This window comes from Aquimarina sp. Aq107 (genome assembly GCF_943733665.1).
Classification (GTDB): Bacteria; Bacteroidota; Bacteroidia; order Flavobacteriales; family Flavobacteriaceae; genus Aquimarina.
The window spans coordinates 2,710,172-2,767,842 of sequence record NZ_OX030782.1; the positions used below are offsets into that span (position 1 = coordinate 2,710,172).

Sequence of the window (57,671 nt, forward strand, 5' to 3'; positions counted from 1 at the left end):
CATAGTAATGGTGGTGATGTTGTTTTTCATTTTGGTACAGGATATTTTGGTGTTCGTACAGAGGATGGAAACTTTTCTATGGAGAAAATGAAAGCTTTAGTCGAAAAGAATCCATTTATCAAAGCTATCGAAATTAAACTTTCTCAAGGAGCTAAACCTGGTAAGGGTGGTGTACTACCAGGTGCAAAGATCACATCAGAAATTGCAAAAATCAGAGGTGTAGAAATTGGTAAAGATGTCTTATCTCCTTCAACTCATAAAGCTTTTAAAGATGTTCCAGAATTATTGCAATTGATTGAAGATATAGCTTCAGAAACTGGATTGCCTGTTGGGATCAAAGCTGCAATTGGTAAAACTGAACAATGGGAACTACTTGCAGAGTTAATGGTAAAATCTAATAGAGGCCCTGATTTTATTACGATTGATGGTGGCGAAGGAGGAACAGGTGCTGCTCCCCCAAGTTTTGCTGATCATGTATCACTACCCTGGATTTATGGTTTTAGTGCGATTTATAAAATATTTCAAAAACACAATCTAACAGATAGAGTTGTTTTTATCGGTAGTGGTAAATTAGGTTTTCCTGCAAAAGCTGCTATGGCATTTGCAATGGGAGCAGATTGTATTAATGTAGCGAGAGAAGCAATGATGAGTATTGGTTGTATACAAGCTCAAATTTGTCATACTAATAAATGTCCTGCTGGAATTGCTACACAGAGTAAATGGTTACAAAAGGGTATAAACGTACCTCTTAAATCTGATCGACTGGCACAATATTTTAAATCGTTTCGGAAAGAACTAATAGAAATCACCCACGCGGCTGGATATGAACATCCTTCTCAATTTACAATGAAAGACATTGATATAAATGTTGATGATGGTGAACTTACAAAAACCTTAGAAGAATCTTTTAAATACAGTAAAACCCCTGTAGAATTTACCTGTACTCAAGATTTAAAAGATTGCTCTCATCTTGGAGGAAATTATCACAAAATAAATAACAAATAGTAAAATAATATACATGAACATAGAAATCATCCCATTACTAATCTCATTAATACCTTCTCTCTTTATTACGATATTGGCACTCTTTTATTTTAAAACACATACGGATAATGAAGAAAAACGAAGACGATTTTTATTACATCAAGAAAATCAAAAACAAGCACTTCCGCTAAGATTACAAGCTTATGAACGAATGGCTTTATTTTTAGAAAGAATTTCTCCTGGTAAACTATTATTAAGAACAGCTCCTATCGATGATGATAAAAAAAGTTATGAATCGTTACTAGTAAATACAATTGAGCAAGAATTTGATCATAATCTTACCCAGCAGATCTACATATCTGATGAATGTTGGAATATCGTAAAAGCAGCTAAAAATGGAACCATTGCGTTAATTAGAAAGACGGTAATGAAAGAAGAAGTAGATTCTGCTAATAAAATGAGAGAATTTATACTAACAGAAATCGTAGAAAAAGGTTCGCCTAGTGACACTGCTTTATCAGCTATTAAAACGGAAGTTGAAGACCTATTTTAATATTTGACATATAACTTTCGATTGACCTGAAACAAATAAGATTTTATATATAAAACATTAAAATTATGTTGACTGATATTAACCCTAAGCTACCAATGCGAAATAAAAAGGTTACTAAGGATTTCTATATTGATAAATTGGGGTTTAAAGAATTTGGAAGTACTAATTTTAATGAATATTTAATGATCGAAAAAGATCAAATTCAAATTCATTTTTTTGAGTTTAAAAAAGTCGATCCTAAAAAAAATTATGGTCAAGTTTATATTAGAACTAATAACATAGAACAACTATATCAGACTTTATTAAGTAATAATGTAAGTATCCATCCAAATGGAAAATTAGAACCTAAACCTTGGGGTCAGAAAGAGTTTTCTTTACTTGATCCAGATAGTAACCTTCTTACATTCGGTCAAGCTATTTAAAAAAAACGAGTAAATAATTGTATATTATTCTCTCTTCTCTTGTTATAACTATATTTTATATTATTGAAGTTATTTATAAATGGATTTGAAATTATATACACCAAAAGTTGTCATTCTTTTTATTGGGATATTCATGTTTTCGCTTTCTAATTCAATGGTAAGCATAACGGGACCATCTACCATTGAATCCAGGATCATACCAATTTCAATTAATCAGAAAGGAGAAATACTGTGTAAAACACGTTTTTCAAAAAATGAAATGGGAGCTTATAGTCCGATGGAAATTCAATACGGATTTTGTATTATCACAAAGGATACAATTAAAGAATTTATAACTAAAACCCTCCACCCTATTCCCGAATCACCATATTTTAAACAAAAGAATTATTGGGACACCTTATTTAAATCAAAAACCAACCAACAACAACTGGATGAAATAAATAAAATAGTATTAAAAAATAAATATAGCTTTTCATTAACAGATCTAAACACCTTTAAAATCAATAAAGTATTTTCTATCTATGAACTTGAAAAGAGTAAAAATACTTCGTTAAAAAACAACAAACAGAAAGCATTGTTAGGTGCAAAGAGTAAAGAATATTTTAATGATCAGAAAATACAGGTATTGTATGATTTTGGCAACATAATAATTCTTGATAATGATAATAACATTGATCAAAACGAATTAGAGTTGGGAGCTAATTTTGACTATCATAACTCTTCGAACATTACTACAGATAATAATGGTAACAAAATAAGTTTAGGGTTTGATATTAGTCAAGTAACGGGTATATTAGTCATTAATAATGTAAATCCAGAATGAAAGTAACTCTTTTAGGAATATTGATTATTATACATCTTGGATGCAAAGGGCAAAACAAGGAACAAGTTTTACATAAAGAGACTCATAAAACAACTAAAGTTTCTCATCAACTAAAAACACAATACATACAAACATTAAAGGAACTGAAATTAGTAAGTGATTCGTCCAAAAGTTATGAATCTATAAAAAATAGCATAAAGGCTAAAAAACTAGATTATCAGGGTTCACCAACTGATTCCATATCTAATTTATTTACAATTTCTTTAGTAAACCGAATAATTCCATTTTGGGAAGGCACACCGTGGTCTTTTGAAGGACATACATCAGTTCCAAAGAAAGGAAAAATTGCTTGCGGGTATTTTGTTTCTACAACCCTAAAACATATCGGCGTAAATATAAATAGGTATAAACTAGCTCAACAAAGCCCAATTAATGAGGCACAAAGCTTAGGACTCGAATCTAAAGTCTTTAAAGTCTCTGAAAATTCTATTGATCAAAATATCTCTAAAATTAACTTGACTCTAACAGAAGGAATTCATTTTATTGGATTCGATACTAGCCATGTTGGATATATTCTAAAAACAAAAGACCAGTTATATCTAATTCATTCAAATTATATTGATTCTAAAGGAGTAGAAATAGAAAAAATTGAAGATTCAGATGTTTTTGCTTCTTATTCCGTTTATTATATTTCTAAACTTAGTACAAATAAGCATCTTTTAAAAAATTGGATACATGGCACTGAAATTAAGGTAATCAGTTCTAATTAAAAACCAGTAAAGATGACAGCTAGAAAAATAAAATCGAAAAAAGCACTCTTAACTTAATCTCCGTATAAAAAGATGATCTTTTTTCAATCTTGGTACATCTGTATATACTAAAAGACATTTTTTCTTGTTATCAGACATATGTTTTACTCCGTAAAACAATAGTACATACTCCTGTGTTTGATGAATTTGTTAGAAGAACCCAGACAATCTTCTAATCAAGCTATCCAAAACCAGAATATTTAGTCGGAAGCTGTTCATCATTCTTCCTCCTTTTACACACGAGTATTTATATAATATCAGGAAGACTATGTTTTCTTGATAAGCAAGTCATTTGTATAAGTGAATCAAACCATTATCAACAAATTCAATATCTAGTCAAATGAAAAAAATTGCACTCTTAAAAACAAAAACCCAACATTATTCTAAACAAAAGCGATACAATATTTTAAGAATACTTAGTTTATTTCTGCTTGGTGTCTTTTATCAAAATACTGCGTTCTCTCAAGAAAACAGATCATACGATTTGGGAGATGAAAAGATTTTTACCCAAACCTTTTGGAATAAAAAATCTGACATAATTACTTTAGATGTTTCAAAAGATATATCCTATAAAGGAAAAATTACCAAAAAAGAAGGAAATACAGACACATACTCTATTATTGGAAGTGTAAATAATGATAATACTTCTACATTTCATATTACAAAACAAAATAATATCATTTCTGGCCATATTGTATTATACAAAGAAAAAATAGCATATCGATATTACTCAGATGATGTGAATACAGTTCTCGTTCAAAAAATAGATATTCATAAAGTTCTTTGTATAGATTATGAAAAAGTAACTTCAGAAGAAACTAATACTAATAAAGCATCTTCTAGAGCACCTTTATTATCTAGTCTTCCTGGATCTGCATATACCGTATATTTAGATTTTGATGGAGAAGTAGTTAGTGATACTTGGTGGGTTAATGGAGGAACGATTAATGCACAACCAACTGGATATAGCGATGCTAAAATCACAGAAATATGGAGAATTATGGCCGAAGATTTCAGGCCTTTTGATATTAATATTACTACAGATAGAGCTGCTTTCGAAAATACTCCGATCAATCAAAGGATGATGTGTATTTTCACTCCTACTACAGATGCAGCTCCAGGATCTGGAGGTGTTGCATATCTCAATTCTTTCTCTAACACCAATATAGACAACCCGTGTTGGGTATATAATAGCGGAACCAGATCAGCAGGAGAAACAGGATCTCATGAAGTTGGTCATACCCTAGGTTTATCACATGATGGCGTACCTGGAAATCAATATTATGCTGGTCATGCAGATTGGAGTCCAATTATGGGATGGAGCGCTAGTAAACCTATTGGACAATGGAGTAAAGGAGAATATGATAATGCTATTACACAAGAAGATGACATGGCAATCATATCAGGAAATAGAAATGGTTTTGGGTATAAAGCAGATGATCATTCTGATGACATAGCACAAGCTACACCTATACAAGCAAGTACGGATGGGACCGTTAATCCATCATTACATCAGGCTTTAATTTCTACAAAAGAGGATAAAGATTTATTTTCTTTTATTACTGCTGGTGGTGAAGTGAATTTTGATATTGATCCAGATCCATTTTACCCTAACCTAAATATCCAAGCAAGAATAATTAGTGGTACAGGAGAAGAGCTTGCCATCTCTAATCCAACTAATAGTCTTAGTGCTAGTATTAATACCACTTTAGCTGGAGGAACATATTTTATAGAAATCGATGGTGTTGGAGAAGGAAATGTTTCTAATGGGTATTCGGATTATTCCTCTGTTGGTTTTTACGAAATCTCAGGGTCTTACACTCCTGGAAACAATAATCAACCTCCTATTGCTAATTTCGAAGCATCCATAGATTGTGATCAAGTACGTTTTTTAAATACGTCTATCAATACAATTACTTCGGTTTCCTGGGATTTTGGTGATGGAACTACTTCTACAGAATTGAATCCTACACATACCTATACAGCAAATGGTACATATACGGTATCACTAACAGCGACTAATACAATAGGAGAAGATACCAATACCAAAGAAGATTTAATCACGATTAATATTGCAAACTTACCAGAAAACATGAACCAATCCATATGTCCTGGAAATACCACCACGATAACGGCATCGGGTAGTTCTGGTTACATCTGGTATGATGCTATAGATAGTAATACAGCTATTGCTACAGGTGCTGACTTAGATGTTTCTAACCTCACAGAAGATCAAACATTTTATGTAGCAGGAACTATTGAGCCTATTATATCTGCAGTAACAGGAATTCAAGACATATCATCTAATTCTGGAGACATTCATCAAGGAGGGTTCAATCTAGTTTTTGATGTAAATCAACCAATTATCCTAAAAAAAGCAACAGTAGTAGCAGAAGGATCTGGAAATAGAACATTACAACTTATTGATGCAGCAGGAACTGTATTAGAAACTAAAACGATAAATATTCCTGATGGAGAAAGTATCATTGATATCAATATGAATATTCCTGCTGGAATAGACTTGGAAATAGGTTTTCTTGAAGAGGCTAATCTTTTCAGGAGTAATGATAATATTAATTACCCGTATATAGTAGAAAACGTAATTAGTATTAAAAGAAGTTCAGCAACCACTGCGCCAGAAGGATTCTACTACTATCTATACAATTGGGAGATTTCTACTTTAGGTGGATGCCAAACTACAGAACGTGCAGTAGTCGAAATAAGTATCTCAGATGCACCAGCATTACCTACAATGAATATTAATGCAGAAACAAATGAGATTTCGGCGGTAGAAACATATGCATCATATCAATGGTATTTTAATAATCAAGAAATAGAAGGTGCTACTTCTTCTAGCTACTTAGCAGAAGAAACAGGTACCTACAACTTAGAAGTATTTAACGATGTTGGATGTAGTACGTTCTCAGAAAATATTGAAATTCAGTCGTTATCTATTATAGATATTGAATCACCAGAAAATCAAATCACCTTATACCCTAACCCGACTAGAGAAATATTAAATATAGATGGAGTATCTGCTTTAGAAGATAAATATTCTCTAAAAGTTGTAAATAGTTTAGGTCAGACAATAATAAATAGATCCGATATTCCTGAGACTTTAAATACTAGTACTCTTCCAGAAGGATTATACTTCTTACTAATAAATAATAAATTAGTAGATCGATTTATTAAAACAACAAATTAAGAATAGTAACTAACAATCTTATTTTAATTAGGCCATACCAAGTTTCTCTATATTAGATGTACTTAGTATGGCTTACTTATAGTACAAAACAGCGAGAAAATTATCCCGCCATATCAATATCTTTTAATTTATTTTCTTCAGCTTGCTTTGCTTTCTCAGCTGCATATTCAAATCCTTGCTGCCACCAATTACGCATCAACTTTTTATTAAACACAAGCGAATTTTCTGTTAATTTAGAAGGTGTATAATATAAATTGAGGACTACATTTTTATTTTTTGCAGCTAACTTTCCTACCACAGTATCGTGACCTTCTACCTGATCAAACATAAAACTAAACAAGTTTACCATTAAAGAAAAAGGATTCTTACCTAGTACTTTATTATGTTCCATATTTTCGGATTCTAGGATAACGGCATCAACCTCTGTAGCACCTCTTTTAATTGCTTCTCTAATAGGAACCATAGAACCAAAACCACCATCAGCATATTCGCAACCATTTTTGGTTACTAAACTCATAAAAGGAACATAATTACAAGATATCCAAATCCAATCACAAAAATCCTCGTAGGAGAAATCCTTTATAGACTTATACTCTGTAGTGTTTTTTGTCAAATTAGATACTGTAACAACAATGTCTTCCACCTTCTTTTTAGCAAGTTCAAACTCTATTTCAGAAAAATTTCTACGAATATTTCTTCTAAGATTCTTGCTTTCTCCAAAGGTTCTTTTTCTCTTCAGGAATTGTACAACCGTGTTAAAGAAATTAATTGAAACGAATTCTCGATTCCCTTTCTTTCTGGTTCTAAAAGGATTTACACTAAAAATAGTACTTTGATTTACATTGGTATAGATATCATATACTTTATCAATGTTTCCTAATGCTAATTGAGGAATTAACAAACTTCCGGTAGAAGTTCCGAGAAAAAGATCATACTTCCTTCCTTCCTCCTGCATTAAATATTGAGCTACACCACCTGCGTATGCTCCTTTACTTCCTCCTCCGGATATGACTAATGCGCGCATATATTTTAATTATAGTCTATTTGATATATTTTTTTCTTTGGCAAATTCATAGCCTTTTTTCCACCATTTTTTCATTTTCTCTTTTTCAAAAACTAATGAATTCGTGGTTAATACCGTAGGTGTATAATATAAATCCATAGCCACATCCTTTCTACTGGCTATAAATTTACCAATTCTAATATTTTGATGTTCTATAGTATCCATCATAAAATCCACCATACTTGTTATTAGAGTAAATGGATTTTTTGTAGGCATACGATTAAGGTAATTAATTTCGGTTTCTAGAACAATCACATCAACCTCTGTAGCTCCTCTACGAATAGCTTCTTCTATAGGTACCATAGATCCTAATCCTCCATCAACATAATCACAATTGTTTTTTCTTACCAAACTCATAAATGGTGGATAATTACAAGAAATCCATATCCAATCACAATACTCTTGATATGTACACTCTTTAATAGATTTATACTCGACTTCATTGGTTGATAAATTTGTCACTGTAATAATAACATCCTTATCAGTTTGCTTAATTTTATGAAAATGCGTTTGTGTTACTGATTGCTTAATAAGATCCCTAAGATTTCTACTATCCCCAAAAGACTTATTACCTTTTATTAAATTCCGGAATACATTAAAATGATTAATTGAAATCTCATTGTACCCTCTTTTCTTTTTAATAATAAAAGGGCAGTTCCTAAAAATTGAAGATTGATTAACCGAAGTGTATATTTCCTTTATCTCTTGTATTTTAGCGAGAGCTAAATGAGAAATCAGAAGACTACCTGTAGATGTTCCTACATATAAATCGTATTCTCTTCCTAAATCCTGAATTAAATACTGTGCTACTCCACCTGCAAAAGCTCCTTTACTTCCTCCTCCAGAAATTACTAATGCACGCATATCATAGGTTATGGGGTTAATTTCTTTTCTAAAAATTCTTGTTGTCTCTTTGGCAAATTATTCTTTAAATCTACATATTTCTTTTGAAAATTAGGGCTCTTCAAAAGGTTATCCAAAACTTTTCTACAAAAGTTTCGAAATCTCCAATTATAATGTACAGCACCATCAACAAGATCTATAAGAGATTGGTCGGAAAAAGCCTGTAAACTTTCTAAATATGTAAAAGCATTTTCTCTAGTGCTAAAATGATGTTTCGAAGATGAATACCCTGATAATTCTGCATAAAAATCCTGATGTTTTTCGCTTTGATATTCTTTGGTACTTAATGCTAAGACCAACCAAAGAATTCGAACATTTTTATCATTAAATCCAATAATATCTTTAGTTTGCTCTAAATATCTACTTCGCTCCGAAGGAAAGTTAGCCCATAAATGATATAGTGCCGGTTCTATAGTTGCATACGATTGATCTTCTAATAAAGACTCATACTGTTTTTGTAAACTTTTAGGAATACTACTCATCGTATTTGCAATTGCTTGTCTTACATATATGTTATTAGTCTCAAATGCTTTTGTAAACAATGCCAGTGCCTCTTGTGATGTATCTCCTTCTAATTGATAGATCACCTCTTGACCTAAATATTCGTTTATGGGAAAATCTAAAGCTGTTGCTAACGTTCCCCATTTACCTGCGATGGGTTGTGTTCGCTCTGCAGCAAGATTTAAATATTTTTTAATAAATGTGGATTTTGTTAATATATCTAACGCTTCTTGTGAAGGAAACTCAATTGCTTCAAGCCATATTTTTTGATAATCTGACAAATCTGTACCACTTACTTCTTCAGCAATCGTAATAAAATCAGATGTGGTCACATTACCGTATTTATGTTTTTCTAAATAATTATTAATTGTTACCTTAAAATGCGCTTCACCAATATCGTTTTTAAGAGCATGTAGTGCCCAGGCACCTCGTTGGTAGAATGTAAGAGAACTGGCCTTAGGATCTAATAAAGAAGTAGCATCATTAGCTTTAGATTGCTCCGTAAGCTGTTCTGCACTTTCATATAATTTATACTGAAAATATTCTTCGCCAAAAATCTCTCTTTCGGCAAGCAATGCATAATACGTAGCAAACCCTTCTTGAAGCCAATGATGTTTTCCTTCTGTTTCTGTAACTAAATCACCAAACCATTGGTGCGCCAATTCGTGGGCATTTACATTGATATAATTACGATCATTAAAACCAATATTATCAACTACAAAAGCATCAGAAAAAATCGTTGTTCCTGTGTTTTCCATTCCCGCATATAAAAAATCTTTAACCGGAATCTGCTTATAATTTTGCCAAGGAAAAGCATATCCAATCTCTTTTTCGAGAAAATCAAATAGCTGTTTACTGTGCTTATAAGTAGGTTCGAATTTATCTTTATCTTCTGGATAATAGTACATTTCTAATGGGATACCACTTTCTGAGGTTTCTACCACTTTATCATATTTTCCAATGGCCAATGCTAGTAAATAACTACTCATAGGATGTTCCATATCATATTCCCATCGTTGGATAGAATCATTTACCGCTTGCTTATTAACTAATTTACCATTAGCAATTACTTCATAATTTGAATCATAATTGATTGTTAGATCAAATATGACTTTCTCATTCATATCATCAAAACTTGGTAACCAATTAGATGTGTATTTACCTTGTCCCTGCGTCCAGATTTGATCATTTCCCTGATAATCCTCTAAAAAATAAAGTGCTTTTTTGGGAGCAGCTATATACTGAATTTCAATAGTTTGCTCAGCTCCTAACTTAAAATCAGAAGTGATTTCTATTTTTTTATCATCATATACTACATCTATCTTCTCGCCATCTAATAAAACATTCATAATTCGCATATTTTGAGCATCAATAAAAATAGATTTCGTAGGTTGCTTTACCCGAAATGTATAAATTACTCTTCCTTCTACTTTTCTATAATTAGCATCCAGAAATATATTTACCTTTCCAGTTATAAAATCTACAGAGGATTGTTTTTCTTTTGTGTTTTTAGGTAAACTATCTACCTGTTGCGCATTGATTCCTAGGGAAGCAATACTTATAATTAAACTTAAAATAAATCGCATATCATTCAATAATCAAACGTTCTGCCAAAATAACGATTTTACTCTGGTTATGTGACAAGTTTTACGTTGAAGATTTTTATGATAAATAGTATCTTCGCTTTAATGAATCCTAATATTTTACAAACTCCAATTGATTATCTAAAAGGTGTTGGACCTTCTAGAGCTGATCTGTTGCGAACAGAGTTAGGGGTACATACCTATCAGGACTTAGTAAACTTATTTCCTAATAGATATATAGATAAAACAAATTACTATAAGATAAATGAGTTACAGCGTACTTCTGCAGAAGTACAAATGGTTGGCAAAATTGTTCACATTAAAATGGTAGAACAAAAACGTGGAAAACGTTTGGTGGCAAAGTTCATTGACGATACTGGAGAAATGGAATTAGTCTGGTTTAGAGGTCATAAATGGATAAAAGAAAACCTTAAACTTAATACACCCTATGTTATTTTCGGAAAAACCAAATATTATAATGGGTTCAGTATGCCGCATCCAGAAATGGAATTACTTTCGGAACACGAAAAGAATCTAAAAGTGATGATGCAACCAGTATATCCATCTACAGAAAAATTATCAAATAGAGGTATTACTAATCGTGTATTAAGTAAGATGATGCAACAACTATTTTTGGATACCAAAGCACGATTTTATGATACCCTTTCTGAAGAAATTAGATCCGAACTAAAATTAATTCATAAAAGTGAAGCAATACTTAATATTCACTTCCCTAAGAATCAAGAACTATTAGCTAAAGCACAATACCGATTAAAATTCGAAGAATTATTTTATATTCAATTACAATTGATTACTAAAAAGTTAATTCGTAAACAAAAGATTAAAGGGTTTCCTTTTACCGAAGTCGGTGATTATTTCACAAATTTCTATAATAATCATCTTCCTTTTGAACTTACAAACGCACAAAAACGAGTTATTAAAGAAATTCGAAAAGATATTGGTAGCAGTGCTCAGATGAATCGATTACTACAGGGAGATGTTGGATCAGGTAAAACAATTGTAGCTTTAATGACAATGTTATTAGCTATAGATAATGGATTTCAGGCATGTTTAATGGCTCCTACGGCAATTTTAGCCAATCAACATTATCAAGGAATAGTAGAACTCACCAAAGAATTAGACATTAATGTACGGTTACTAATGGGTAGCTCTAAAGCAAAAGAGCGTAGAGAAATCCATCAAGAATTAGAAGAAGGAACATTACATATTCTTATAGGAACTCATGCTGTTTTAGAAGATAAAGTGAAATTTAAAAATCTAGGTTTAGCGATTATAGATGAACAACATCGATTTGGAGTTGCACAACGTTCTAAATTATGGCATAAAAACACCTATCCCCCACATATTTTGGTGATGACAGCAACCCCCATTCCTAGAACTCTAGCGATGAGTCTTTATGGCGATTTAGATATTTCTGTTATTGATGAATTGCCACCAGGTAGAAAATCTATTAAAACCGTACATCGATATGATAGTAATCGCCTGAAGGTTTTTAAATTCATTGCAGAAGAAATTCAAAAAGGAAGGCAAATATATGTAGTCTATCCTTTGATTCAGGAATCAGAAGCTCTGGATTACAAGGATCTAATGGATGGATATGAAAGTATTGCACGCTCCTTCCCTACTCCAAATTATCAAATCTCTATAGTACATGGTAAAATGAAACCTTCAGACAAAGACTATGAAATGGAACGTTTCGTAAAAGGCGAAACTAATATTATGGTTGCTACTACAGTAATCGAAGTAGGTGTTAATGTACCTAATGCCAGTGTGATGATTATAGAAAGTGCAGAACGTTTCGGACTCTCACAATTACATCAATTACGCGGTCGTGTAGGTCGTGGGGCAGAACAAAGTTTTTGTATTCTGATGACCAGTCATAAACTTTCGTCAGACAGTAAAACAAGATTAGAAACTATGGTACGCACCAATGATGGTTTTGATATTGCAGAAGTAGATCTAAAATTAAGAGGTCCTGGAGATATTATGGGTACTCAGCAAAGCGGTGTTCTTAATCTTAAAATAGCAGATATCGTAAGAGATAATGATATATTGCAAACAGCAAGATACTACGCTATGAAAATTCTAAAAGAAGATCCTTCTTTGTCTCTAGAAAAGAATAAAGTGTTGTTGTTTACATATCAACAACTGGCAAAACATAAAAACATCTGGAATTACATTAGTTAGGGCGTCCTGGCGGGCTATCCATTATATCTTTTTTTAGTGAAACACTCCTCAAGAACCTATATGTATTTCACTAAAAAAAGGATGTCACTCCTATCCCTGACGCAATCAATATTTATTCATATACTCCTGCCATTGAATTAATACGTATTTTTCTTTTTGCTTATCCTGTATTCTCAAAAAACCATATTCATAGCAAAAAAGGTAGACTTGTCCATTTTTGTTTTTCCAATAATGGGTAAAATACTTTGGATCAAATCCTTCTTTTATTAATTTTTCTTTACGTACAGTAACTAAACCAGCTTTGTTATACGCCTTTAATATTTTACGGTTCTTTTTTAATTGAATATCTATTTTTTTAAAAAGGGTATCTTCTTTCTCCCTATTTTGTTGATAATAAAAAGCCGATCTACAATAAGAAGAACAGTACTTTTTACCAATTCTTCCTTCGAACTTCTCATTACAATAGGTACAATTTCGCATCATAACATATCTCTTTCTAAAATAGTGTCATTATTCTTAAAAATGTTACCTATCCATCGAATTAAACGTTTATTAAACGTTTAATTCGATGGGTTTTGTTGCAATAAACTATTAAAAAAAGCATATTTGATCAGCATGAAACATATTAGTAAAAATATCACTTTGAAGCACTTAATGATCGATCAACAAAAAATGATTGGTTTACAGTTCTATCCTGATAAAGTGATTCAGGCTTTAATTAAAGAGTTACCTAATCCTAGATGGAGTAATCATTTTAAAATGCCTTATATCCTTAATAATCAGAAAAATATAGATCTTATTTTTGAAAAATTTAGAGGTATAGCCTGGATCAATTGTAATTATTTTTATCGCGATAAGATTATTAACCCTTCTAACCCAATCGCTAATCTTAAATCATTTAAGAACAGAAGGCTAACAAACAACTATAGAGTTTGTCCAGAAGAATATTTACAAAAATTATTATTAAAACGTTATTCGCAAAATACAGCAAGATCTTATGTCAATGCATTTGAAGCTTTTATCAATTATTATAGGGATATTGAACTTTTAAGCATTGGTGAGCGAGAAATAAGAAGATATCTTAGAAAATTAATAAGCGAAAAAAAATCAAATTCTTATATCAATCTGGCAATTAATAGCATAAAGTTTTATTATGAAATTGTTCTTAATATGCCTAATAGATTTTATGCTATAGAACGACCTAGAAAACAGCAAAAACTTCCTGTTGTATTATGTAAAGAGGAAATTTTATCAATAATCAATAACACCAATAATCTAAAACACAAATGTATTGTTAGTCTTTTGTATTCTGCCGGTTTAAGAAGAGCTGAGTTACTCAATTTAAAAATATCAGATATTGATAGTAAGCGAATGGTAATAAGGGTTGTCTGTGCAAAAGGTAACAAAGACAGGTATACATTGCTATCTATCAATGTATTAAAAGATTTAAGAAATTATTTCAAGCAATACCAACCTAAACATTATCTATTTGAAGGACCGAAAGGGAATCCTTACAGCGCAAGCAGTGTAAAGACAATCATAGAAAAAGCTGCTAAAAAATCTAAAATTATAAAGAAGATTACTCCACACACATTAAGGCACAGTTTTGCCACACATTTACTAGAGAACGGAACCGACCTACGTTATATACAATCATTATTGGGCCATAGTTCTAGTAAAACAACTGAAATTTACACCCATGTTGCTACAAATACTTTTAGAATGATTAAAAATCCTCTAGATTTGTAGATGATAAAAGAGATATAACAGCAATTACAGTTATACCATTGTTGTGCATAATGCGGAAATCGTGCTAAACATCAACATTTGAACTAAAAAAGCCAACGCGCAAACAGCACATTTATTTTTTTTGCCAACGCGAAAAGCCAACGCTTAAAAAAACAAAAGAGCTGTTTCTTTGCCAACGCTAAATCCGTTCTTGACAATCGGAATAAAAAACTTTGCAACACCATTGCATTGAAATTTATTTATCTTTGTACCAATGAAATTTATAACTATCATACTATCATTATTAATTCTTGGTTTGTCAATCAAACCTTGTTCTGACGGAAATAATGCCGAAGACCAACATCAAGAAGAAATAACTGCTGAACACAATCATAAAAATGATAGTGATGATACTTGTCCAATAACTTGTATTTGTAATTGTTGCGGAATCGCAATTACATATCAACCAATTCAAACTTTTGAATTAGGTGTAAACAATCAAATTTCTACAGAAATATTATCTGATTATCAATCAATCTACAGATTTAACTTTCATTCCAATATCTGGCAACCGCCACAATTAATTAGCTAAAAATATCGACTAAAAGTCAAAATTTTAAAGTTAATTAATATTTACATTTTCAATGAATAAATACATATTGAGCGCAATGCTCACAATTACAATGTGCTTTTCTGCTAAAGCACAAACATCTGATATACAAATAAAAGTAATTTCAGAATCCGAAAACGAGCCATTATTTGGAGCAACAGTATATTTTGAGGAATTAGAAAAAGGAGCAGTAACCGATTTTGACGGAATTGCAACTTTTAACGAAATTCCGAATGGCGAACACATTGTCATAGTTTCTTTTTTAGGCTTTGAAACTCTAAAAACAACTATTCAAATCCCAAGTAATTCAGACTTGATTTTCAAATTAAAAAGTGGAGGAAACGAATTGGACGAAGTTGTATTACAATCTTCAAGAAGTACAAGAACCGTAAAAAAAATTCCAACAAGAATTGAATTTATTGGAGTTGAGGAATTGGGAGAAAAAGCAATTATGAATCCAACTAATATTTCAATGGTGCTACGTGAAAGTACAGGAATACAAATGCAACAAACATCTTTAAGTAGTGGAAGTACAAACATTAGAATTCAAGGTCTTGATGGTCGTTACACACAACTTTTAAGAGATGGATTTCCACTTTATGGAGGCTTTTCAAGTGGTTTGAGTATTTTACAAATTCCACCTTTAGACTTGCAACAATTTGAAATTATTAAAGGAAGTTCATCTACACTTTATGGTGGTGGAGCAATTGCAGGTTTAATAAATATGGTATCAAAAACACCAGACGAAGAACCTGCTTTAGACATTATGCTTACACAAACACAAGCATTAGGAAGTACTGCAAATGTATTTTACAGCAAACGGAATGAAAAGTTTGGTATTTCGCTTTACGGTTCAGGTCACTATCAAAAAGCTTATGACCCAGAAGATGATGGTTTTAGTAATTTACCAAAAACTAAATCTATTTCATTTAATCCAAAATTCTTTTATTATCCATCTGCCAAAACTACGTTTTGGTTTGGTCTAAACGGAACTTATGACGATAGAATTGGTGGAGACATTACTAAAATAGAAAGTGGCGAAAATGGAATTCATCAATATACAGAGGAAAACATTTCAAAAAGATTGAGTAGTCAAGCAGTTTACAAAACTCAAATAGATTCTATTAGTTCTTTGAACATTAAAAATAGTGTATCCTTTTTCGATAGAAATTTAACGATTCCCGATTTCAATTTTGATGGTAAACAAACCAACACATTTACGGAAATCACTTATCAAAGAGAGACTTCAAAAGCGGATTGGATTTTTGGAGCAAATTTATACACTTCCAACTTTGATGAAAATGATAATGCAACTTTGCAACGTGACCAAACCGACATCACTTACGGTATGTTTGCTAACAATATTTATGACCTTTCCGATGGTTGGATTTTAGAAACTGGATTAAGAGCAGATTACAATACTGATTTTGGCTTTATTCCACTTCCAAAAATTTCATTGCTTTATAAAAATGATAGTGGATTTTCAAGCAGAATTGGTGGTGGTTTAGGTTACAAAATTCCAGATATTTTTACAGAAGAGGCTGAATTTATAAACTTTGAAAATGTACTTGGCATTGATAAATCTTCATTAAAGGCAGAGCGTTCTTATGGTGTAAATTTTGATTTCAACTATCAGACACGTTTATTTGAAAACATTGGTTTTTCTATTAATCAACTTTTTTACGTTACTGCTATTAATAACGGTTTGCTGTTAAATAGTACAGACAGCGGAATGTTTGCATTTGAAAATGCAACTGATGAAATTTTAAGCAAAGGCGCAGAAACAAATATAAAGTTTACTTATAAAGATTTTAGGTGGTTTTTAAATTATGCACTTATAGACACTAAATTGAACTATTTGGCAGGAAATCCACAAAAACCACTAACCGCAAAACATAACGCAGGAAGTGTATTGATGTACGAATCTGATAAATGGAGAATTGGCTACGAAACATTTTATACAGGAAAACAGTTTTTATCAAACGGAACAAAAACGACAGATTTTGTAACTATGGGTTTACTATTAATGCGTAATTTTAAATTTGGTAGTGCATTTGTGAATTTTGAAAATTTTACAGACAGAAGACAAAGTAGGTTTTCACCTTTGGTTTTACCACCACACGAAAATCCAGAATTTCCAGAAATTTATGCGCCAACTGATGGTTTTATTTTTAGTGTAGGCATAATAATTAAACCATTTGGAAACGAAGAACATTAAAAAAATATGCAAAAAATAGAAGAATTTTTAGAATCAAAAGATATTCGAGCAACTGCAATGCGTTTATTAATATATAAGTTCCTTGCCGAAAAACAAGTTGCAGTTACATTAAGTGATATAGAAAATGCTTTTGAGAAAGCAGATAGGACAACATTATACAGAACTATTAAAACATTTGAAGAAAAAGAAATTGTGCATCAAATAGACGATGGCACAGGAATTACGAAATATGCTTTGTGTGAAAAAGGTTGTAATTGTGAGATTGAAACCGATTTGCATTTACATTTTCATTGTAATAACTGTAACGAAACCATTTGTTTAACAGAACATAAAATCCCTCAAATAAAAGTGCCTGATGGATTTGTTTCAGAAAACGTAAACTTAGTTGTAAAAGGCATTTGCGATAAATGTAGCGGACAATAAATGCACTTCCTTTGCATTGATTATTATAGCATTTTTACATTAAATTAGAAATTATGTTATTATTCGCTTATTTTATATTGTATTTTTTATTGGTCTTTATATTAAGGTCTGTACTACTTTGGAAAAAAACTGGAATAAATCCATTTACATTTGAAAAAACAGATAATGCACACGATTATAATGGAAAGGTTTTTGCATTTATCACAGTTCTTGAGTTAATTGTTGTAGGAATCTATGCTTTCAAAGAAGAATGGTATGAATATTTACTTCCTTTTTGGTATTTGGAAAATCAAACTTTACAGAAAATTGGTTGGTTACTTTTGTTGGTATCGCTGATTTTTGTTTGGTTTTCTCAAAGCCAAATGGCAAATTCTTGGAGAATCGGAATTGATGAAAACAACAAAACCAAATTGGTAACAAAAGGAATATTTTCAATTTCAAGAAACCCTATATTTTTAGGAATAATGATTACGAATATTGGGTTATTCCTTGTAATTCCTAATGCATTTACATTACTAATAATTTCATTATCTACTTTAAGCGTAAATACACAAATACGATTGGAAGAAGAATTTTTAAAACGTGAATTCGGAAATGAATATATAGAATACGCTGAAAAAGTAAGGAGATGGATTTAGTTATAAAATTAAAATAGTTAATCGGAATTGCCAACGCATAAGCCATACACATTTACAGTCGCATCATCCAAGCTTCGCCAAAACTGTAAAAGAGTATGTCTTGCCAACGCTAACATTTGAACTAAATAACAAACATCGGAAAACCAAGCTGAACGTGAAAAGCACTATGCACAACAATGTATATAAAACATAGCTATTACAGGCTTTCCGAGAGGTTTTTGCCTATTTATTAAGTACGCCAAATTTTTATTTTTGTATATTTAAAAATTAAAAGATAAATAGAAAAAATAAAAATTCGGCTCGTGTTAAATCCGAAAAGTTAGTGTTTATTTATACGCTACGTTTCATATACTAGACCGTTGTACAACATTCCCCACATCAGAATCCGATTAATTCCTCGAGCTAACGAGTAGAAAAAAGACTCTGAAAAAGGAAAAATATAATTAACTGAATATCAATAACTAAATTTGACGTTAGTCGAGATTGGAGTAAATCTCATAATTAAATCAAAACTATATTCTATTGGAGACTAAAAAAGAAGAATTTGAATTTGTTTATGTGGAGAACAATGGAACAGTTCGTGAATTGGATAATGAAGAAATAGAATACTTGCAAACTGAATTCCAACCAGGAGATGGAGCTAGACCATATATAAAAAGTAGCTATAAACAACGCACACCAAATAATAAAATGTTTGGATACATACTAAGAGATGACGTTCCGGAGGATATTAAGATAATAAGAACTGATCTAAGATACCTAGAAATTCGATTTCCAATTAATATTTATGATTCTGGAAAAGCAATAGAGTTACCAGTAGGAATATATAATGTAAAAGTTATTGGAGGTTGGGATATTTCAATTGGTAATTTCACATTCACATTAAAAAATATGAAGAATGGAAATATCATTAATCCTGAAATAACAAATTGGAGATTTCAATCATATGAATCAGGGGAAAGAGCAAAAAAAATAATGGTTTTAGATATTCCCGAAAGAGGAGATTATATCATCGAATTTAAAAATCAAGAGAGCTTAAAAGTAAGACCCTCGAATTTGATAATTACTAGATTATTCGAAAAACAAATCCCAAATGATGAATTACGGATTTGGATTGGTTAAAAACAAAACGTTGTACAACAATATATATGTGATCATAGCAGCTAAGTGATGAATCGAATGATCAGTGTGTATTTGCAATGGCGCAATGCTTGCAAAATGGAAAAGTTAGCAACCAATGCGCGGATTTATCCAAAATTAGGGTAACATTTTGCGCTGCTACGACACATATATTAAACGTTACCACACATTAACTAAAACAATGAGCAAAAATAAATTCATACAAAAATTCCAAAATAAGACGAACTCGGAATTAGAGTATATCATTGAAAACAAAAAGAATTATAACGAACAAGCTGTTTCTGCTTCTATACAAATTTTAAAAGACAGAAATGGTCAATCATTAGAATTAGAAACAATAGAAAACGAGATTGCTGCTGAGAAAGAAAAAAAAGAATTAAATAAGAAACGAGCAATAGAAGAAGAAAAAAAGAAAAGCAATCTAACAGATGACCCCAATGCACCTGAATTACATTCGAAAAGAGTGATTACAGTTTTTGCTGGATTATTTTCTACAATTTTTGGAGCAGTTTTACTCGCTTATAATCTAAAACAAATAGAAAACATAAAAGGTCGAAATCAAGTTTTGATTTTTGGTACTTTATACACAATTGCTTCTATCATAATAATTAACCTAATTGATATAAAAGCAAATCTAGCGATTGGTTTCAATTTTGGAGGAGCAGCGATTTTAACTGAATATTTTTGGAATAAATTTCTAGGAAAAGAATTTAAACATAGAAAAAGAAGCTGGGTTAAACCAGCCATAATTTCTATAATTATTACAATTCCGTTTATTTTAGCTCTGATATATGGCGAGTAAAACGTGTGGTAACAACACCTATGCGATAATGCGGGCTTTGGTGTAATCGAAAGGTCATTGTCTATTTGGTTTATCGCCAAAGATTTAAATTTAGTATTTTAGAAAAAATAAACACAAAATATAAACTTTGGCTCAGTGTTATCTCGAAAACCTGTGATTTTCTGCTTCCGCACTACGCATAGCTAAACGTTCTACACCATTACACAATTGACACGAACTAAAATACATACTACAAGAAAACTTGAAAAGTTGATAAAAAAAATGATTTCAACTGACCAAAATGCCGAATATGGAAAACTTGGAAAGTGGAACGCAACGGTTTTCTATGTGGAACGAAAAAAATGTTGGTTGTTAACAAATGGGATTACAAAATACAACGTAATCTTGACGGACATAAAAGCTAAGGATTTAAAGAATATTGAATCTATATTTAAGAATGAATTTTACGCTCAACTAATTTATGACGGAATAATAACGGAATTTGAAAATCTGGACTCAATTATTGGTGGGCTTGATTTCTTGCCCACAGATAATGACAGAAGTACTACGGCATTTCAAAACCAAAGACTTTATGAGCTTGATTGGTGGAAATACGATTTTGGGACTTTAGAAAATATGCCGATCAAAGAGTTAACAAACAGAATAAACACAAGTCCTATCCATATTGGTAAGGGAAGAAAAATGTCTGACTATACGGATTCGATAAGAGAAATGAGAAAGATAATAACGGAATAAAAACGGTGTAGAACAACACCTATGCGATAATGCGGAATTTAGGTTCAATCGAAAGGTTATTGTCTATTTGGTTTGTCGCCAAAGATTTAAATTTAGTATTTTAGAAAAGATAAAAACCCGCCTGCCTCTATTTCGATTTTGAGGCGGGCAGGCAAAACATAAACTTTGGCTAAGTGCTGGCTCGAAAAACCTGTGATTTTTTGCTCCCGCACTACGCATAGCTAAACGTTAGCAAATATTTCAATCAAATTTTAGTTTGGGTAATATTCGAATTGTTGACTCCTTTTCTTCCTCCAGATTAATGTATTTAGCTTTCTCTGATTTTTCAAACTCTGGAACTATTTGGAATTCTATTCTTCCTGTTTTATGAATATTTCTTGCAAAAAACTCCCAATCAATACTAATTGACTTGGTGTGATGGCTTGCTCTAAAACAAACGGAATCAATTCTAATACTATCTTTTTGAACTAGTATTTCATTTTCTGGAACAAACTGACATTTAAACTTTTCAGTAAATTTAACATTATACTTATATTCATAGGTATCCAAATATTTCTTCTGCTTGTCTACAGAGTCAACTTCAACAACATTATTAAATTTTAAATAAAGTTTATAATTTTCAAGAACTTGCGGACTTACATTTTTCAATCTTAAATCTAACACACAATTACTTAGATTTATTTCCTTATATGTACTAAATCTTAAACCGTTTAGATGATAAGTTACAGGCTGACAATTTGTATTAGATAATTCATCTTCAAATTCATAATCGTCCGAACTTAAATAATCCAAAAATTCATCATAATTCTCTACATTCTTCAATTTTGAATCATAAAATGGGCTATTAAAATCATCCATTTCCTTTATTTTATTGAGAGTATCCATCGGATTCTTTCCTGCCAATTCATACAACTTTTTTTGACTTTCCCTGTCAAAATATAATGTCTCTTCTTTAATAAAAATCGGTCTGAATATTCCATCAAAATCTTTATTTTCAACAATTAACTCAATAACTTCATTACTCGGAATTTCAATTCCATATTTCTCCACTTGGGCAAACCAAGATTCTTTATGTTTACGCAACTCTTCTGGAGATAATTTCGATCCTTTTGGATGTCCTGCAAAATAATGTCCGGCATCCGAATGACAATCAAAACACAAAGCTATTGCATTTTCAAAACTATCATCACCTCCTTGTTTTTTTGGTTTAATATGATGTATTTCCATGTTTAAACCAGCTGGTTTATGACATACGCAACAATGCCTTGCGCTTTTAACAAATATTTCCTCTCTAATTTCTTTTGAAAACGACAAATCCTTAATTTTTAAAGAGTTAAAATTAATATTTATAAAGTTCAAATAAACATCCTCCATAAATAGTAATAAACAAAATAATAACATTTGCTAACACCAAGTATGATGTCATAGCAGTTAAAGGATAACCCAAAGGTTCTTGTATATTTGCTATGGCGCAGAGATTTTATGATGAAAAAGTTATAAAATCAGCGCAGAAATATCGATGGCAAGGTAACATTTTGCTCTGCTACGACACATACTTATAACGTTACCATACATTGAAGAACATGAAACAAATCTTTGGACTTTTAATATCAATTATCTTTCTGACATCATGTTCAGAGAATTTTGACATTAAAGACCCAGCAGAATTCAATAAACAGATTGAGAAAAGAACTGACATTGCAATAGCGAAAGAATTAATTGAAATCTATTACAACTATCCTACTAATGAAGGAACACCTAAGCTTGAAATAGAAAGTAAAGAATTAGGTATAGGATTAATAGAAGTTACTCTAATTCACGATGGACAAGAAGATGACTCGCAAAAAGCGACAAAAATTGTTATGACAGCTAAACTGACAGGTAAAAAATGGACAGTTCATGAAATCAAAACAAATAGAAAATGTTGGGACGGACGTGGACATACTGAATGGGGAACCGAATGGTGTAATTAACAAATGAAGAGACGAACTAAAATATTATTGATTTGGATAGTTGGAAATCTAATATTGATTGGAAAGTACTTTTTGGACAAACTTAGTATCCAATGTGAACCCTGCTTACCAGGTTACCCATGTCCACCATGTCAGACAGATTATATGTCCAATATTTGGATTTATCTTCTTGGTTGGAATTTGATTTCAATTGTCCTAGGTTTAATGTGGATGAAATTGAAAAAATAAAAACGTATGGTAACACTGTATATAGCAAATAGGGCGTTTTATGGTTCACGAACGTTCAGTGCTATTTACCAACACCGCCAAATCGTTGATTTGGCTTTTAAAATGAACAAGATAAAAACAAAATACAACGTTTTGGCTCAGTGCAAACTTGAAAGTTTATCGCTTTCTACTGCCCTACTTGCCATATACTAAACGTTATATGCAATAACAGAAAGATGTTACATTTGGTGAAATTTAAATCGGAAAACCTATTTGAGAAAACAAAAATCGCAAAGGGTATTACTATGCTATCTATTCGATATCCAGATTATGATTTAGAAAAATATGGTTCGAGTTTTTTGAATTTCGAGAAACTAACAAGTCTTTTCTTACAATCGGACGTTAATAGTATGAATTTAATTCCTGAAGATGTTGGAGAACTTAAAACATTGAGACAATTAGAGATTCTAAATTTTAATTATCAAGAATTCCCTAAATGGATTTTAAAACTTCCTAATTTAGAGGAATTAATATTCAGGGGACATGATATTGAAAATTTGCCAAATTCAATTTCACAATTAACCAAATTAAAATCTTTTCGACTTGAAAACTGTGCAATAAAAAAGTTGCCAGAATCAATGTTTAAAATGAATAAGCTAGCTCATTTGTCACTTGCAGATAACTTTAAAATAGAATCAATAGATAGTAATCATTTACCTATAAACTTGCAAGAATTGGTTGTTACGCCATCGAACTTGTCTTCTAAACAAAAGGAAATGATTCGTGAAAATAGACCAGACTTACAAATAATAAGTCACGATTAAGTAGAAACTTAAAAACACATTAAAAAGCATATAACACTATATATGTGATCATAGCGGCTAAGTGACTAATCGAAAGGTTATTGTATTTTTGGTAAGGCGCAATGCTTACAGAAAGGAAAAGTTAGCAAACAATGCGCAGAAAAATCGAAAAGCAAGGTAACATTTTGCCCTGCTACGACACATATATTAAACGTTAGGGCACATACTCAGAATCTGAAAATCAAAACGCAATCTGAACCTGTCTGCGGACGAGCCTCGAACGTTTGAACTGAGAGTTTTTGCAGTGGTTAGTTTTAGATCGAAAGTAAAAAAGCGATAAAAAAATCACTCAAAAGAAGTATTTAGGAGTAATTCCGCGCAAAAAATCGCTTTTTTTGGCTCATCACGATAATTTTGACGGAAAAAGTGTTTGTGATTTTTTGGTTTATAAGTGATCAATCCAAAGGCAGCAAAGCGATCGCAGGAAGATAAAATAAGTAAAACGGAATTATAACGCAATCAGATATCGCTTCGCTGCGGAATATTTGCAAAGTACAGGCTTGTAAAAGTGGTACGCGCCATAACACCATATAAATGATCATAGCAGGTCGGTGATGAATCGATAGGTTCGTGTATATTTGGTAAGGCGCAATGCTTGCAAAACGAAAAAATTAGCAACCAATGCGCAGAAAAACCATAAAACAGGGTAACAATTTGCCCTGCTACGACACTTATATATAACGTTAGCGTTTATTGTGAAAAATATAAAATGAATAAATCAAGATTTTTAATTCTTATCCTATCTTTAATTTTAACAATTGGATGTAAAAATGATAAAACTAAGGCTGTTCAATTTGAAAAACAGTCAACCACTTCAAAAAGTAACTTGAATGAGGGAAAAACTGAATTAAAATCTGAAAAAATCAATTCTGAAAAGATTATTACGGAAAATGAAGATTTGATTGATCTAGAAAAAGAATCTAAAATAAAATTTGGAGATTACTTCCTGACTTACAACAAAACCAATATAAGCCTTTGTTGTAAACTTGAACTTCATAATCCATTGGATGGTCTCGACAGTAAAACGATTAAAACTTTTTTGACTGACTATAAATTCAGAAAGGACACTACAGAATATGCATATAATTATATCTATTCAAAAGGTAATTCGATTTTTAAAATCGTAGAATTGAGACCCGAGAAAAGTGGTGAAAACGCTACTTTTATAGGTCAAGGAAAGTTAGTGGATGACTCTATTACTCTTTCAAACGGTATTAAAATCGGAATGGATAAAAATGATTTTCTAGATAAGTACTTTGTTTACAGTAAGGAAGCTATTGATAGTTTATCTCAAGTAGCGGTTTGCGAAGATGAAAGAGGTGAATTATTTACGAAATATAAATTTGAGGATGGAAAACTCATAGAGATTGAATTTGGAAGTCCTAATGAAAAATAACAAACGCTAACAATTTGTATATTGCATATGCTCCCTTTGGGTAGCAAACGCAACATACAATAACCGTTGGCATTCATTAAAAAAACCGATAATACTCGAAATGAAATACTATAAATATAAATGGAATGAATCACGTGGCCACCAATTTGACGATTGGGGTTTTTCATTATGGTATATAGAAATTGGAGAAGATAATTATTACAATAAATTGATTACAATATATGATAATGGGAAAATCTTAAAATACTCAGAAGATAAGTTAGACGACCAATTTGGCGGATTACCTGAAGGAAAGTTTAATTTATCTGAATTTGATGGCATAGAATGTTCTAAAAATGAATTTGAAGAAAATTGGAATCGATAAACTACATAAAAGGTGATGCAACAACTCCAATAGGAAATGACAAAAAATTGATTGTTCATATCTGTAATGATATTGGTGGATGGGGAAAAGGATTTGTCTTGGCAATATCTAAAAAATGGAAAAAACCAGAACAGAAATATCGTGAATGGTATAAATCACAACAGAATTTTGAATTAGGAGAAGTTCAATTTGTCGACTTAGATTATGACTTATCAATTGCTAATATGATTGGACAACACAAAATCAAAAGATTGAAAGGACAAATTCCTATACGATATGAAGCCGTTGAAAAATGTTTATCGAAAGCAGCTGACTATTCTAAAGAAAATAATTTTTCAATTCATATGCCGAGAATTGGTTGTGGTCTTGCTGGAGGAGACTGGAATACAATTGAACAAATTATACAGAAAAAATTAATAGACAGAAATATAAAAGTGACTGTTTATGACTTTGAATAAAAAATAACGAAATGCCAACAATGTATAAAAAACATAGGGCATTTGTGTTTAACCGAAAAGCCAGTGTTTATTTGCAAAGTCGCCAAATATAAAATTTGGCATTTTCAATAAAAAAGATAAAAGCAAAATATTATATTTGGCTTAGTACCAATCCGAAACGTATCGCTTATCACCTGCCCTACGTTTCTTATACGAGACGTTAGCACATATTGAAATCAAATAATGGTATTAGGTTAGTATGAATTGGTTACGGTTAGTTTTAAAAAAGGAATTGTAATTCATCTAATTTTAAGACATAAATACCATAAATCAAGTAAATTTATAAATTATTTAATATAAAATTTCACTTATAAGTGAAATTTATTTCTATATTTACCGACTAATGAATGGAATAATACGCTTAAAACACATCAATGATTATGCAAAAGTAAGCTACTATTCAATCTGTTTAGATTATGACGATGAACCTATTGAAAGTATAGATTCTTTATTTGAATCGTTTATAAAAGAACAATCTAACAATAAAGAAAAACTAAATCATATTTTAAGTTGGTTAGCGGAAATAGGAAATAAATATGGAGCAACAACAAGATATTTTAGACCGGAACAGCTACAAGGAGAAGCTCTAGGGTTACCTCCAAGACAATTTACTAAAGAACCTGTTTATACTGAAGATGGAGCACCACTTCCAAACAATTTGAGATTATATTGTCACATGCTTAATGAAAATGTAGTCATTTTATTTTCGGGAGGAATAAAAACAGCAAAAACACCGCAAGAATGCAATAATGTAAAACATCATTTTAAGCTAGCAAACAAACTAACTAATATTATTGACCAAGCCATAAAAGAAAAAGACATTATCTGGGTTGACGAAAATTCGGATATTGATTACTCTGACGACTTAATACTTTACTATTGACCCATGAAAAAAAACAACATAATAAACGATTGGCTTACTGAAAACAAAGACCCCGAGATTGAGAAATTGGTGAGTCGTAATTTGGCAATTGCCAATAAGGTTCATAAAATTTTAAAAGAACGTAATCTTAGTGATAGTGATTTTGCCAAAATATTAGGGAAGAGACCTTCTGAAGTATCCAAATGGTTAAGCGGAACACATAATTTGACCCAAAAATCAATTATTAAAATGGAATTGGCTCTGGGTGTTCAACTTATTTACATTGAACAAGTACATAAATATGTGTATCTAGGGAAAATAGAAGGAAGTATGAAAGAGGAAATAAATAAATATACTGGTAAAAAATACAAAAAAACAATGCCAGCTTATGCAAGCTAATGAGCGAATTAAATAATAATAATATCGACCCCGAAAAAATACATCTAAAGTACATAGAAAAAGTAACTGCAACTATAGATGAATTTGAATCGCAGGAATCTAACCCTTCAATTGCTATAAATATTGCGCACGTAAGTGGTCATAGCATAGAAGAAAGTAAATATCTACTAGGTTTACAGATTGTCTTATCAACTACGGATTCACCACAAAAATTAGAATGTGAATTTAGATATAATTTTCATTTCTCAATAGAGAATCTAAATGAGATGTACAAACTTAATGAAAACAATAATCCTGTATTCAAAAAATTATTCGTTGCAACTTTAGCAGGAATTTCGTATTCAACACTAAGAGGAATTATTTTTGAAAAAACCCTTAACACTAATTGGGGTGCTTTAGCTCTTCCCGTAATTAATCCTTCTAAAATATTGGATAGTTGGATTGAAAAAAAATAACAACATGTGCTAACAATTTGTATAGTTCATTTGCTCCCTTCGGGAAGCAAACGCACCATACAATAGCCGTTACCGCACATGAAAATCAGGTCGAGTAAAAATGGAATAGTACGCAAGTATGATCTGAAAAACTGGTACGGAATCGGAATCAAAAACTGACGGAAAACTGACTCCTAAATTGAATAGTTAACCGAAATCTGAAAACCAAAACGCAACGACTGACATTACTCGGACGAAAAAATGAAAGAGTTTGCGGAATCGAAACGCAACTGCTGACAGTACTCGGACGGCTAAATGAAATGTTTTGCGGAGGATTAACTTGAATTTGAAAGCAAAACGCAATCAAAACCTACTGCGGACAGTACTCAGACGGCTAAATGAAGTGTTTTGCGGAGAATTAACGGAAAATGAAATCTTGAAAAGAAATAATTACGAAACAAAACGCAAAAACACATGCGGTAACAATATATATGTGATCATGGCTGAGATTTGGGTTTAATCGAATGGTTCTCGTATATTTATAATGGCGAAATGATTTTAAAGCTGAATTAAAGTATAAAATCTGCGCAGAAATGTCCGATGGTTAGGTAACAATTTGCCTCGCCACGACACATATATTAGACGTTACCGCACATGAAAATCAGGTCGAGTAAAAATGGAATAGTACGCAAGTATGATCTGAAAAACTGGTACGGAATCGGAATCAAAAACTGACGGAAAACTGACTCCTAAATTGAATAGTTAACCGAAATCTGAAAACCAAAACGCAACGACTGACATTACTCGGACGAAAAAATGAAAGAGTTTGCGGAATCAAAACGCAACTGCTGACAGTACTCGGACGGCTAAATGAAATGTTTTGCGGAGGATTAACTTGAATTTGAAAGCAAAACGCAATCAAAACCTACTGCGGACAGTACTCAGACGGCTAAATGAAGTGTTTTGCGGAGAATTAACGAAAAATGAAATCTTGAAAAGAAATAATTACGGAGCAAAACGCAAAAAAAACACATGCGGTAACAATATATATGTGATCATGGCTGAGATTTGGGTTTAATCGAATGGTTCTCGTATATTTATAATGGCGCAATGATTTTAAAGCTGAATTAAAGTATAAAATCTGCGCAGAAATGTCCGATGGTTAGGTAACAATTTGCCTCGCCACGACACATATATTAGACGTTGTAAGTAATTATCAAAATTCAAATAAACTAAAATGAATATAAAGTTTTTACTACTTTTTTTAATAATCATCTTGTCTAGTTGTGGTCAGAATGGAAAAACTAATAAAAGAGATACAAACGAAATCGAATATGTTTCAAATAGTGAAATTGTAGGAGGTTTTGATAGAGAAAAATATCCAATCTTGCAGGAAGCTATTCTTTTAAAAGAAGATAATTCCTTAACAGAAGCAATTGAAAAATTCAATATCGCAGAGAAAGAATATGGACCTATGATTCCTATTTACCTAAATAGAGGAGTCGTCTATCAACAAATGGGTAAATCCAAAGAATCAATCACTGATTTCGAAAAATGCCTATCATTAAATAATGAATATTACGCAGCATTAATAAATCGTGGAATTGCATATGTATATTCTAATCAATCAGAAAAAGCTTTAATCGATTTGGATAAAGCCATTGAAATCAATCCAACTGAACCAGCAACATATCTAAATAGAGCAATTGCATATAATGATTTAGGTAAGACTAAATTAGCTTGTTCCGATTACAAAAAAGCCAAATCACTTGGTTTAATGGATAAATATGGAAGTGACTCTGTTCCAAGATGGCTAAAAATAAAATGTGTATTTTAAACTACTTACAACATTATATATGAAATCAGAGCAATTTAGTGCTAGATCGAAGGGTCTTTCCTTTTTGCAAAGGCGCTGAATTTTTATAAGTTTAATAAGAAATAAAAATGCGCAGATAGATCGATTGGTTTTGGCTTACTTGCCTTGCTCCGATTCATATATTTGGCGTTATCCGTGCATTTTAGGAATCTGAAAAGCAAAACGAAAGCAACGAACGGTTAACCACCCAATGACCTGAGTTTTCTTGTGATGGTTAAGGTCTAATCGAAGAAAAAGCGATAAAAAAACCAAAATTGAGGAGGATTACGGAGTAGTAACGTGCTAAAAAATCGCTTTTTGGGCTGATCATCAGCGGAATAAAAAAAGTTCAGGTTCATTTGGTAAGGTCTGTCCCCTACTCGATGATTGCAAGGTGATCGCGAGAAGAAAAAATAAATTTGACGGAGTAATTACGCAAGTAATATCACCTTGCTTGGCAGCCTTGCTAAGGTTTGTGACTGGAAAAAAATAAACGCACGATAACAAGATATATGTGCCATAGCAGCAAAGTGATCAATCGATTGGTTGTTGTATTTTTAGTAAGGCGCAATGCTTGCAGAAAGTAAAAGTTAGCAACCAATGCGCAGAAAAGTCAAAAAGCAAGGTAACATTTTGCCCTGCTACGACACATATATAAAACGTTACAGCACATATGATGAAAAAAGAAATAATTCCAATACTGATTTGTATACTTCTGCTACTCTACTCAATCGGAATTACACTTCTGACGGATTATGTACTAAATTATAAACATTATCTAGGAATAGCTCTCATTGGAATCTCAACAATACTTTATTTCAAGAATAAAAAGATGTTTGTTTATATATTCGGATTGACATTGATACTCGGAATTATAAGCTTAATAGATATTTATTATTGGGAAATTTTATTCAGCATTGGCCCCATTAATTTCAATCCAATATTTTTGGCTTTATTAATTACATTCCTTGTTTTAAATAAAAAGCAACTAAACGAAATGTTTCCCGAAAAGAAGTTGACGGAACAAGATCTGACGAATAAGAATCTAGAAACGGAAAAACTAATTGAGAGTTATCAACGAAAGTTCCAATCAAAACCTGAATCGGAATTGAAAAGTATTGCAGATGAAAATAGCGGTTATGTGAACGAAGCAAAAACTGCAGCAAAACGCATTTTAAAAACAAAAAACGTGCTGTAACACTATATATGTGATCATAGCAGCTAATTGATTAATCAAAAGGTTCTTGTGTTTTTGGTAAGGCGCAATGCTTGCAGAAAGCAAAAGTTAGCAACCAATGCGCAGAAAAAACGAAAAGCAAGGTAACATTTTGCCCTGCTACGACACATATATTAAACGTTACCCAACATTAGACACCAATTGAAAAATAGAACAAAATATATACTTCTAGTTTTAATTATTACAGCACTTGTATTGACTGTTTATAATGATAGAAACGAATTGACTGGAACAAGTTTTGATTCTGATGAATTAAAATACGCTAAAAGATTTTTCGGAATAGGAATTTTGTGCGTCGGACTATATCTTTTCAATAAAAATTGGCGGAATTTATTGATCAAAATTATGATAGGAACATTCAGTATATCTTTAGTACTGAATTTATATATATTTCCACAGATTTATGAAAGTGTTCAGAGTAACAAAAAATATGCTGAATACTCTGAAATAAAAACTTGTGAAGAAATGGAAAAAAGATTTCTAACTGACTTAAAAAATGAAGAAATCTTTTATTTTCAATTTGGCATTGGATACGATATTGAATTAGCAAAGACACTTATGGAAAAGTATAAAATTGAAAGTATCGGAATGGGGTGCCTAATTCAACCTAAGATGCAATGCTATAACCAATTGGTAAATAACTACCTGAAAGAAAAATACAACGACGGAATAATTGACTATTAAGAAATAAAAAAACGTTGGGTAACAACACCTATGCGATAATGCAGGCTTTTGGTTTAGTCGAAAGGTCATTGTCTATTTGGTTTGTCGCCAAAGATTTAAATTTAGTATTTTAGAAAAGATAAAAACAAAACATAAACTTTGGCTAAGTGCTGGCTCGAAAACCAGTAATTTTCTGCTCTCGCACTACGCATAGCTAAACGTTAGGCAACATTAAAACAAACCTTGGAAAGACAACAAGCAATAGAAGAATATTCAAAAATCAAATTGACCGAACTTTCTCAAAAAGAAAGAGCTGAACAATTAGAAGTTATGACTTTAGAAGATTGGAGTGATATGGACGAATGGAATTCCTTGCCAAAATCAATTCAGAAAGAATTTGAATATGGAGTAGAAATCAAAAATCCTCAATCGGAAAAATACAACTCTGTCTTAATGATTTGGTTAAAATATAGTCTTCAATCTGTGACCAATGAATTTCTTAGTGAGAAACTGAATATTGACACAATTATTGGAGAACCAGTAGAATTAGAATCCTGCCCTTGTTGTGGCTATAGGACAATTGGAGAACGTGGGAATTATGACATCTGTAAAGTATGTTGGTGGGAAGATGATGGACAGGATAATCAACATTCTGAACAAGTAATGGGCGGACCGAATTACGGAATAAGTTTGGTTATGGGCAGATATAATTACTTGGTTTACGGACTATATGACCCAAAACGAACGGATTTAATGGAAAAAAAAGCAGAAGAAAGAGAATATAAAAGAGGTCGAATATTTGAAATTATTGACAATGAATATCTCGTTGAAAAAGGAACTGATTGGAGATGGAAAATAACGATTGCCTAACAATGGCTATAATTAATACGGGTTTGGTTGATTAACTCAAAGTTTAGTGCTTTTAACCAAGTCCGCCAAATCTTTTGATTTGGGTTTTAAAATGAAAAAATTAAAGCAAAATAAAAAGTTTTGGCTAAGTGCTTAATCGGAAATTCAGTAATTTTAATTCCCGTACTAACCATAGCCGAGACGTTGTGGTTAATTTAAAAATAAAATTTGTGAAAAGAGTTATCTTCATATTCCTAACTCTAATTTTCGTCTGCTGTAAAAAAGAAAAAGTTGACGGAATAATAATCGGTGGCACATTGCTTACTCATCAATCTTTAGAAAGAAATCGTAAAATTGAAAAATTGATTTTACAATCACTCAAAAAAGATAAAAACTCAATAATTGAGTTAAAAAACTTCCCAAACGGAGGTGCGGCTAGTGCTTATGATTTAGGATATATAATTACTCAGATAATTTATCGAATTGGAGAAAAAGATTTCGCAAAAATACTGAGTGAAATACCAAAATCTGAACGAAAAGGTTTTGCCGGATTCATTATGGTGGGACTTGAATACGGAGATAATGATTATGACGGAAAAATGGATAATAAACGAATGGAATCTGAATTTCCAAAACTGACTGAAATATTGAATGAATAAAAACTAACCACAACACGATATATGTGATCATAGCAGTTAGGTAATGATTCGGAAAGTCTGTGTATTTTTACAAAGGCGCAATGCTTGCAAAATGGATAAGTTAGCAACCAATGCGCAGAAAAACCGAAAAGCAAGGTAACATTTTGCACTGCTACGACACATATATTAAACGTTAGCGGCAATATGAAAAAGGTAATTCAATATATTAGTTTATTCTTAGTTTTGGTAAGCTGTTTTCCTAAACAAAAAGATGCTGTTACCGAAATTGAATTACTTAATGATATATTCGTTGAGCTAATAGGAACGGAGTATTATTATGAGAAACTTCCAATTCCTCCAATCCCTCTACAATATGCTAAAAACTGGCAAGACTCGATAAGTCACAAAATTCAAAAGGATAAATTTGACGAAGCTTTTAATAACCCAAAATTGGAAACAAAAGAATTGGTATTAGGTCTCGACCCTTTTCATCTTAATTCAAAAAAGGAATTTAGAAGTTGGAATATTAAAAAATCATCATTCCCAAGAATGTACTATTCAGATACTCTACACTCATTGGATTTTGACCAACTCTTCACTCAATTGGTGGACAGTACAACATTTAAGAAAGGTAAATTGGAACTGAATAAAATATCCCAAACAGGAAAATATATCATCAAGGATTTAAGAAAACTGGAAAAACAAAATAAAAAGTATTGGAATAATACAGATTATAGGTTCATTGGGGCAATAAGATTCTCTGATTTTAAAATAAACCCAAAAAACGATAGGGCGGTTTTCTACTTTAATTTTACTTGTGGAAGTTTATGCGGATCAGGCGAAATAATATTCTGTCTCAAAGAGAATGGAAAATGGAAAATTGTGGATAGGAATACGCTTTGGGTTTCATAAAAACAACCGCTAACAACATATATGTGTTCATAGCAAATAAGTGACCAATCGAATGGTTATTGTATTTTTGGTAAGGCGCAATGCTTGCAGAATGGAAAAGTTAGCAATCAATGCGCAAATAAATCGAAAAGCAAGGTAACATTTTCACCTGCTACGACACATATATTAAACGTTACCACACATATAGAAAACCTTCTTATGCATATTAAACAATTAGAAAGCGTATTCAAACTTGAGTCAAAAGAACGATATGGATATCTAATAAGAAAAGTTGCTGATTTTGAGCAAGTTTTTCTGATTGCTGACAAACAAGGGAATTATGTTACTTGCGGAAATAATAACGAAAAGATTATTCCAATCTGGCCTGAATTAGAATTCGCTCAAGAATTAATCAAAACGGAATGGAAAAACTGTGTTGTTACAATGGTTGAACTAAATAATTTTATGAACTGGATGGACAAATTGGAAACGGAAAACTATCTCATTGGCGGATTTCCAAATCAAAAATTGAATTCTATAGTTGTGAAACCAACCGAAATTAAGAACCACTTGATATTCGAATGCGAACAGTATGAATAAATAACAACGGAAAAACTGACTGAATTGAATATTGCTGATTTTTTAAACATAAAGACAAACTATCTCGGAATTGGAATTAGGTCAATTCTCTTTTTCGGAAGCCTGTTACTTCTGATTTTGATAGAAATATTTGTTTTTTGGGGAATTTATGGAGAAGGCGCAACTGCAAGTAGAATTTCAGAATTATGGTACGTTGACTTAATCTTAAATTACCTGCCCATTTTACTTGTTGGTGGATTTTTAATTTATAGAATAATAAAAGAATACAAAAAACAAGAATACGGGAAATTCAAAACCAATCTGATTACACTTTTTATTTTGGTTTTTCTATTCTCAATCAGAAGTCAAATCGAACGACTGATTTTCTAAAATAAGTAAAAACGTGTGGTAACAATACCTATGCGATAATGCGGGGTTTAGGTTTAATTGAAAGGTTATTGTCTATTTGGTTTGTCGCCAAAGATTTAAATTTAGTATTTTAGAAAATATAAAAACAAAACATAAACTTTGGCTAAGTGCTGGCTCGAAAACCTGTAATTTTTGCTCCCGCACTACGCATAGCTAAACGTTGTAGGTAATTAAAAACTGAATGGGATTAGATATCACGCACTATAAAGCTACTATGGAGAAAGCTGAAAGCCACACTCTATTTTACATTGGAAATGATATCTATGGAGAAACAGGAGCTGAGATTAGAGAAAAATTTGATGACTTTAATGTTGATTTTGATCATTTTCGAAAATATGTACAGGAAATTGATGTTCCTACTGAGGTTGAAACTGTAATAATTATAAAGGGAATTGAAAACCTAAAGAATGTAAAAGAACATTTTAAATCAAGTGAAAGAACTTTTATAGTTAAAGAAAATGAAAAGCAACTTCAAAAAGAGCTAGACGATTTTGAGAAAATGAAAGACTATCAGAACTTAAAAAAGGATTTTGAAGATATTCATCATACAAATTGGATAATACTCAAATACTATACCTTAGAAAAAAAAGAAGGATTCTATTTCAAAAGTGTAGGAGAACAACGAAAAGGTATGAATGGAAAATTCTGGGATAAGTTCTGTAATGGAAATAAATGCAATTTTGCACTTAAAGAAGACTTTTATTATGCTTTTTCTTGTGTAGATCGTTATTGGGATACTGATACTAAACAAATCGTAAGACTAAGGAAAGAAGAATTTAAAAAAAAATTTCTAGATAATTTTGAACTTGGAGCTAGTTTTATGTCTATATCTTATTAATAAAAACAAAGTTTATGAGAACATTTTCGGCTATTATTTTTTTACTTTTTATTCAGTTCTCTTTTGGACAGAAAGCAAAGGATTATTTTAACAAAGAAGTTATAGATTCTCAAAAGAAAACGGCTAGATCAATTATCAAGAACCTTGAAAATGGAGAAATTGAATTATCAATGAAGTATTTTGACAATTCAATTAGTGAATTAAAAAATACTCTAAAATCTATTTCATACAAAATTTCTAAAGTAAAAACAGAAACTAAGTTCTCATTAGTCATTGTTTTTGATGAAGGTTTTAATATCTATAGATGTAGATACTATGATGAGATTAATGAATTATATCAAGTTGACTTATTCATGTCCGAAGGACAGCCAAATTCAGATGTTAAGAAACTTGAAACAAAAAACTCCGAAGTATTGAAAGCAGAACAGAAAAGGCGAATGGAAATGAAAGATGTTCCTCCTCCTCCACCGCCTCACTAAAAGAAAAAACTACCTACAACAACATATATGTGATCATAGCGGTTAAGTGATAAATCGAATGGTCTGTGTATTTTTGCAAAGGCACATTGCTTGCAAAAAGTCAAAATTAGCAACCAATGCGCACAAAAATCGAAAAGCAAGGTAACATTTTGCCCTGCTACGACACATATATTAAACGTTAGGTGTAATTAAAAATTGAATGGGATTTAAAGTAGGAAAAGGTGTTCCTCCAATGGAACGGGAATTAATATATCTCCTTGCTGACCTATGTGTCAAGTGGGGTTTTTGTATACCTCCTGATGATCATGATGAAATTTCAAAGAAAGAACATTATAGTTCAATTGAATTTGCACAAGATGTTGTTAAAGCAGAAGGAATGGAAGGCTATATGGGATGGGTAAATCGAATAGCAGAACGTTTCAGAGAAAGGTTTGGAACAGATGAAATTGACTCTTCAACTTTTGTTGACAGAGTGAGAGGGAATAAAGAAAATTGGTAATTCAGACATGGCTTGGGGAAAAGGAAAAACTGAAAAAGGACAAGGAGGTAAACTAGGACATTCTAACAGAGATGGCTGGGGATACCATGATGAAGAAAAAGTCATATCAAAAAAACAAAGGAGATTAGAACAGAAACAATTAATTCTAGACGAAACCTCGAAGATTGATAAAAACTTGAGGGAACAAGCAAAAATTTTGATTCAAATTTTAAATCAACATAAGATTAATTTTGAAATTCATGAATTTGATTCTGGTGCAGCTATGATGGATATTCAGGTGAAATCTGACTTTTACTGCATTCAAATGACGGAAAATAAATTTGGATGGAGTAAAATTGACGAAGATTCTGGTTTTAGCACTGTACCGGATTCTGGATATCTGAACTGGCATGATTTTAAAAATGAATTTGACGAAATAGTAAAAAAATACACCTAACATGTTGTATAGTGCATATGCTCCCTTTCGGGAAGCAAACGCACCATACAAGAGACGTTATAGTGCATCATAAATGGAATTCTACCAAAAACAATTTAATGAGTTATTTAAACTACTCAAAAAAACAAATCAGCAACCTGAATTGATTTCCAAATGTGTAAGTCAAGAAAATAACGAATGTGCTTTTTCTTCTTTTAATAGTTCACCTTCTAAAGTTGATAAAGAACATATTTTAGATGTTTATCGAAATAGATTTGATTTAGAAAGTAAATTCAGACCTAACGATAATTTTGTAATTGGATATAAAGATTTAATTCCAAGCCTTGAGCGTAGTAAACTTCAATTTATTAACGTAACTCAAATAACATCAGAATGTGGAACTTTCCTAATTTTCTCAGATTATGAGTATACTGAATTTGTTGGAATCCTAAAATCCAAAAGGACTCTATCTGAAGTAAGGCTAAAAATGGGTAATTCCATTTATTATAAAGAAAAAACATTCATGAACGGAAAAATTGACTAAAGAATGTCTCGATTGAAATACAATAATGATTGGGGTTATATGACATTTGGAACTGAAAGCTTCTATTGGAAATTTGGAGAGTTTATTGAGATTACCCAATCTAATCGAAAGAAAAACACTTTAACTCTAAAATTTGAACGAAAATCTTTATTGAATTTTGTGAACAATAAATTGAAAAAACCTAATAACACGGAAATTGATATACTTCCCCCTGAATTTGTAGCTCAAGCTATTAAATTTGCTATAAATAATGGTTGGAATCCCAAATTATCTGTTGGAGAGTTTGAATTAGAATATACTCAAAATCAATTTATAAAATATTAAAAAAAAGCACTATAACACTATATATGTGATCATAGCAGCTAAGTGATAAATCGAATGGTTATTGTATTTTTGGTAAGGCACAATGCTTGCAGAAAATAAAAGTTAGCAACCAATGCGCAGAAATATCGAAAAGCAAGGTAACAATTTACCCTGCTACGACACATATATTAAACGTTGTGCATAATTGGAATGAACAGAGGAATTTACATACAGATAATAGAAAACGATGAATTTCACCTGAAATGGGATATAAATAGAACATTTTGGAATGAATCCTCAGATATTTATACTTTTTTACGAAATCACACACTGAAAATCGAACATAAATTTGATACCAAATTCAATGCTTTCGCGAACAATGAAATTCCTATGGGCGGAATAAAAATGTTGGTAGATGGAATTAAAAATGATTTGAATTTTCTAATTGGAGAATATGACGATAAACCAATTACAAACGGACTGAATTCAATCGAAGTAGAATACGATGGAAAACTTATGGAATTATACTACAAAGCTTCAAAACTACATTTAATGATTTTGAATTTAGTTCGGTTTATAAAGAAATTGGAATCCGTAATTGAAAAGAATAAAAAAATTTTCGTTTGTGGAAATGCTTATTTCAATGATAATATGTTAGAATCATTGATGAAATTAAAAGCTGATTTTAAAGCAACTGGAACAATAGAAACTAAAGGTATTGCAGAAACTGAATTGAATGAACTTATTAAAAACGAAAGCCTGATTAAAACGGGTAAAAATTATAAATTAACACGCAAAGGTCTAATAATAGATATTGCGGAATAAAGTCGAGTAGGTAAAGGGGAATCTCACCCCTAAACCTCTCCCAGAACCGTACGTGATAGTCTCCCATCATACGGCTCTTCTTAACAAGTCAAGGCATAAAACCGTATTGCCAATGTACAAACATTGTAGGATACTGCTTCGCAGTTTCCTGTAACCATTTGTAACTTGCAAACCAATGTTTACGCCTAAATCTCCGATATTTGTTACGTACCCATTTTGCCAGTCGCATATTCAGAAAACGGAATACATAATGTAATTCACTCATCCGAACTTTTCCATAATAATGAATCCACCCTCGTACTTTGGCTGCTATAATGCCTGCCAAATCTGACAGGCATAAGTGAACCATACGATGTAGTTTCATCTTGAATAAAGTTTGATTGATCCGCTTCTGTCTCTTACGACTAATTGAGGGGGTAAAACCTAAATGAAAATGCCCGAAGTAACCCTTAACCATTCGGGGTTTGAATGTAAATCCTAAAAAATCGAATGTTACATAATGAACCGCAAATGGAGGATGCTTCTTTTGGTTGCGTTTGCAATAAACAATATTGCTCTTCCCATCTTTTATCTCCAATTTACATTGAAATAAACGATGTTTTACTGCTTCCAAGGTACGCATCGCTTGTTTGAAGTTTTTACAATGAATAATAATATCATCGGCATAACGCTCAAACTTTACTTCGGGATGATGCTTCTCCATCCAACTATCAAAAACTACGTGCAAAAAGATATTTGCCAATAATGGACTAATAACGCCTCCTTGTGGTGTGCCTTTAGTACGTGGATGGATTGTACCATCTTTCTTTACAACTGGAGCTTCTAACCAACGTTTTACATACAAGTGAATGTGCTTCTTTTTGGTAAAATGTCTTAATGCGTTAAGCATTAAAACGTGGTCGATCTCATCAAAGAAACTCTTGATGTCCAAATCGATTGCCCAATCTAGTTCCATACAGTGCTTTCTACATTGTACAATAGCTTGATGTGCCGATTTATTGGGTCGATAACCATATGAAGAACTACTAAACAAATGATCTACATCTTGTTCTAATTCTTCTCGAATTACCATTTGAGCTGTTCGGTCTTGTACCGTAGGGATGCCCAGTTTTCTTGTTTTACCTTCCTCTTTGGGAATACTAACTTCACGAACCGCTTTTGGAAAATAACTACCACTAGCTAATCGATTCCATACAGGATATAGGTATTTCCTCGGCTGTGTGGATACCTCTTTTATAGATAATTTATCTACGCCATAAGTACCGCCGTTACTTTTCACCTTTTTAAAGGCCTGCCAAACTTGTTCGCGCAATATCGGTTGCGACTTTTGTTTCTCTTTGAAAATCATCCTAAAAAAAAAAATCTTAGTTGTAATACAATTTAAAACTGTTAAGTCAGCTCCTTCGCTCCATATTCATTACAAATACTTCAACACTACTACGAGCTAATCCGTCACTAATAACATAGTATTGCTACTTTCTTCGTTGCCCTTCGGGGTTATCGAATTTTTGCACTACATTTTAGCTTCTCCTGTTCCGTAATTGAGCCGTAAGTAAAGCTCCTGCCCTCTTTATGCCGATTGCCACTTAACCAGTAAATAGGTTACTCCCGTTAAGTTCTGTCTCGCTAGACCGCCCATCCTTCGATTTTGACAATACTAAAGTTGTTTACGACAATTCTACAAGGGTTCAATCTCATCTCTTTCAGCTTCTTTACTCCCACCATAGCTTAACTAAACTTCTCATTATACAAAAATGGTAGCGCCTTTAACCTTATCGCTCAAGACCAACTCGTGAAAAGTAAGCCCCATAAGGCGGTTTGACTGATATGCCTATACATCCCAGCCGAGAGACCAATACTCACTTTCCTTTTACGTACTTCCACTTGAAACTAATGTCAAGATTGTTTCTAAAAAAAATGAGCCTCTCATCTCAGTTACAGTTTTTGTTGCTCCTTATTTATTTTAGTAAATTGTATCCCGAAGCAACCCAGGACACACAACGCTGTACAACAACATATATGTGATCATAGCAGCAAAGTGATCAATCGATTGGTTTGTGTATATTTATGAAGGCGCAATGCTTGCAAAAAGTAAAAGTTAGCAATCAATGCGCAGAAAAAGTCGATGGCTCGGTAACATTTTGCCTTGCTACGACACATATATAAAACGTTACCCAACATTTGAAATGAATATCAGTTTTGACCTCGATAGCACGTTAATTCCAAATGGAAAAGAATTCGAAACCGAAAAAAGGAACGGAATCGCAAAACTTCTTGGAATTGAAAAAATACGGAAAAGGAACAGCTGAAATTATTTCTGATTTGCAACGTGAAGGACATAAAATTCATATCTATACAACATCATTTAGGACAAAAGGAAAAGTAAGACGGACTTTGAAATATTATGGAATAAAAGTTAACCGAATTGTAAACCAGACAGAAAACCAAAAAGTTCTAAAATCTCGGAATATTAATTCTTCGAAATTTCCACCAGCATTTGATTTTGACTTACATATTGACGATTTAAAAGGTGTTGGAATTGAGAGTGAACGATTTAATTTTAAAGCAATTATTATTGAACCGACTGACAAAAACTGGATTGAAAAAATAAAAAAAGGAATACAAAAAACATTCGAATTGAGAATACTCAAAAGACTATTAAAAGAATTATGGCTTCAATCAGATGATTGTACAGAACCAATTGAAAATATGTGGTTTTCTATTCAAGAAGTAGCTAAATCAACTGGAAATACAAGGAAAGAAATAAAGAAATATTTGTATTAATTAGTTGATAACAAGTATTTAGAGCTTAAATCGGAGGAACCTTTATTATTTGAGTTTACCGAAAAAGGTAAAAGAATTAAAACCGATTTAGAAATAGAAAAAATAATAAAAAACGTTGGGTAACACGGTGTATAAAACATAGCTAATTAGTGCTTAACCGAAAGGTTTGTGCATATTAACAAAGTCCGCTAAATATAAAATTTGGCGTTTATAGTAGAAAATATAAAAGCAAAATATTTATATTTAGCTAAGTAATAAGTCGAAACAATAGTGCTTATCACCTGCCCTATGTTTCTTATACGAGACGTTAGCCATAATAAACTCACTCAACTGTAACAATGAGAATTTAAATGAATCTTTAGAGAAGGAAAAACAAAATTTATGAATAAAAAACAGTTTGGAATACTCATAATCTTTTTACTTCTAATTCCAAAATTAGCAACTTCTCAAAATGTTGATTCAAAGATAGATAGTCTATATAAAGTAAAAGGTAATCAGCCCGGATTTTCAATAGCTGTATTTAAAGGAGATAAAATTATACTTGATAAACAATATGGTATTGCAAATCTTGATTATAATTTTCCAATAACAAATGAAACCGTATTCGACATTGGTTCAATTGCTAAGCAATTTACGGCAGCAGCAATTTTGATATTAGAGAATGAAGGAAAATTATCAATAAAAGAGCCTGCTTACAAATACATCGATAACCTTCCTCGGTATAAAAAGGGCGATCCAACAATAGAACAATTATTAAATCAAACAAGCGGAATACCAGAAGTTGACCCCTATTTCTATTTAACAGATTTATCTTTTAATGACCTACTTACACAATCAAGAGTTAGCAATATCATAGTAAATTTAAAAGAACTCAACTTTAAACCTGGAGAATATTTTGAATATACAAACGCAAACTACATCTTGCTTGCTAATATTATCGAAAAAGTGTCAGAAAAATCTTTTACAGAATATCTGCAAGACCATATTTTTTCGCCATTGAAAATGGAAAATACCATTAAGAAAAATAGTACGTACACCATAATAAAAAATAGAGCTATAGGATATATTGAAGATGATGGGGCTTATTACAAAATGCATTTGCACTCTGCCATTTACAATGGTGATGGTCAAATTATGACTACTGCGAGAGATATGCTTAAATGGCATCAAGGCATTCGAAATGCCATTATCGGCACACCCAAATTGTGGAAGAAAATGCAAACCAAAGCAAAACTAAATGATGGAACTGTAATCGACTTTGGATTAGGTGTTGAATTTGAAACACATAACGGTTATAATGCAATGGGATTTGATGGTATGATTATGGGAGGATTCGTTTCTAAATACTTATATTTTCCAGAATTAGATATTGCCTTTTTTACTACACAAAACACTTTTGAAGAAGACTTCAAAGAACGCTTTTTTCAACTTGTGGATTTATATACTCCAAGTAAAAAGCAAGTTAACACCAATCAAAAGAAAGAGAATGTAATTATTAAACTGCCTAATAATGACCTTAAAAAATATGAGGGAAATTACATCTTTCTTGGTAACGAATATGAAGATATAAAAACAGGAATAATAAAACTAAAGAAAAAAATATTAATCCTAACAATGGCAGATGGAAAAGAAATAGGAAAATTAGAGCCAATTGGTAATCAAAAGTTTTTGATGGACGGCAACATTATTGAATTTGATATTCAAGTCAATAATAAACAATACAAGTTTTATGCAAACGAAAATGAAAAACCTTGGTTGTTCAAAGAACTTGAACCGTACAAGTATACAGAATTAGAATTAAAAGAACTTGAAGGCATTTATTTAAATAAAAGTTTACAAGTAGCTAAAGAAATTAAATTTGAAAATGGTAAGTTGCAATTACATTATGGAAAAGGAGCATATAATGTTGAAGTGGAGGTATTATCTAAAGACTTATTAAGTATTCCCAACTACTCAATTCAATTATTACGAAATAAGAATGGAGAGGCTATTTCGATGAAAATTATGGGATTAGAATTTGAAAAGATATAATTACTATGGCTAACAATGGATATAAAAAATTGAGACGAAAGTGATAAAACGAAATAATAAACATAAAACAAAGGTCAGTGCTAAACCGAAAAGTTAGGGCGTAAAATCCCCAACTGTTCATAGCCGAAACCGCTGGAGTGCATTACTAAAAAACCTAATAATTTAACGAAATAATTAAAATTAAAAAATGGAAGAAAAATATGAGGACTTGAATGAAGAAATGTATAAGAATTATTACAAACATTCAGCAAAAAGTAATCTGTTGGTAAAAATATGGTCTGATGCTCTTAAAGAAAATTATCCTAGAAGGCTTAACAATTTTGGATTTGTAACCAATAAGGACCTGGAATTGATTACCAGATATATAAGTGCGGAATCAGGAACCACCCTATTGGATATCGGTTGTGGAAGAGGAGGGCCGGGTTTATGGATTGCGGAACAAAACAAATTGAAATTAACCGGTATAGATATAATTGCGGAAGCGATTGAACAAGCAAATATATTTACGCAAAATTTCGATTTACATTTTGACGCTAAATTTGAACTAGGAGGATTTTGTAATATTCCATTACAAGATTCTTCAATAGATAATATCATTAGCATTGATGCATTCTGGATGGTTCAGAATAAAAAGGATGCATTGAAAGAGATTAAAAGGGTTTTAAAGAAAGGTGGTAAATTTGTTTTCACAACATGGGATAGTATAATAGATAACCCATCTCCCTTATTTGAGGAATGTGGGTTTACTATAATTTCAAAGAATAAAACAGAGGATTGGAAAAAGTATCAAAAGCAAGTGTATAATGATATTTTAAAGTACAAGGATGAGCTATTAACAGAATTGGGAGAATCAGCAAGGATATTAATCTCGGAGGCATCCACTGTCCCACCGATGCTTGAAGTAACTGAAAGACGACTATATCACACTCAAGTTCGTTAGAACTTGGTATGATTTTTTATAAAATGATACACACTACAACATACGGTCATAAAACAGTGCCTGGAAAGTGGCAATTTTGAACTATATAACTTTTAATAAACAATTCGATACTTTGATACAGAATTGCTCCGAATTGCGCACCGTTTCGTACCGCTGACCGTTGTATGCAAGCATAAAAAAAATAAATATTGGGAATTTTAAACTGAAGAAAGAATAAAGAAGTTAAATCGGAATTTGAAAAAGTATTTTCAGACTTAAAAAGGATGGGAGAAACTAAACCAAGTGCAAAAAAGACTTATGATTTACTTGCCGAATTGGACTTTAATACTTCTGATTCTAAATCCGAACTGTTAATCTGGGAATTTAATAATATTCAATATCAATCGAATACTAATAGTTTATTTTACTTCTATTTCCCGATTGTAGCGCACATTTTATATTACAAGCCTAAATTTGAAAAAGACATTTTGGGATAATTAATCGGTGCGAATTTTACAAACGGAGAAACAGAAACAAAAGAATTGATTCTATTAATTCAACGCGCAATGGAATTCAAACTATCTGAAAACAAAAACTATCTTACAAAAGAAAGTAAAGACTGGATCTTGAATGAATTGCCGAAAATGGAGGAGCAAGTTGAACGTGAAGTTCAAAAATGCTGGAAAGAATTAAATGAATAAAAAGCCAACATACAACACGATATATATGATCATAGCAGCCAAGTGATGAATCGAATGGTTCTTGTATATTTGGTAAGGTGCAATGCTTGCAAAAAGAAAAAGTTAGCAACCAATGCGCAAGAAAAATCAAAAAGCAAGGTAACATTTTGCCCTGCTATGACACATATATTTAACATTGGTAGCAAGCTAACGGAAAGTTACTTACATCAAAAAACTATGAGATTTACTTTATCCTTGATTATCTTTTTATTGATTTACTCAAATACTGAAGCACAAAATACTGAAACCAAATGGTATAGTGAATCGAATACCAATGGCATAATCCTTCAGAATAGTTTTCCAAAAGGAGGTCTATATGAAGGATCTAAAAAAAGATATTTTAATTACAGCTGTCTTGTGTTCTTTAGCCGGGTAATTAATCAAACCAAAAAACCATTTGAATTGACAGTTGATTTTCCTGCTGATAAAATCGGCATTCCTAATTCTCCCAACACCTTTGTCAAGTTATTTCTATCTTCTGATAAGATGACTCTTGAGAAACAAAGTTTATTTAACTATGGATTGACCGATTTTGATTCTCTTGATGATTCAACAATAATTCAAAAAACACTAGAACCTAATGAAGAACACCTATTTTATGTGGTAGCAGTATTCTACCAAACTAGGAATGATTCTCAAAACGAAAATAGAGGAGGAAATCGGACTGAACTTGTCTTGGAAGGAGAAAATCTATTCTACAGAATGCTTCCACAAATTGAATCAATGCATTGCGGAAAAATAAATTTTAAAGATTAAACTAATAAATGGCTATTTGATTATTTAACCAGCAACCAACAAGGTGTATAATTCATTTCTAGTACTCGCCTACTTACGAAAATCCTCTCGGATTTTCTATTAAGTTTGTAGTTGCTAGTTTAGTTGCTGAAACACGCAACGAAATTATGCACAAACCGTTACAAACAATCCAAAAATAAAATTTATCAAATGACACGAATTAACTTTATAATTGTTGTTTTATTAACAGTAATTAATTTAAATGCACAAAATAACAAGAAGCATTTCTCAATTAAGGCTGGAGTAAATTTTACAAATTTTATTGATAATAATTCTGACATACCGGTAAATTTTGAAGGTAAGACAGGATTCAATATTGGAGGAGGTATAAGTTTTCATATTATAGAAAAAATAAAGTTCCATCCTGAAATTTTATTTTCCATTCAAAAAAGTGATTTTTCAATAAAATCATCAGATATCGTCTTTTTACAACCAAGTGAACCAAATCTCCTAATAATTGGTGAAATTAACAACTCATCCATCATCATTCCTTTGAAGTTTGAATATGCTTTATTACCTAAATTGGATTTAGAATTAGGACCTCAAATAAGTTACCTAATTAATAATGGATTAAAATATGACGAATCAACAGAGGGTTTTCCTATTGTCCAACCTTTTCTTTTGAGTCAAAATCAAAATGACCTTGAATTGAGCTTTAATTTAGGATTAAAATACTCACTAACCGAAAAATATAAAATTGGAGTGAATTATACTTATGGTATCAATAAAAGGGCTGAAATAGAGATATTGAATGATATAGATACAAATGGTATTCGAATTATTGATAAAAAATCTTTCCATTCATCAATATTCAATATTGAATTAAGTTATGAACTATAAAAAAGTTTTGTAGCATTATATATGAAATCAGAGCAATTTAGTGTTAGATCGAAAGGTCATTTTCTTTTTGCAAAGGCGCTAAATTTTTATAAATTAAATAATAAATAAAAATGCTCAGATAGATCAGTTGGTTAAGGCTTGTCTGCCTTGCTCCAATTCATATATTAACCGTTAGCTATAATTGCTAAAAAAGATTATTTGTAATACATTCTAAACAATGTTATGGAAATACTAAAAAAAGGAGAATATACAGGTGATGTTATTAGACAGCTTAACATTGATGGAAATATTATAACCAATACATATTATTCTACAGGTAAAAATAATCCTGATTGGCATTTTCACGAAAATTTTCATATCTGTTTTGTTTTTCAAGGTGGTAAAGCTGAGACAAACAAAACAAGTACATATAGTAAAAAGGAAGGTAGTATCTTCTCGTATTTTTCTGGAGAAAAACATCGTTGGATTTCGTGCAAACCTATTTCTAAAAGTGCAAATATTGAAATAGGAAGTGATTTTTTGAAGAAGTATGGACTATCGGAAAATTCAATTAAGGACAATATTTATCGGAACATTGAAGCTAAATCCATCATTTTAAAAATGCAAAAAGAAATGATGATTCATAGTATTGAAAGTACCACAACCATCCACAGTCTACTATTAGAATTGGTTTCAGACTCAAATGAATCTCAAGCAAAACATATTCCTTATTGGACTATTTCGTTAAACGAATTACTTCACGATAACTGGAACGAACGAATGACGCTCAAAGAAATGTCCGAGACTATCGGAGTACATCCTGTTACCATTTCTAAATTTTTCAGAAAGTACTTTGCCTGTACTTTGGGAGAATATCAGCGTAAATTAAGAATAGAGCAAAGCATACAATTAATAAAGAATTCTAACTTGTCCCTATCCGAAATTGCGTTCCATTGTGGATTTTCCGACCAAAGTCATTTTACAAGAAACTTTAAGAAAATGACAGGTTTTCTTCCAAAACACTTTCAAAAATATTAGGGCAGTAGGCTAATCTGGTTCTATTTTTTCAATATTGTTATATTTAGTTTTGACTCAAATTAAATTTTTGAGTTTATGAAACCAAATACAAAAAAAGAAAAGACCTTCCTATTCATATTATTACTAATCTTATGTAGTTCCCTAACCTCAAATGGTCAGGAACAAATACCTATTCCTGTTAGCAAAAAAGAAACCAAGGCAGTTGTAAATTCTATTTCAAAGCTTGTTAATAAATATTATGTTTCGCTCGAAGTTGGTAAACAAATGAGCGATTTAATAATATCAAATAACAAGAGTGGGGTCTATAAAAATATTACTGACCCCAATAAATTAGCTGCTCAATTAACTAACGACTTACGTTCAATAAACGGAGATTTACATATGAATGTCAGCCTTCATTCACCAAGTGGTACAGTGAAAGAAAATAAAGTCTCTAAAAATATTGATACAAAAGGAACTTGGAGCAATTATGGGTTTCAAGAAATTAAAGTGTTAGATGGTAATATTGGTTACTTAAAAATAAGTCATTTTACCAATTGGAATAGCTTTGAAGAAGCCAAGAAAGTTATTAATTCTTCATTCCTTTTTTTACAAAATACGGATGCACTAATATTAGATGTTAGAAACAATCGTGGTGGATTTGAAGAAATAGTTGCCTATCTAATCAGTTATTTATTTGATGAAGGGCCTATTCATCTTTCAGACTATTATAGAAGGTATGAAAATAAAAGAGTCGGCATCTATACTTCAAAAGACATTCCAGGGAAAAAATTACCTAATATTCCTGTGTATGTTTTGGTTAATGATCAAAGTGCTTCAGCTGCCGAATCTTTGGCATATATGCTAAAACATTTGAAAAGAGCCACCATAATTGGGGAAACCACAATGGGAGCTGGTAATGGTGCAATGACGCATAAAATTAACGAAAGATTCTCTGTGAGTATTTCTTCTGAAACTACTATAAATGCAGTTACTCAAACCAGTTTTGAACAAGTTGGGGTAATTCCAAATATCAAAACATCGAGTGAAGAGGCATTTAATAAAAGTTACTTTTTAGCACTGAATTATTTAAAGGAAAATAACTCTAAAAATATTGACCCTTCCAATTATGAGACTGTTATTGCTTTTCTTCCCTCAAACCAAGGTAAAGAAATAGTTGACATAAATTCTTTTAAAGAATACATTGGCACATACAAAAATGCTAATGTAGAAATTGTTGTTACTGCCAATGATTCTAATCTTTTTGCTGAAGTCATTGGCAAAGGAGGAAAACTAAAACTAATTGCTAAAGGAAATCATACCTTTTTGGTAGATAATTTAAAAGAACGAATACAGTTTGTTATGAATGAAGAAAATGAAATAATCAAACTTATCGGTATTGATAGTCCTATGGAATTGGAAAAGACTAAATAGGTTTAATTAATTTAGATGTAAAAATAGATAACACCGTATATAATTAATTGCTTGATTCTTGTCTACTTATGAGAATTCTCACGGATTTTCTATTTGGTTTGTATTTACTAAATTACGTGTTTAACCACGCAACTAACCGTTAACTACAATCTAAACTGAAACATCGATGAAAAATATATTATTACTCTCTTTAGTTATTTTAGTATCCTGCAAATCTGACAAGCAAGATAATTTTCTAGAAAACCACGATCATTCAAAACATATAAGCCAGAAAATTAAAAGCGAAAAGGCTATTGATTTCTATAATAAAGGTGCTAAATTATTTAAAAAAAGAAATTTGGATTCTGCAAAAATCTACTTAAATAAATCTTTAGAAATAGAAAAGAATCCAATGGTAATAAATGAACTTGGAACAATTGCATTAACTGAAAAAAAATATCAAGAAGCTATAAATTATTTCAATGACGGTATAAAACAAGATTTAAATTATTGGCCAAATCACATTAATAAATCAAGAGCATTTATCTTAGAAAATCACTTCAATAGTGCGGAAAAAACTTTAAAAAACATGTTACTTAAATGCGAATCTGAGTATTGGAGAGCTTATGCCAATCTATATTTGACTTACATTTATACAAACGGAATAGTAGATTGTGAAAAAGCAAAAGAATCTTCAAATAAAGCAGTCTTTATAAAAAAAGACATTAAGTTAAAAAATCAATATGAGAATATAATTAATAGAATGAAAAAAGACTGTAGTTAACATCATATATGAAATCAGAGCAAAAATTTAATGTTAAATCGAAAGGTCATTTCCCTTTTTGCTATAGCGCTAAGTTTTTATAAATTAACAAGAAATAAAAATGCGCAGAAAAATCGAAAAACAGGGTAACATTTTGCCCTGCTACGACACATAAATTAAACGTTAGGCCCCATTAAAAAAAGCAATTGAACACAAATTATCTAAACAAAAAAATCATGAAAAATGTAGCTATACTTATTACATGTCTATTATCAGTTCAATTTGGAATCGCTCAAGAAAATAATAATGCCGCAATAGAAATTGTGAACAAAAGAATGGAATCATACAATCAGCACAATTTTGTGGACTTCATAAAACTCTACGCTGAAGATGTCAAAATCTATACTTACCCTGAAAAATTGTTAGGAACTGGAATAGAAAATATTTCTTCGATTTTTAAACCAAAATTTGAATCTAAATCAATTCAGGTTGAAATTGTTAGCCAGATGTATAATGGAAAACACGTTATTAATCACGAAATAGTTACCGAAAATAGTATTGAGACAAAATACATTTCTATTTATGAAATCAAAGATGGATTGATATCGAGCGTAAGATTTGTAAGGGATTATGAATAACTTACTCTTGTAAAATTGAGAGGAAAAAAACGGAAGTCTAACAAGACATAAAAAACATAGGGCTGTTTAGTCTAGACCAAAGGTCTTTGTTAATTAACAAAGTTCGCCAAATATAAAATTTGACATTTTCGAAAAATGATAAAAGTAAAATATTTATATTTAACTCAGTACCAACCTGAAACGTATCGCTTATCACCTGCCCTACGTTTCATATACGAGACCGTTGACAGTAATTAAAGACCAGAACTTCCTAACATAGTTGGATTAAAATATGAACAATAAAAATGAAACAAATATCAGAATTGAATTATTAACAAGAGAGAATGAGTTTTTAGAAAAAGGAGTAAATTACTTTTGGAAATGTTGGGGAAATGATTCTAATTTCAATTTTTACAATGACTGTATTAAGAATTCACTATCTGATGGGGTTTCTCTGCCAAAATTTTATATACTTTTAAATGGAAAAGGGATTATTGGTTCTTATGCTTTACTAACAAATGACATAATAAGTAGACAAGATTTATTACCTTGGTTTGCTTGTTTATTTATTGATGAGCAATTTAGAAATAAAGGTTATGCTGAAAAACTATTAGTTCACGGACTGAAAGAAGCTAATAATAAAGGGTTTGAAAAAATATACCTATCAACTGATTTAAAAAATTTTTACGAAAAAAAAAGGTGGGATTTATTCTCTCATGGATATAATTTGAGTGGAGAGAATTTTAAAATTTATGTTAAATCAACAAAATAACAAACCACTGCTAACACTATACATAGCAAATAGGGTAATTTAAGTCGCTTCGAAAAACCTATGCTTGTTTGCTGTGTTGCCAAATCTAAACTAATTGTTTATTTCCACTCCTAAATACCATATATTTAACGTAGTAACACATTGAGAAAAATACTCACTTACATATTATTACTCACGATTTGTTTCGGGTGTTTTGAGAAAAAAACCGAATGGAAAACTGAAAGAAGCGCAATTATTTTTTTTAGTTCTGAACCAAAAAACGAAACATTCACTCTGACATTTAAAAAAAATGAGAACTCTCTGATTTACCAATATGTAAGTCACATTGACACATCTAAAACTATTTTTATAAAAAAGACTTTAGAATCAAACTTTATTCTTTTCGGATCTGAGAAGTTTATAAAAACTGACAAAAAACCTTTCAAAAATGAAAAGCTTAATGATCTAGAATTTGAATTTTATAATATAGAAAACCCTATTACCGATGGAACTGGCCCAATATTATTTAATCCAACATATGGGCTTTTAGCTATAAATAATGTTTTCGGACCAACAATCATATTTCTTGACGAAAAGAATGACACTATAACCCAACAAATAATTACTAAATTGAATGAATAAAAACATGTTACAACATATACATGATCATAGCAACTAAATAATTAATCTAAAGTCCATTACTTTTAATCCTCGAACTAATCATAGCCGAGACGTTGGCAAAAATTTGAGAAATGAACATTGAATACAAAACATATACGAAAAGAGACAAATCTGATGTTTTGAAAATGATGACCTCATTCAATGAAATTTATGATTACGATTTTGATCCGAAAATTGGAGAGAAAAACCTAATTGACTTTACTTCCAATGAAATACTAGGAAGGCTATATCTAATTAAATACCAGCAAAGCAATATTGGCTATATAGTACTTTCATTTGGTTTTAGCTTTGAATATGAAGGCAGAGACGCATTTATTGATGAATTTTATATAAAGGAGAATTATAGAAATCAGGGAGTAGGAAAACTAACTATGGATTTTATCGAATTGGAATCAAAAAAATTGAATGTCAATGCTATCCATTTAGAAGTTGAATCTCATAATTCAAAAGCAAATAAACTGTATATGAGTAAAGGGTATAAATCCAACAATCGAATTTTATTAACAAAAAAAATAAAAACTACTGCCAACAATAGTTATAAAAACAAATGAGAAAAACAATCTACACGCTTATACTACTCACAAGTTTAAAGAGTTTTAGTCAAGAATTATTTGAACACGAATTCGATAAGAATATCAGCATCAATGTGATTGACAATTCTGAAGAAGGCGAAATTGCTAACGGTAAATTCATAAAAGGGACATTTGAAAATGAAACTGTAGTTTATCTCAAATCAAAAAAGAAAGGATTAAAAAATTTAAACGGGAAAAAACTAGAAAAACTTTTTGATGGAATTAAGGACGGTGCTCTAAAATCTAGTAAAGGAAATTTAATTAGTGAGGACTTAGTAAAAATAAATGAGCTTGATATTTTCAATTATAAATATTCTGCGAAATTGAATGGAGAAAAAAAGATAATTGAAAACTACGTCTTCTTATATAACGAGAATATCTACACAATCCAATTCATGAATAATAAAGATGAATTTGATAAAAACACAGAATTCAGAAGGGGAATAATCGAATCAATAAAACTGAAGTAAAAAACGTTTTACAACACTATAAATGTGATTATAATTATTTATTGATAGATCGAAAGATTTTTATTTATTAGGGTGTAAGCTTACAAAACGTAAAAGTTAGCAACAAATGCACTAATAAATAAAAAAAACCTTGCTACGACATATTCATAAGACGTTGGCAATAACTAGAAACCAAAAAATGAAAATCACACATTCGATATTACTAATTATAATTATACAATTACCAATACTATTATTTTCACAAAAGAATAGTTCTATGACTACAAATGGAACTCTTCTAATTATGGGTGGAGACTCCACTAATGACTACTTTATTTCAGAGTTTGCAGGTTTAATTGGTAGTATTGAAAGCGAGATTGTTATAATTCCTACTGCTATCGAAGATAAATATCTAGACTCACAAAGTGACATTAATATTTTAAAAAAACCATTTACTGACATTGGTTTTAAAAATATTAACATCGTGCATACAAGAGAAATAAAGATTGCCAATAGTGATTCCTTAAATAATATATTGTTGTCTGCTGATGGTGTTTGGATAACTGGAGGAAGACAATGGCGTTTAGCAAAAGCTTATAATGGTACTAAAGTTCAAAACTCCCTAAAAGCCCTTTTAAATAAAGGTAAATTAATTGCTGGAACTTCTGCAGGAGCTTCTATAATGGGAGATGTTCTTGTTCGTGGTGATTCTAAAACTCAAACTATTATGCTTGGAGATTACCAAAATGGATTTGAGTTTATCAGTAATTGCGCAATAGACCAACATCATATTGCAAGAAATAGACAATTTGATATGTTTGAATTAAAAAATGAAAAACCAGATGTATTAGGCATTGGAATTGATGAAAATACAGGAATCATTGTAAGCGAAGATAAATTGAGAGTTATTGGAAAAAGTTATGTTACCATCTATGACAACACAAGATGGTCAGAGGAAAGAGATACAATCTATCAACTAAAAAAGAATGATAAACAATTTTATACATTATCAAACGGATACGAATATGATATCATAAAGCGAAAAGTTATTCAGAAAAATGACAGAGAAAAATCATCTTACAATAAAGAGATGATGAAAAAAATAACTGGTACATATCAACAATCTAAAGGATTAGAATTTGGTCAAGATTTAAAAATAATAGTGACATTAGATAACGGCGAGCTCTATTTTGAGCAATCTTGGAATAAGGCTAAGTATAAAGTAGAGTATCATTATTTAAGTACATTTTTTAGACCAAATAGCATTTCGGTTTATCACTTTAATAAAGATAAAACAGGAGCTTTCAGTTCTTTTTGGTTTTTCCAATATGCTTATGGGGGATCAAATTGGGTAAAACTATAGAATACTCCAAAAAAATAACTGTTGCCAACAAAATGTATAGTTTATTGCTATGGATTTTCATATCGAAAATTCATACACATGAATTATCTTTAACAACTACGAACAATACTAGCATACCTTCTTGGAACTAATCATATATTTAAAGTTATAATACATTATCGAAACTCATATGCATAGAATATTAATCACATTTATTTTTACTTTCTTTTTTGCGAATATCTACTCTCAAGAGAGTTATGAGAAATTACCATTTACGAAAACCAATTGTCCAACTATTATTATTGAAAAAGACATTATTGCGAATGAAAGTGCAATCGAAACAAAAAAAGAATTAATACTTGAAATGAGCATTTTGAAAGATAAACCAAATAGAAAAAAGCATAAATTCTACAACCTGACTGAAAACGGAATTGTTTTTGTCAGTTTAAAAACAAAAATTGCTTTTAAAACACAGGCTGAACTGAACAATTTTTTCGAAATTGAAGAAAATAACAGAATTTATATAAATGGATATTTAATAGAGAATTCTGATTACAAAATTGCGACTGAAAGTATTATTGAAATTGAATTAGTTATACCTAATTCTGAAAACAAATTAGATAGTAAAACAATTAATGTTTGGACTTTGGCTAAAAAAGAAAGAACAAATGGTTGTGTAAAACAGAATGTGAATTAAAATAACGTTGCGTTACACCATAACACAGCATATATGATCATAGTAGTTAAGTAATGAATATAAAAATAAATCAACAATTTACTCTGCTACCAAACATATATGAAACGTTAGTTCTAACAAAACAATGAGATGAAAAAAAGACACTTTGTATTAGCGCTCACTTTAGTTTTCTTTCTTGATTTATCAGGACAAGAAACCAAATATAAGCCTGTTAAATATCCAGCAACTTATGAAGCAAAAATTGACTTAATCTATACTAAAATAGATGATTGGGAAGGACGTATAGATATTTATTCTAATCCTGTTTCTCAAAAACCTACCCCAATTGTGATTAATATCCATGGAGGAGGTTGGAATCATGGTGTTAAGGAATCTAAAACTGGTTTTTCTAGTTTTTTTAAAGAAGGGTTTGCTGTTGCAAATGTAGAATATCGTTTGGTTAATATTTCAAAAGCTCCAGGAGCAATTGAAGACATACGATGTGCTTTAATCTATTTGCAGAAACATGCTAAAGAATTAAATATTGATACTCGCAAAATTGTTATCATGGGTGGTTCTGCCGGAGGACATTTAGCTCTCATGGCGGGTTTATTGAATAATAATAGAAAGTTTGATAGAGACTGTGCATACGATGGTAATATTAAAATAGCTGCAATTATTGATAAATATGGACCGACCGACCTAACTCTACTGAAAAATAAAGGTTCTGTAAAAAAATGGTTGGGTGATGGTTATAAAAATAGAAAGTTTATTGAATCTGTTTCGCCATTGTATTACGTAGATAAAAATAGCCCTCCTGTATTGATAGTACATGGCACTAAAGACCCAATTATTCCTTATGAACAATCATCTCTTCTTTATGAAAAATTAAAGGAACATGATGTCAAAACAGAATTCATATCAATTGAAGAAGGAGTCCATGGTAAATTTTCAAAAGAGCAGCGTTTAATGTTTAATAAAAAAATGTGGTCGTTTTTAGAAGAACTTGAATTAAAAAAGAATCATTAAAATTCATAAGAGACATTAAAATCACACTCTAATAAAAAAACCTAGGACAACAACTTATATAATTAATTACTTTGAAAAGTATTTATTTAGGGAATTTCGTAGGAATATTTTATAGCTTACAAATGTTTACTAAATTAGTTGTTTACAAGTTCATTAACTATATGTAACACAGTTCGAATAATTTAGAAAGCGGCTAAAAAAGGACTACTAACTCAAATACAATCTAGGAATAAGAACTTAGGAAAAAAATATTCATAAACGAGCTTGAATTGAACTATAAGGAATCACATACACTAATACTAAATAATATAGCAAGGTTTGTTGATTTAACCGAGTTAGAAAAGCAAAAATATCTTTCGTTACTTACAGAAATAAAAGTTAAAAAGAAGGCATTTTTAATGCAGGCAGGTGATAGTACTAAATATGAGTATTTTATAACTAAAGGTTGCTTAAAGGTTTATACATTAGATGAAGATGGTGCTCCTCACATATCCATGTTTGCAGTAGAGGATTATTGGACTGGAGATATGGCTAGTTTTATGACTAATACACCTACCCCCTATTTTATTAAAGCTACCGAACATTCTGAATTATTAGGCATCTCTAAGGCTAATTATGAATTACTTTTTCAGGAAATACCAAAATTCGAGAAGTTTTATCGCATCCTATATCAAAAATCACTTATAAGCTATATCAGACGTTCCAACCAAGCCATATCTTTAACTGCAGAGGAAAGATATATCGAGTTCAAAAAAAAATATCCAAAAATTGTCAATAGAATTACTCAGAAAGACCTAGCAGCTTATATCGGCATTACACCAGAATTTATGAGTAAAATTATTACAAAAGTCAATAGAATGTAAAAATCTTAAACTAGTTCATTTTT

Annotated in this window: 63 protein-coding genes (1 of these 63 cut by a window edge); 57 read left to right on the plus strand and 6 right to left on the minus strand. The window is 31.1% G+C overall.

Annotated elements, in window-relative coordinates:
- From NMK29_RS11460 to NMK29_RS23845, 6 genes are all read left to right on the plus strand, one after another.
- Positions 1–1,005 carry the 3' portion of an FMN-binding glutamate synthase family protein gene (locus NMK29_RS11460; RefSeq protein ID WP_108805537.1) on the plus strand. Its footprint begins 570 nt before the window's first position, so 1,005 of the gene's 1,575 nt are visible here — the last part of the coding sequence; its start codon lies beyond the left edge, outside the window; the stop codon is at positions 1,003–1,005.
- A 13-nt stretch (positions 1,006–1,018) separates the two neighbouring features.
- Positions 1,019–1,537, plus strand: coding sequence for a hypothetical protein (locus NMK29_RS11465; protein ID WP_108805536.1), 519 nt, complete (start codon positions 1,019–1,021; stop codon positions 1,535–1,537).
- 65 nt (positions 1,538–1,602) lie between these two features.
- On the plus strand, positions 1,603–1,959 hold the full coding sequence (locus tag NMK29_RS11470; RefSeq protein ID WP_108805535.1) for a VOC family protein: 357 nt from the start codon (positions 1,603–1,605) through the stop codon (positions 1,957–1,959).
- Positions 1,960–2,038: 79 nt separating this feature from the next.
- Positions 2,039–2,782 carry a hypothetical protein gene (locus tag NMK29_RS11475; protein ID WP_108805534.1) on the plus strand — a complete coding sequence of 248 codons (744 nt, stop codon included), beginning with the start codon at positions 2,039–2,041 and terminating at the stop codon, positions 2,780–2,782.
- Positions 2,779–3,552 carry a hypothetical protein gene (locus NMK29_RS11480; protein WP_108805533.1) on the plus strand — a complete coding sequence of 258 codons (774 nt, stop codon included), beginning with the start codon at positions 2,779–2,781 and terminating at the stop codon, positions 3,550–3,552. The genes NMK29_RS11475 and NMK29_RS11480 overlap by 4 nt, the downstream gene beginning before the upstream one ends.
- A 379-nt stretch (positions 3,553–3,931) precedes the next feature.
- The gene (locus NMK29_RS23845) at positions 3,932–6,796 is read left to right on the plus strand and encodes a PKD domain-containing protein (RefSeq protein ID WP_108805532.1); all 2,865 of its coding nucleotides are present in this window, start codon (positions 3,932–3,934) and stop codon (positions 6,794–6,796) included.
- Positions 6,797–6,896: 100 nt separating this feature from the next.
- On the opposite strand, the gene NMK29_RS11495 is transcribed toward NMK29_RS23845, so the two are convergent.
- The 3 genes from NMK29_RS11495 to NMK29_RS11505 are packed head-to-tail and all read right to left on the minus strand — an operon-like array spanning position 6,897 to position 10,849.
- Entirely contained in the window at positions 6,897–7,820 is a 924-nt protein-coding gene (locus tag NMK29_RS11495; protein ID WP_108805531.1) for a patatin family protein, read from the minus strand.
- Positions 7,821–7,829: 9 nt separating this feature from the next.
- Positions 7,830–8,723, minus strand: a complete 894-nt coding sequence (locus NMK29_RS11500; RefSeq protein ID WP_108805530.1) for a patatin family protein — start codon at positions 8,721–8,723, stop codon at positions 7,830–7,832.
- Between the two features lie 8 nt (positions 8,724–8,731).
- Positions 8,732–10,849, minus strand: coding sequence for a M1 family metallopeptidase (locus tag NMK29_RS11505; RefSeq protein ID WP_108805529.1), 2,118 nt, complete (start codon positions 10,847–10,849; stop codon positions 8,732–8,734).
- Positions 10,850–10,951: 102 nt separating this feature from the next.
- On the opposite strand from NMK29_RS11505, the gene recG reads away from it, so the two are divergent.
- Positions 10,952–13,054 (plus strand): ATP-dependent DNA helicase RecG, encoded by a 2,103-nt coding sequence (gene recG / locus NMK29_RS11510; RefSeq protein WP_108805528.1) that lies wholly within the window; start codon positions 10,952–10,954, stop codon positions 13,052–13,054.
- Between the two features lie 105 nt (positions 13,055–13,159).
- On the opposite strand, the gene NMK29_RS11515 is transcribed toward recG, so the two are convergent.
- Positions 13,160–13,537 (minus strand): hypothetical protein, encoded by a 378-nt coding sequence (locus tag NMK29_RS11515; protein WP_108805527.1) that lies wholly within the window; start codon positions 13,535–13,537, stop codon positions 13,160–13,162.
- 132 nt (positions 13,538–13,669) lie between these two features.
- Between NMK29_RS11515 and xerA the strand changes: the two genes are divergently transcribed.
- From xerA to NMK29_RS11555, 8 genes are all read left to right on the plus strand, one after another.
- Positions 13,670–14,803, plus strand: coding sequence for a site-specific tyrosine recombinase/integron integrase (gene xerA / locus NMK29_RS11520; RefSeq protein ID WP_234424347.1), 1,134 nt, complete (start codon positions 13,670–13,672; stop codon positions 14,801–14,803).
- A gap of 253 nt (positions 14,804–15,056) precedes the next feature.
- Positions 15,057–15,374 (plus strand): DUF6660 family protein, encoded by a 318-nt coding sequence (locus tag NMK29_RS11525; protein ID WP_108805526.1) that lies wholly within the window; start codon positions 15,057–15,059, stop codon positions 15,372–15,374.
- Positions 15,375–15,426: 52 nt separating this feature from the next.
- Complete coding sequence (locus tag NMK29_RS11530; protein ID WP_108805525.1) at positions 15,427–17,610, plus strand: TonB-dependent receptor; 2,184 nt, start codon at positions 15,427–15,429, stop codon at positions 17,608–17,610.
- 6 nt (positions 17,611–17,616) lie between these two features.
- Positions 17,617–18,033, plus strand: coding sequence for a Fur family transcriptional regulator (locus NMK29_RS11535; protein ID WP_108805524.1), 417 nt, complete (start codon positions 17,617–17,619; stop codon positions 18,031–18,033).
- Positions 18,034–18,086: 53 nt separating this feature from the next.
- Positions 18,087–18,671 carry an isoprenylcysteine carboxylmethyltransferase family protein gene (locus NMK29_RS11540; RefSeq protein ID WP_108805523.1) on the plus strand — a complete coding sequence of 195 codons (585 nt, stop codon included), beginning with the start codon at positions 18,087–18,089 and terminating at the stop codon, positions 18,669–18,671.
- A 522-nt stretch (positions 18,672–19,193) separates the two neighbouring features.
- Positions 19,194–19,793, plus strand: a complete 600-nt coding sequence (locus tag NMK29_RS11545; protein ID WP_108805522.1) for a hypothetical protein — start codon at positions 19,194–19,196, stop codon at positions 19,791–19,793.
- A gap of 199 nt (positions 19,794–19,992) precedes the next feature.
- Positions 19,993–20,613, plus strand: a complete 621-nt coding sequence (locus NMK29_RS11550; protein WP_108805521.1) for a hypothetical protein — start codon at positions 19,993–19,995, stop codon at positions 20,611–20,613.
- 207 nt (positions 20,614–20,820) lie between these two features.
- A complete protein-coding gene (locus NMK29_RS11555) occupies positions 20,821–21,348 on the plus strand; it encodes a hypothetical protein (protein WP_108805520.1) in 528 nt (175 codons plus the stop codon).
- Positions 21,349–21,588: 240 nt separating this feature from the next.
- Here the strand turns inward: NMK29_RS11555 and NMK29_RS11560 are convergent, their stop codons facing one another.
- A complete protein-coding gene (locus NMK29_RS11560) occupies positions 21,589–22,662 on the minus strand; it encodes an HNH endonuclease (RefSeq protein ID WP_159092364.1) in 1,074 nt (357 codons plus the stop codon).
- Between the two features lie 269 nt (positions 22,663–22,931).
- On the opposite strand from NMK29_RS11560, the gene NMK29_RS11565 reads away from it, so the two are divergent.
- The 23 genes from NMK29_RS11565 to NMK29_RS11675 all read left to right on the plus strand — a co-directional run bounded on the left by NMK29_RS11565 (position 22,932) and on the right by NMK29_RS11675 (position 39,387).
- The gene (locus NMK29_RS11565) at positions 22,932–23,321 is read left to right on the plus strand and encodes a hypothetical protein (RefSeq protein WP_108805518.1); all 390 of its coding nucleotides are present in this window, start codon (positions 22,932–22,934) and stop codon (positions 23,319–23,321) included.
- A gap of 512 nt (positions 23,322–23,833) precedes the next feature.
- Entirely contained in the window at positions 23,834–24,352 is a 519-nt protein-coding gene (locus NMK29_RS11570) for a leucine-rich repeat domain-containing protein (protein ID WP_159092363.1), read from the plus strand.
- A 748-nt stretch (positions 24,353–25,100) separates the two neighbouring features.
- A complete protein-coding gene (locus tag NMK29_RS11575) occupies positions 25,101–25,787 on the plus strand; it encodes a hypothetical protein (protein WP_108805516.1) in 687 nt (228 codons plus the stop codon).
- A gap of 100 nt (positions 25,788–25,887) precedes the next feature.
- Complete coding sequence (locus NMK29_RS11580; RefSeq protein ID WP_108805515.1) at positions 25,888–26,151, plus strand: hypothetical protein; 264 nt, start codon at positions 25,888–25,890, stop codon at positions 26,149–26,151.
- Entirely contained in the window at positions 26,139–26,609 is a 471-nt protein-coding gene (locus tag NMK29_RS11585; RefSeq protein WP_108805514.1) for a macro domain-containing protein, read from the plus strand. Before NMK29_RS11580 ends, NMK29_RS11585 begins: the two co-directional genes overlap by 13 nt.
- A 382-nt stretch (positions 26,610–26,991) precedes the next feature.
- Positions 26,992–27,531, plus strand: a complete 540-nt coding sequence (locus tag NMK29_RS11590; RefSeq protein WP_108805513.1) for a hypothetical protein — start codon at positions 26,992–26,994, stop codon at positions 27,529–27,531.
- A 3-nt stretch (positions 27,532–27,534) separates the two neighbouring features.
- Complete coding sequence (locus NMK29_RS11595; RefSeq protein WP_108805512.1) at positions 27,535–27,909, plus strand: helix-turn-helix transcriptional regulator; 375 nt, start codon at positions 27,535–27,537, stop codon at positions 27,907–27,909.
- A complete protein-coding gene (locus NMK29_RS11600; protein WP_108805511.1) occupies positions 27,909–28,364 on the plus strand; it encodes a hypothetical protein in 456 nt (151 codons plus the stop codon). Before NMK29_RS11595 ends, NMK29_RS11600 begins: the two co-directional genes overlap by 1 nt.
- Before the next feature lie 1,216 nt (positions 28,365–29,580).
- Complete coding sequence (locus tag NMK29_RS11605) at positions 29,581–30,180, plus strand: tetratricopeptide repeat protein (protein ID WP_108805510.1); 600 nt, start codon at positions 29,581–29,583, stop codon at positions 30,178–30,180.
- A 691-nt stretch (positions 30,181–30,871) separates the two neighbouring features.
- Positions 30,872–31,396: a hypothetical protein gene (locus NMK29_RS11610; protein WP_108805509.1), complete on the plus strand. Its 525-nt coding sequence runs from the start codon at positions 30,872–30,874 to the stop codon at positions 31,394–31,396.
- Between the two features lie 180 nt (positions 31,397–31,576).
- Entirely contained in the window at positions 31,577–32,119 is a 543-nt protein-coding gene (locus NMK29_RS11615) for a hypothetical protein (protein WP_108805508.1), read from the plus strand.
- A gap of 222 nt (positions 32,120–32,341) precedes the next feature.
- A complete protein-coding gene (locus NMK29_RS11620; protein WP_199915080.1) occupies positions 32,342–32,968 on the plus strand; it encodes a CPCC family cysteine-rich protein in 627 nt (208 codons plus the stop codon).
- A gap of 209 nt (positions 32,969–33,177) precedes the next feature.
- Positions 33,178–33,606, plus strand: coding sequence for a hypothetical protein (locus tag NMK29_RS11625; protein WP_159092361.1), 429 nt, complete (start codon positions 33,178–33,180; stop codon positions 33,604–33,606).
- A 183-nt stretch (positions 33,607–33,789) separates the two neighbouring features.
- A complete protein-coding gene (locus NMK29_RS11630; RefSeq protein ID WP_027391815.1) occupies positions 33,790–34,497 on the plus strand; it encodes a hypothetical protein in 708 nt (235 codons plus the stop codon).
- A gap of 84 nt (positions 34,498–34,581) precedes the next feature.
- Positions 34,582–35,076, plus strand: a complete 495-nt coding sequence (locus NMK29_RS11635; protein ID WP_254097213.1) for a DUF2750 domain-containing protein — start codon at positions 34,582–34,584, stop codon at positions 35,074–35,076.
- 24 nt (positions 35,077–35,100) lie between these two features.
- Positions 35,101–35,445 carry a hypothetical protein gene (locus tag NMK29_RS11640; protein WP_159092360.1) on the plus strand — a complete coding sequence of 115 codons (345 nt, stop codon included), beginning with the start codon at positions 35,101–35,103 and terminating at the stop codon, positions 35,443–35,445.
- 220 nt (positions 35,446–35,665) lie between these two features.
- A complete protein-coding gene (locus NMK29_RS11645; RefSeq protein ID WP_108805506.1) occupies positions 35,666–36,322 on the plus strand; it encodes a hypothetical protein in 657 nt (218 codons plus the stop codon).
- A 14-nt stretch (positions 36,323–36,336) separates the two neighbouring features.
- A complete protein-coding gene (locus NMK29_RS11650; RefSeq protein WP_108805505.1) occupies positions 36,337–36,801 on the plus strand; it encodes a hypothetical protein in 465 nt (154 codons plus the stop codon).
- A 199-nt stretch (positions 36,802–37,000) separates the two neighbouring features.
- Entirely contained in the window at positions 37,001–37,300 is a 300-nt protein-coding gene (locus NMK29_RS11655; RefSeq protein ID WP_108805504.1) for a hypothetical protein, read from the plus strand.
- A gap of 7 nt (positions 37,301–37,307) precedes the next feature.
- Positions 37,308–37,736: a hypothetical protein gene (locus NMK29_RS11660; protein ID WP_108805503.1), complete on the plus strand. Its 429-nt coding sequence runs from the start codon at positions 37,308–37,310 to the stop codon at positions 37,734–37,736.
- A gap of 73 nt (positions 37,737–37,809) precedes the next feature.
- The gene (locus tag NMK29_RS11665) at positions 37,810–38,259 is read left to right on the plus strand and encodes a hypothetical protein (RefSeq protein WP_108805502.1); all 450 of its coding nucleotides are present in this window, start codon (positions 37,810–37,812) and stop codon (positions 38,257–38,259) included.
- Between the two features lie 3 nt (positions 38,260–38,262).
- The gene (locus NMK29_RS11670) at positions 38,263–38,583 is read left to right on the plus strand and encodes a hypothetical protein (protein ID WP_108805501.1); all 321 of its coding nucleotides are present in this window, start codon (positions 38,263–38,265) and stop codon (positions 38,581–38,583) included.
- Between the two features lie 189 nt (positions 38,584–38,772).
- The gene (locus tag NMK29_RS11675) at positions 38,773–39,387 is read left to right on the plus strand and encodes a hypothetical protein (RefSeq protein ID WP_108805500.1); all 615 of its coding nucleotides are present in this window, start codon (positions 38,773–38,775) and stop codon (positions 39,385–39,387) included.
- Positions 39,388–39,475: 88 nt separating this feature from the next.
- Here the strand turns inward: NMK29_RS11675 and ltrA are convergent, their stop codons facing one another.
- Positions 39,476–40,699 (minus strand): group II intron reverse transcriptase/maturase, encoded by a 1,224-nt coding sequence (gene ltrA, locus NMK29_RS11680; protein ID WP_254097215.1) that lies wholly within the window; start codon positions 40,697–40,699, stop codon positions 39,476–39,478.
- A gap of 968 nt (positions 40,700–41,667) precedes the next feature.
- On the opposite strand from ltrA, the gene NMK29_RS11685 reads away from it, so the two are divergent.
- From NMK29_RS11685 to NMK29_RS11770, 19 genes are all read left to right on the plus strand, one after another.
- A complete protein-coding gene (locus NMK29_RS11685) occupies positions 41,668–42,171 on the plus strand; it encodes a hypothetical protein (protein ID WP_234424350.1) in 504 nt (167 codons plus the stop codon).
- Between the two features lie 381 nt (positions 42,172–42,552).
- On the plus strand, positions 42,553–44,202 hold the full coding sequence (locus NMK29_RS11690; protein ID WP_108805578.1) for a serine hydrolase: 1,650 nt from the start codon (positions 42,553–42,555) through the stop codon (positions 44,200–44,202).
- Positions 44,203–44,389: 187 nt separating this feature from the next.
- The gene (locus NMK29_RS11695; protein ID WP_108805579.1) at positions 44,390–45,142 is read left to right on the plus strand and encodes a class I SAM-dependent methyltransferase; all 753 of its coding nucleotides are present in this window, start codon (positions 44,390–44,392) and stop codon (positions 45,140–45,142) included.
- Positions 45,143–45,405: 263 nt separating this feature from the next.
- Complete coding sequence (locus NMK29_RS11700) at positions 45,406–45,618, plus strand: hypothetical protein (protein WP_199915081.1); 213 nt, start codon at positions 45,406–45,408, stop codon at positions 45,616–45,618.
- 69 nt (positions 45,619–45,687) lie between these two features.
- The gene (locus NMK29_RS23795; protein ID WP_255411849.1) at positions 45,688–45,822 is read left to right on the plus strand and encodes a hypothetical protein; all 135 of its coding nucleotides are present in this window, start codon (positions 45,688–45,690) and stop codon (positions 45,820–45,822) included.
- A 216-nt stretch (positions 45,823–46,038) separates the two neighbouring features.
- The gene (locus NMK29_RS11705) at positions 46,039–46,617 is read left to right on the plus strand and encodes a hypothetical protein (RefSeq protein WP_159092372.1); all 579 of its coding nucleotides are present in this window, start codon (positions 46,039–46,041) and stop codon (positions 46,615–46,617) included.
- Between the two features lie 189 nt (positions 46,618–46,806).
- Positions 46,807–47,496, plus strand: a complete 690-nt coding sequence (locus tag NMK29_RS11710) for a porin family protein (RefSeq protein WP_108805581.1) — start codon at positions 46,807–46,809, stop codon at positions 47,494–47,496.
- A 222-nt stretch (positions 47,497–47,718) separates the two neighbouring features.
- Positions 47,719–48,513, plus strand: a complete 795-nt coding sequence (locus NMK29_RS11715) for an AraC family transcriptional regulator (protein ID WP_108805582.1) — start codon at positions 47,719–47,721, stop codon at positions 48,511–48,513.
- A gap of 75 nt (positions 48,514–48,588) precedes the next feature.
- A complete protein-coding gene (locus NMK29_RS11720) occupies positions 48,589–49,926 on the plus strand; it encodes a S41 family peptidase (RefSeq protein WP_108805583.1) in 1,338 nt (445 codons plus the stop codon).
- 166 nt (positions 49,927–50,092) lie between these two features.
- Entirely contained in the window at positions 50,093–50,689 is a 597-nt protein-coding gene (locus tag NMK29_RS11725) for a M48 family metallopeptidase (RefSeq protein ID WP_108805584.1), read from the plus strand.
- 215 nt (positions 50,690–50,904) lie between these two features.
- Positions 50,905–51,306, plus strand: coding sequence for a nuclear transport factor 2 family protein (locus NMK29_RS11730; protein ID WP_108805585.1), 402 nt, complete (start codon positions 50,905–50,907; stop codon positions 51,304–51,306).
- Positions 51,307–51,577: 271 nt separating this feature from the next.
- Positions 51,578–52,057: a GNAT family N-acetyltransferase gene (locus tag NMK29_RS11735; protein WP_234424351.1), complete on the plus strand. Its 480-nt coding sequence runs from the start codon at positions 51,578–51,580 to the stop codon at positions 52,055–52,057.
- A 141-nt stretch (positions 52,058–52,198) separates the two neighbouring features.
- Positions 52,199–52,678, plus strand: a complete 480-nt coding sequence (locus NMK29_RS11740) for a hypothetical protein (RefSeq protein ID WP_108805586.1) — start codon at positions 52,199–52,201, stop codon at positions 52,676–52,678.
- A gap of 110 nt (positions 52,679–52,788) precedes the next feature.
- Positions 52,789–53,268: an N-acetyltransferase gene (locus tag NMK29_RS11745; RefSeq protein WP_108805587.1), complete on the plus strand. Its 480-nt coding sequence runs from the start codon at positions 52,789–52,791 to the stop codon at positions 53,266–53,268.
- A complete protein-coding gene (locus NMK29_RS11750) occupies positions 53,265–53,759 on the plus strand; it encodes a hypothetical protein (protein WP_108805588.1) in 495 nt (164 codons plus the stop codon). The genes NMK29_RS11745 and NMK29_RS11750 overlap by 4 nt, the downstream gene beginning before the upstream one ends.
- Before the next feature lie 178 nt (positions 53,760–53,937).
- Positions 53,938–55,101 (plus strand): cyanophycinase, encoded by a 1,164-nt coding sequence (locus NMK29_RS11755; RefSeq protein ID WP_108805589.1) that lies wholly within the window; start codon positions 53,938–53,940, stop codon positions 55,099–55,101.
- A gap of 169 nt (positions 55,102–55,270) precedes the next feature.
- Positions 55,271–55,777, plus strand: a complete 507-nt coding sequence (locus NMK29_RS11760) for a hypothetical protein (protein WP_108805590.1) — start codon at positions 55,271–55,273, stop codon at positions 55,775–55,777.
- 129 nt (positions 55,778–55,906) lie between these two features.
- Positions 55,907–56,785: an alpha/beta hydrolase gene (locus tag NMK29_RS11765; RefSeq protein ID WP_108805591.1), complete on the plus strand. Its 879-nt coding sequence runs from the start codon at positions 55,907–55,909 to the stop codon at positions 56,783–56,785.
- 269 nt (positions 56,786–57,054) lie between these two features.
- Complete coding sequence (locus NMK29_RS11770; protein ID WP_108805592.1) at positions 57,055–57,648, plus strand: Crp/Fnr family transcriptional regulator; 594 nt, start codon at positions 57,055–57,057, stop codon at positions 57,646–57,648.
- The last annotated feature ends 23 nt before the right edge of the window (positions 57,649–57,671 follow it).

Excerpts from the sequence above, each read along its gene's own strand:
- NMK29_RS11480 (WP_108805533.1), top strand. The coding sequence starts at position 2,779 with ATGAAAGTAACTCTTTTAGGAATATTGATTATTATACATCTTGGATGC.
- NMK29_RS11630 (WP_027391815.1), top strand. The coding sequence starts at position 33,790 with ATGAAAAAGGTAATTCAATATATTAGTTTATTCTTAGTTTTGGTAAGC.
- NMK29_RS11610 (WP_108805509.1), top strand. The coding sequence starts at position 30,872 with ATGATGAAAAAAGAAATAATTCCAATACTGATTTGTATACTTCTGCTA.
- NMK29_RS11595 (WP_108805512.1), top strand. The coding sequence starts at position 27,535 with ATGAAAAAAAACAACATAATAAACGATTGGCTTACTGAAAACAAAGAC.
- recG (WP_108805528.1), top strand. The coding sequence starts at position 10,952 with ATGAATCCTAATATTTTACAAACTCCAATTGATTATCTAAAAGGTGTT.
- NMK29_RS11565 (WP_108805518.1), top strand. The coding sequence starts at position 22,932 with ATGAAACAAATCTTTGGACTTTTAATATCAATTATCTTTCTGACATCA.
- NMK29_RS11500 (WP_108805530.1), bottom strand. The coding sequence starts at position 8,723 with ATGCGTGCATTAGTAATTTCTGGAGGAGGAAGTAAAGGAGCTTTTGCA.
- NMK29_RS11645 (WP_108805506.1), top strand. The coding sequence starts at position 35,666 with ATGGGATTAGATATCACGCACTATAAAGCTACTATGGAGAAAGCTGAA.
- NMK29_RS11505 (WP_108805529.1), bottom strand. The coding sequence starts at position 10,849 with ATGCGATTTATTTTAAGTTTAATTATAAGTATTGCTTCCCTAGGAATC.
- NMK29_RS11605 (WP_108805510.1), top strand. The coding sequence starts at position 29,581 with ATGAATATAAAGTTTTTACTACTTTTTTTAATAATCATCTTGTCTAGT.
- NMK29_RS11715 (WP_108805582.1), top strand. The coding sequence starts at position 47,719 with ATGGAAATACTAAAAAAAGGAGAATATACAGGTGATGTTATTAGACAG.
- NMK29_RS11580 (WP_108805515.1), top strand. The coding sequence starts at position 25,888 with ATGAAATACTATAAATATAAATGGAATGAATCACGTGGCCACCAATTT.
- NMK29_RS11550 (WP_108805521.1), top strand. The coding sequence starts at position 19,993 with ATGAGCAAAAATAAATTCATACAAAAATTCCAAAATAAGACGAACTCG.
- NMK29_RS23845 (WP_108805532.1), top strand. The coding sequence starts at position 3,932 with ATGAAAAAAATTGCACTCTTAAAAACAAAAACCCAACATTATTCTAAA.
- NMK29_RS11660 (WP_108805503.1), top strand. The coding sequence starts at position 37,308 with ATGGCTTGGGGAAAAGGAAAAACTGAAAAAGGACAAGGAGGTAAACTA.
- NMK29_RS11735 (WP_234424351.1), top strand. The coding sequence starts at position 51,578 with ATGAACAATAAAAATGAAACAAATATCAGAATTGAATTATTAACAAGA.
- NMK29_RS11515 (WP_108805527.1), bottom strand. The coding sequence starts at position 13,537 with ATGATGCGAAATTGTACCTATTGTAATGAGAAGTTCGAAGGAAGAATT.
- NMK29_RS11690 (WP_108805578.1), top strand. The coding sequence starts at position 42,553 with ATGAATAAAAAACAGTTTGGAATACTCATAATCTTTTTACTTCTAATT.
- NMK29_RS11535 (WP_108805524.1), top strand. The coding sequence starts at position 17,617 with ATGCAAAAAATAGAAGAATTTTTAGAATCAAAAGATATTCGAGCAACT.
- NMK29_RS11665 (WP_108805502.1), top strand. The coding sequence starts at position 37,810 with ATGGAATTCTACCAAAAACAATTTAATGAGTTATTTAAACTACTCAAA.
- NMK29_RS11755 (WP_108805589.1), top strand. The coding sequence starts at position 53,938 with ATGAAAATCACACATTCGATATTACTAATTATAATTATACAATTACCA.
- NMK29_RS11650 (WP_108805505.1), top strand. The coding sequence starts at position 36,337 with ATGAGAACATTTTCGGCTATTATTTTTTTACTTTTTATTCAGTTCTCT.
- xerA (WP_234424347.1), top strand. The coding sequence starts at position 13,670 with ATGAAACATATTAGTAAAAATATCACTTTGAAGCACTTAATGATCGAT.
- NMK29_RS11475 (WP_108805534.1), top strand. The coding sequence starts at position 2,039 with ATGGATTTGAAATTATATACACCAAAAGTTGTCATTCTTTTTATTGGG.
- NMK29_RS11750 (WP_108805588.1), top strand. The coding sequence starts at position 53,265 with ATGAGAAAAACAATCTACACGCTTATACTACTCACAAGTTTAAAGAGT.
- NMK29_RS11655 (WP_108805504.1), top strand. The coding sequence starts at position 37,001 with ATGGGATTTAAAGTAGGAAAAGGTGTTCCTCCAATGGAACGGGAATTA.
- NMK29_RS11495 (WP_108805531.1), bottom strand. The coding sequence starts at position 7,820 with ATGCGCGCATTAGTCATATCCGGAGGAGGAAGTAAAGGAGCATACGCA.
- NMK29_RS11710 (WP_108805581.1), top strand. The coding sequence starts at position 46,807 with ATGACACGAATTAACTTTATAATTGTTGTTTTATTAACAGTAATTAAT.
- NMK29_RS11705 (WP_159092372.1), top strand. The coding sequence starts at position 46,039 with ATGAGATTTACTTTATCCTTGATTATCTTTTTATTGATTTACTCAAAT.
- NMK29_RS11720 (WP_108805583.1), top strand. The coding sequence starts at position 48,589 with ATGAAACCAAATACAAAAAAAGAAAAGACCTTCCTATTCATATTATTA.
- NMK29_RS11695 (WP_108805579.1), top strand. The coding sequence starts at position 44,390 with ATGGAAGAAAAATATGAGGACTTGAATGAAGAAATGTATAAGAATTAT.
- NMK29_RS11730 (WP_108805585.1), top strand. The coding sequence starts at position 50,905 with ATGAAAAATGTAGCTATACTTATTACATGTCTATTATCAGTTCAATTT.
- NMK29_RS11700 (WP_199915081.1), top strand. The coding sequence starts at position 45,406 with ATGGGAGAAACTAAACCAAGTGCAAAAAAGACTTATGATTTACTTGCC.
- NMK29_RS11675 (WP_108805500.1), top strand. The coding sequence starts at position 38,773 with ATGAACAGAGGAATTTACATACAGATAATAGAAAACGATGAATTTCAC.
- NMK29_RS11465 (WP_108805536.1), top strand. The coding sequence starts at position 1,019 with ATGAACATAGAAATCATCCCATTACTAATCTCATTAATACCTTCTCTC.
- NMK29_RS11540 (WP_108805523.1), top strand. The coding sequence starts at position 18,087 with ATGTTATTATTCGCTTATTTTATATTGTATTTTTTATTGGTCTTTATA.
- NMK29_RS11525 (WP_108805526.1), top strand. The coding sequence starts at position 15,057 with ATGAAATTTATAACTATCATACTATCATTATTAATTCTTGGTTTGTCA.
- NMK29_RS11590 (WP_108805513.1), top strand. The coding sequence starts at position 26,992 with ATGAATGGAATAATACGCTTAAAACACATCAATGATTATGCAAAAGTA.
- NMK29_RS11570 (WP_159092363.1), top strand. The coding sequence starts at position 23,834 with ATGCTATCTATTCGATATCCAGATTATGATTTAGAAAAATATGGTTCG.
- NMK29_RS11760 (WP_108805590.1), top strand. The coding sequence starts at position 55,271 with ATGCATAGAATATTAATCACATTTATTTTTACTTTCTTTTTTGCGAAT.
- NMK29_RS11530 (WP_108805525.1), top strand. The coding sequence starts at position 15,427 with ATGAATAAATACATATTGAGCGCAATGCTCACAATTACAATGTGCTTT.
- NMK29_RS11745 (WP_108805587.1), top strand. The coding sequence starts at position 52,789 with ATGAACATTGAATACAAAACATATACGAAAAGAGACAAATCTGATGTT.
- NMK29_RS11470 (WP_108805535.1), top strand. The coding sequence starts at position 1,603 with ATGTTGACTGATATTAACCCTAAGCTACCAATGCGAAATAAAAAGGTT.
- NMK29_RS11765 (WP_108805591.1), top strand. The coding sequence starts at position 55,907 with ATGAAAAAAAGACACTTTGTATTAGCGCTCACTTTAGTTTTCTTTCTT.
- NMK29_RS11575 (WP_108805516.1), top strand. The coding sequence starts at position 25,101 with ATGAATAAATCAAGATTTTTAATTCTTATCCTATCTTTAATTTTAACA.
- NMK29_RS11670 (WP_108805501.1), top strand. The coding sequence starts at position 38,263 with ATGTCTCGATTGAAATACAATAATGATTGGGGTTATATGACATTTGGA.
- NMK29_RS11600 (WP_108805511.1), top strand. The coding sequence starts at position 27,909 with ATGAGCGAATTAAATAATAATAATATCGACCCCGAAAAAATACATCTA.
- NMK29_RS11725 (WP_108805584.1), top strand. The coding sequence starts at position 50,093 with ATGAAAAATATATTATTACTCTCTTTAGTTATTTTAGTATCCTGCAAA.
- NMK29_RS23795 (WP_255411849.1), top strand. The coding sequence starts at position 45,688 with ATGGAATTCAAACTATCTGAAAACAAAAACTATCTTACAAAAGAAAGT.